The 57,671-nt window shown below is 42.4% G+C and carries 57 protein-coding genes (1 of these 57 running past the window's edge); 29 read left to right on the forward strand and 28 right to left on the reverse strand.

Annotated elements, in window-relative coordinates:
- The first annotated feature begins 2 nt into the window (after positions 1-2).
- On the forward strand, positions 3-86 hold the full coding sequence (locus Q4B79_RS02515; RefSeq protein ID WP_303084961.1) for a zinc-binding dehydrogenase: 84 nt from the start codon (positions 3-5) through the stop codon (positions 84-86).
- Positions 87-170: 84 nt separating this feature from the next.
- Here the strand turns inward: Q4B79_RS02515 and Q4B79_RS02520 are convergent, their stop codons facing one another.
- Positions 171-335 (reverse strand): hypothetical protein, encoded by a 165-nt coding sequence (locus Q4B79_RS02520; protein ID WP_303084965.1) that lies wholly within the window; start codon positions 333-335, stop codon positions 171-173.
- Between the two features lie 14 nt (positions 336-349).
- On the opposite strand from Q4B79_RS02520, the gene Q4B79_RS02525 reads away from it, so the two are divergent.
- The 4 genes from Q4B79_RS02525 to nrdA all read left to right on the forward strand — a co-directional run bounded on the left by Q4B79_RS02525 (position 350) and on the right by nrdA (position 4,945).
- Positions 350-529: a hypothetical protein gene (locus Q4B79_RS02525; RefSeq protein WP_303084852.1), complete on the forward strand. Its 180-nt coding sequence runs from the start codon at positions 350-352 to the stop codon at positions 527-529.
- A gap of 357 nt (positions 530-886) precedes the next feature.
- Positions 887-1,660: a DnaA/Hda family protein gene (locus tag Q4B79_RS02530; protein WP_303084853.1), complete on the forward strand. Its 774-nt coding sequence runs from the start codon at positions 887-889 to the stop codon at positions 1,658-1,660.
- A 27-nt stretch (positions 1,661-1,687) separates the two neighbouring features.
- Positions 1,688-2,290, forward strand: coding sequence for a DUF2057 family protein (locus Q4B79_RS02535; protein WP_303084854.1), 603 nt, complete (start codon positions 1,688-1,690; stop codon positions 2,288-2,290).
- A gap of 381 nt (positions 2,291-2,671) precedes the next feature.
- Positions 2,672-4,945, forward strand: coding sequence for a class 1a ribonucleoside-diphosphate reductase subunit alpha (gene nrdA / locus Q4B79_RS02540; protein ID WP_303084855.1), 2,274 nt, complete (start codon positions 2,672-2,674; stop codon positions 4,943-4,945).
- Between the two features lie 200 nt (positions 4,946-5,145).
- On the opposite strand, the gene purF is transcribed toward nrdA, so the two are convergent.
- From purF to Q4B79_RS02555, 3 genes are all read right to left on the reverse strand, one after another.
- On the reverse strand, positions 5,146-6,660 hold the full coding sequence (purF, locus tag Q4B79_RS02545; RefSeq protein ID WP_303084856.1) for an amidophosphoribosyltransferase: 1,515 nt from the start codon (positions 6,658-6,660) through the stop codon (positions 5,146-5,148).
- Between the two features lie 111 nt (positions 6,661-6,771).
- On the reverse strand, positions 6,772-7,275 hold the full coding sequence (locus Q4B79_RS02550; RefSeq protein ID WP_303084857.1) for a CvpA family protein: 504 nt from the start codon (positions 7,273-7,275) through the stop codon (positions 6,772-6,774).
- The gene (locus tag Q4B79_RS02555) at positions 7,275-8,345 is read right to left on the reverse strand and encodes a quinone-dependent dihydroorotate dehydrogenase (RefSeq protein ID WP_303084858.1); all 1,071 of its coding nucleotides are present in this window, start codon (positions 8,343-8,345) and stop codon (positions 7,275-7,277) included. The genes Q4B79_RS02550 and Q4B79_RS02555 overlap by 1 nt, the downstream gene beginning before the upstream one ends.
- Before the next feature lie 200 nt (positions 8,346-8,545).
- Here Q4B79_RS02555 and Q4B79_RS02560 point away from each other — a divergent pair, with 200 nt between their 5' ends.
- Positions 8,546-9,379, forward strand: coding sequence for an ABC transporter substrate-binding protein (locus tag Q4B79_RS02560; RefSeq protein WP_303084859.1), 834 nt, complete (start codon positions 8,546-8,548; stop codon positions 9,377-9,379).
- Between the two features lie 57 nt (positions 9,380-9,436).
- Here the strand turns inward: Q4B79_RS02560 and Q4B79_RS02565 are convergent, their stop codons facing one another.
- The 6 genes from Q4B79_RS02565 to xthA are packed head-to-tail and all read right to left on the reverse strand — an operon-like array spanning position 9,437 to position 14,431.
- Positions 9,437-9,928 carry a histidine phosphatase family protein gene (locus tag Q4B79_RS02565; RefSeq protein ID WP_303084860.1) on the reverse strand — a complete coding sequence of 164 codons (492 nt, stop codon included), beginning with the start codon at positions 9,926-9,928 and terminating at the stop codon, positions 9,437-9,439.
- A gap of 24 nt (positions 9,929-9,952) precedes the next feature.
- Complete coding sequence (locus Q4B79_RS02570; RefSeq protein WP_303084861.1) at positions 9,953-11,251, reverse strand: NAD(P)H-dependent glycerol-3-phosphate dehydrogenase; 1,299 nt, start codon at positions 11,249-11,251, stop codon at positions 9,953-9,955.
- 20 nt (positions 11,252-11,271) lie between these two features.
- A complete protein-coding gene (locus tag Q4B79_RS02575) occupies positions 11,272-11,850 on the reverse strand; it encodes a nitroreductase (RefSeq protein WP_303084862.1) in 579 nt (192 codons plus the stop codon).
- Between the two features lie 21 nt (positions 11,851-11,871).
- On the reverse strand, positions 11,872-12,963 hold the full coding sequence (gene zapE, locus Q4B79_RS02580) for a cell division protein ZapE (RefSeq protein WP_303084863.1): 1,092 nt from the start codon (positions 12,961-12,963) through the stop codon (positions 11,872-11,874).
- 8 nt (positions 12,964-12,971) lie between these two features.
- The gene (locus Q4B79_RS02585) at positions 12,972-13,601 is read right to left on the reverse strand and encodes an alpha/beta hydrolase (RefSeq protein WP_303084864.1); all 630 of its coding nucleotides are present in this window, start codon (positions 13,599-13,601) and stop codon (positions 12,972-12,974) included.
- Between the two features lie 14 nt (positions 13,602-13,615).
- Entirely contained in the window at positions 13,616-14,431 is an 816-nt protein-coding gene (gene xthA, locus Q4B79_RS02590) for an exodeoxyribonuclease III (RefSeq protein WP_303084865.1), read from the reverse strand.
- A 121-nt stretch (positions 14,432-14,552) separates the two neighbouring features.
- On the opposite strand from xthA, the gene Q4B79_RS02595 reads away from it, so the two are divergent.
- The gene (locus tag Q4B79_RS02595; protein ID WP_303084866.1) at positions 14,553-14,996 is read left to right on the forward strand and encodes a thioesterase family protein; all 444 of its coding nucleotides are present in this window, start codon (positions 14,553-14,555) and stop codon (positions 14,994-14,996) included.
- Between the two features lie 302 nt (positions 14,997-15,298).
- Complete coding sequence (rpoD, locus tag Q4B79_RS02600; protein WP_303084867.1) at positions 15,299-17,155, forward strand: RNA polymerase sigma factor RpoD; 1,857 nt, start codon at positions 15,299-15,301, stop codon at positions 17,153-17,155.
- A 67-nt stretch (positions 17,156-17,222) separates the two neighbouring features.
- Here rpoD and Q4B79_RS02605 read toward each other — a convergent pair whose 3' ends face one another.
- Positions 17,223-18,443, reverse strand: coding sequence for an NRAMP family divalent metal transporter (locus Q4B79_RS02605; RefSeq protein WP_303084868.1), 1,221 nt, complete (start codon positions 18,441-18,443; stop codon positions 17,223-17,225).
- Between the two features lie 290 nt (positions 18,444-18,733).
- Between Q4B79_RS02605 and Q4B79_RS02610 the strand changes: the two genes are divergently transcribed.
- From Q4B79_RS02610 to bfr (Q4B79_RS02620), 3 genes are all read left to right on the forward strand, one after another.
- Positions 18,734-18,928 carry a bacterioferritin-associated ferredoxin gene (locus Q4B79_RS02610; RefSeq protein ID WP_303084869.1) on the forward strand — a complete coding sequence of 65 codons (195 nt, stop codon included), beginning with the start codon at positions 18,734-18,736 and terminating at the stop codon, positions 18,926-18,928.
- Positions 18,929-19,362: 434 nt separating this feature from the next.
- Entirely contained in the window at positions 19,363-19,857 is a 495-nt protein-coding gene (gene bfr, locus Q4B79_RS02615) for a bacterioferritin (RefSeq protein WP_303084870.1), read from the forward strand.
- Between the two features lie 12 nt (positions 19,858-19,869).
- Positions 19,870-20,343, forward strand: a complete 474-nt coding sequence (bfr, locus tag Q4B79_RS02620; protein ID WP_303084871.1) for a bacterioferritin — start codon at positions 19,870-19,872, stop codon at positions 20,341-20,343.
- Between the two features lie 75 nt (positions 20,344-20,418).
- Here bfr (Q4B79_RS02620) and Q4B79_RS02625 read toward each other — a convergent pair whose 3' ends face one another.
- A complete protein-coding gene (locus Q4B79_RS02625; RefSeq protein ID WP_303084872.1) occupies positions 20,419-22,167 on the reverse strand; it encodes a glutamine--tRNA ligase/YqeY domain fusion protein in 1,749 nt (582 codons plus the stop codon).
- A gap of 143 nt (positions 22,168-22,310) precedes the next feature.
- Here Q4B79_RS02625 and Q4B79_RS02630 point away from each other — a divergent pair, with 143 nt between their 5' ends.
- The 4 genes from Q4B79_RS02630 (at position 22,311) to Q4B79_RS02645 (ending at position 24,256) form a co-directional block, all read left to right on the forward strand.
- Positions 22,311-22,562, forward strand: a complete 252-nt coding sequence (locus Q4B79_RS02630) for a type II toxin-antitoxin system Phd/YefM family antitoxin (RefSeq protein WP_303084873.1) — start codon at positions 22,311-22,313, stop codon at positions 22,560-22,562.
- On the forward strand, positions 22,555-22,812 hold the full coding sequence (locus Q4B79_RS02635) for a Txe/YoeB family addiction module toxin (protein WP_303084962.1): 258 nt from the start codon (positions 22,555-22,557) through the stop codon (positions 22,810-22,812). Before Q4B79_RS02630 ends, Q4B79_RS02635 begins: the two co-directional genes overlap by 8 nt.
- 67 nt (positions 22,813-22,879) lie before the next feature.
- The gene (locus Q4B79_RS02640) at positions 22,880-23,389 is read left to right on the forward strand and encodes a peptidylprolyl isomerase (RefSeq protein ID WP_303084874.1); all 510 of its coding nucleotides are present in this window, start codon (positions 22,880-22,882) and stop codon (positions 23,387-23,389) included.
- Between the two features lie 66 nt (positions 23,390-23,455).
- Complete coding sequence (locus tag Q4B79_RS02645; RefSeq protein ID WP_303084875.1) at positions 23,456-24,256, forward strand: UDP-2,3-diacylglucosamine diphosphatase; 801 nt, start codon at positions 23,456-23,458, stop codon at positions 24,254-24,256.
- A gap of 42 nt (positions 24,257-24,298) precedes the next feature.
- On the opposite strand, the gene Q4B79_RS02650 is transcribed toward Q4B79_RS02645, so the two are convergent.
- On the reverse strand, positions 24,299-24,721 hold the full coding sequence (locus Q4B79_RS02650) for an HIT family protein (RefSeq protein WP_303084876.1): 423 nt from the start codon (positions 24,719-24,721) through the stop codon (positions 24,299-24,301).
- A 107-nt stretch (positions 24,722-24,828) separates the two neighbouring features.
- Here Q4B79_RS02650 and Q4B79_RS02655 point away from each other — a divergent pair, with 107 nt between their 5' ends.
- A complete protein-coding gene (locus Q4B79_RS02655; protein ID WP_303084877.1) occupies positions 24,829-25,473 on the forward strand; it encodes a hypothetical protein in 645 nt (214 codons plus the stop codon).
- A 203-nt stretch (positions 25,474-25,676) separates the two neighbouring features.
- On the opposite strand, the gene Q4B79_RS02660 is transcribed toward Q4B79_RS02655, so the two are convergent.
- Positions 25,677-25,919, reverse strand: a complete 243-nt coding sequence (locus Q4B79_RS02660) for a pyocin activator PrtN family protein (protein WP_303084878.1) — start codon at positions 25,917-25,919, stop codon at positions 25,677-25,679.
- A 7-nt stretch (positions 25,920-25,926) separates the two neighbouring features.
- Here Q4B79_RS02660 and Q4B79_RS02665 point away from each other — a divergent pair, with 7 nt between their 5' ends.
- A complete protein-coding gene (locus tag Q4B79_RS02665) occupies positions 25,927-26,313 on the forward strand; it encodes a hypothetical protein (protein ID WP_303084879.1) in 387 nt (128 codons plus the stop codon).
- A 98-nt stretch (positions 26,314-26,411) separates the two neighbouring features.
- Here Q4B79_RS02665 and Q4B79_RS02670 read toward each other — a convergent pair whose 3' ends face one another.
- A complete protein-coding gene (locus Q4B79_RS02670; RefSeq protein WP_303084880.1) occupies positions 26,412-26,729 on the reverse strand; it encodes a DNA-binding transcriptional regulator in 318 nt (105 codons plus the stop codon).
- Positions 26,726-27,025: a DNA-binding protein gene (locus Q4B79_RS02675; RefSeq protein WP_303084881.1), complete on the reverse strand. Its 300-nt coding sequence runs from the start codon at positions 27,023-27,025 to the stop codon at positions 26,726-26,728. The genes Q4B79_RS02670 and Q4B79_RS02675 overlap by 4 nt, the downstream gene beginning before the upstream one ends.
- A gap of 117 nt (positions 27,026-27,142) precedes the next feature.
- On the opposite strand from Q4B79_RS02675, the gene Q4B79_RS02680 reads away from it, so the two are divergent.
- Positions 27,143-27,451 (forward strand): hypothetical protein, encoded by a 309-nt coding sequence (locus Q4B79_RS02680; RefSeq protein WP_303084882.1) that lies wholly within the window; start codon positions 27,143-27,145, stop codon positions 27,449-27,451.
- Between the two features lie 98 nt (positions 27,452-27,549).
- Here Q4B79_RS02680 and Q4B79_RS02685 read toward each other — a convergent pair whose 3' ends face one another.
- Together Q4B79_RS02685 and Q4B79_RS02690 are read right to left on the reverse strand one after the other, a co-directional pair.
- A complete protein-coding gene (locus tag Q4B79_RS02685) occupies positions 27,550-28,494 on the reverse strand; it encodes a hypothetical protein (protein WP_303084883.1) in 945 nt (314 codons plus the stop codon).
- Between the two features lie 328 nt (positions 28,495-28,822).
- Entirely contained in the window at positions 28,823-29,107 is a 285-nt protein-coding gene (locus Q4B79_RS02690) for a hypothetical protein (RefSeq protein WP_303084884.1), read from the reverse strand.
- Positions 29,108-29,179: 72 nt separating this feature from the next.
- Between Q4B79_RS02690 and Q4B79_RS02695 the strand changes: the two genes are divergently transcribed.
- Positions 29,180-29,446, forward strand: coding sequence for a hypothetical protein (locus tag Q4B79_RS02695; protein ID WP_303084885.1), 267 nt, complete (start codon positions 29,180-29,182; stop codon positions 29,444-29,446).
- Here Q4B79_RS02695 and Q4B79_RS02700 read toward each other — a convergent pair.
- A complete protein-coding gene (locus Q4B79_RS02700; protein ID WP_303084886.1) occupies positions 29,441-29,920 on the reverse strand; it encodes a hypothetical protein in 480 nt (159 codons plus the stop codon). The two genes, Q4B79_RS02695 and Q4B79_RS02700, sit on opposite strands and share 6 nt — an antisense overlap.
- A 223-nt stretch (positions 29,921-30,143) precedes the next feature.
- Between Q4B79_RS02700 and dusB the strand changes: the two genes are divergently transcribed.
- Positions 30,144-31,175 carry a tRNA dihydrouridine synthase DusB gene (gene dusB / locus Q4B79_RS02705; protein WP_303084887.1) on the forward strand — a complete coding sequence of 344 codons (1,032 nt, stop codon included), beginning with the start codon at positions 30,144-30,146 and terminating at the stop codon, positions 31,173-31,175.
- Positions 31,176-31,236: 61 nt separating this feature from the next.
- Here the strand turns inward: dusB and Q4B79_RS02710 are convergent, their stop codons facing one another.
- Together Q4B79_RS02710 and argJ are read right to left on the reverse strand one after the other, a co-directional pair.
- Positions 31,237-31,461, reverse strand: a complete 225-nt coding sequence (locus Q4B79_RS02710; protein ID WP_303084888.1) for an NF038104 family lipoprotein — start codon at positions 31,459-31,461, stop codon at positions 31,237-31,239.
- A gap of 15 nt (positions 31,462-31,476) precedes the next feature.
- On the reverse strand, positions 31,477-32,688 hold the full coding sequence (gene argJ, locus Q4B79_RS02715) for a bifunctional glutamate N-acetyltransferase/amino-acid acetyltransferase ArgJ (RefSeq protein WP_303084889.1): 1,212 nt from the start codon (positions 32,686-32,688) through the stop codon (positions 31,477-31,479).
- Positions 32,689-32,896: 208 nt separating this feature from the next.
- Between argJ and Q4B79_RS02720 the strand changes: the two genes are divergently transcribed.
- Positions 32,897-33,256 (forward strand): hypothetical protein, encoded by a 360-nt coding sequence (locus Q4B79_RS02720; protein WP_303084890.1) that lies wholly within the window; start codon positions 32,897-32,899, stop codon positions 33,254-33,256.
- 63 nt (positions 33,257-33,319) lie between these two features.
- On the opposite strand, the gene recD is transcribed toward Q4B79_RS02720, so the two are convergent.
- The 3 genes from recD to Q4B79_RS02735 are packed head-to-tail and all read right to left on the reverse strand — an operon-like array spanning position 33,320 to position 43,285.
- The gene (gene recD / locus Q4B79_RS02725) at positions 33,320-35,398 is read right to left on the reverse strand and encodes an exodeoxyribonuclease V subunit alpha (RefSeq protein WP_303084891.1); all 2,079 of its coding nucleotides are present in this window, start codon (positions 35,396-35,398) and stop codon (positions 33,320-33,322) included.
- 5 nt (positions 35,399-35,403) lie between these two features.
- On the reverse strand, positions 35,404-39,186 hold the full coding sequence (locus tag Q4B79_RS02730) for an exodeoxyribonuclease V subunit beta (protein WP_303084892.1): 3,783 nt from the start codon (positions 39,184-39,186) through the stop codon (positions 35,404-35,406).
- A 10-nt stretch (positions 39,187-39,196) separates the two neighbouring features.
- Complete coding sequence (locus tag Q4B79_RS02735) at positions 39,197-43,285, reverse strand: exodeoxyribonuclease V subunit gamma (RefSeq protein WP_303084893.1); 4,089 nt, start codon at positions 43,283-43,285, stop codon at positions 39,197-39,199.
- Positions 43,286-43,458: 173 nt separating this feature from the next.
- On the opposite strand from Q4B79_RS02735, the gene dnaE reads away from it, so the two are divergent.
- A complete protein-coding gene (gene dnaE / locus Q4B79_RS02740; protein WP_303084894.1) occupies positions 43,459-47,250 on the forward strand; it encodes a DNA polymerase III subunit alpha in 3,792 nt (1,263 codons plus the stop codon).
- Entirely contained in the window at positions 47,247-48,053 is an 807-nt protein-coding gene (locus Q4B79_RS02745; RefSeq protein WP_303084895.1) for an RNA methyltransferase, read from the forward strand. Before dnaE ends, Q4B79_RS02745 begins: the two co-directional genes overlap by 4 nt.
- Before the next feature lie 45 nt (positions 48,054-48,098).
- Here Q4B79_RS02745 and Q4B79_RS02750 read toward each other — a convergent pair whose 3' ends face one another.
- The 3 genes from Q4B79_RS02750 to Q4B79_RS02760 all read right to left on the reverse strand — a co-directional run bounded on the left by Q4B79_RS02750 (position 48,099) and on the right by Q4B79_RS02760 (position 52,139).
- Positions 48,099-49,403, reverse strand: a complete 1,305-nt coding sequence (locus tag Q4B79_RS02750) for an AarF/ABC1/UbiB kinase family protein (RefSeq protein ID WP_303084896.1) — start codon at positions 49,401-49,403, stop codon at positions 48,099-48,101.
- 73 nt (positions 49,404-49,476) lie between these two features.
- Positions 49,477-50,313 (reverse strand): peptide chain release factor N(5)-glutamine methyltransferase, encoded by an 837-nt coding sequence (gene prmC, locus Q4B79_RS02755; protein ID WP_303084897.1) that lies wholly within the window; start codon positions 50,311-50,313, stop codon positions 49,477-49,479.
- A gap of 5 nt (positions 50,314-50,318) precedes the next feature.
- Complete coding sequence (locus Q4B79_RS02760) at positions 50,319-52,139, reverse strand: MFS transporter (protein ID WP_303084898.1); 1,821 nt, start codon at positions 52,137-52,139, stop codon at positions 50,319-50,321.
- A 240-nt stretch (positions 52,140-52,379) separates the two neighbouring features.
- Between Q4B79_RS02760 and Q4B79_RS02765 the strand changes: the two genes are divergently transcribed.
- Positions 52,380-52,781, forward strand: a complete 402-nt coding sequence (locus Q4B79_RS02765) for a type II toxin-antitoxin system HicB family antitoxin (protein ID WP_303084899.1) — start codon at positions 52,380-52,382, stop codon at positions 52,779-52,781.
- 114 nt (positions 52,782-52,895) lie between these two features.
- The gene (locus Q4B79_RS02770) at positions 52,896-53,840 is read left to right on the forward strand and encodes a LysR substrate-binding domain-containing protein (protein ID WP_303084900.1); all 945 of its coding nucleotides are present in this window, start codon (positions 52,896-52,898) and stop codon (positions 53,838-53,840) included.
- Between the two features lie 94 nt (positions 53,841-53,934).
- Here the strand turns inward: Q4B79_RS02770 and Q4B79_RS02775 are convergent, their stop codons facing one another.
- Positions 53,935-54,234 (reverse strand): HU family DNA-binding protein, encoded by a 300-nt coding sequence (locus Q4B79_RS02775; RefSeq protein WP_303084901.1) that lies wholly within the window; start codon positions 54,232-54,234, stop codon positions 53,935-53,937.
- A 267-nt stretch (positions 54,235-54,501) separates the two neighbouring features.
- Between Q4B79_RS02775 and Q4B79_RS02780 the strand changes: the two genes are divergently transcribed.
- From Q4B79_RS02780 to Q4B79_RS02795, 4 genes are all read left to right on the forward strand, one after another.
- Positions 54,502-55,197 (forward strand): hypothetical protein, encoded by a 696-nt coding sequence (locus Q4B79_RS02780; RefSeq protein WP_303084902.1) that lies wholly within the window; start codon positions 54,502-54,504, stop codon positions 55,195-55,197.
- 271 nt (positions 55,198-55,468) lie between these two features.
- On the forward strand, positions 55,469-55,966 hold the full coding sequence (locus Q4B79_RS02785; RefSeq protein WP_303084903.1) for an Rrf2 family transcriptional regulator: 498 nt from the start codon (positions 55,469-55,471) through the stop codon (positions 55,964-55,966).
- Positions 55,963-57,186 carry an IscS subfamily cysteine desulfurase gene (locus tag Q4B79_RS02790; RefSeq protein WP_303084904.1) on the forward strand — a complete coding sequence of 408 codons (1,224 nt, stop codon included), beginning with the start codon at positions 55,963-55,965 and terminating at the stop codon, positions 57,184-57,186. The genes Q4B79_RS02785 and Q4B79_RS02790 overlap by 4 nt, the downstream gene beginning before the upstream one ends.
- Positions 57,187-57,198: 12 nt before the next feature.
- Positions 57,199-57,671, forward strand: partial view of a transporter substrate-binding domain-containing protein gene (locus tag Q4B79_RS02795; protein ID WP_303084905.1) — the 5' portion only. It continues 283 nt past the right edge of the window; 473 of the gene's 756 nt are visible here — the first part of the coding sequence; it begins with the start codon at positions 57,199-57,201; its stop codon lies beyond the right edge, outside the window.

Here is a 57,671-nt window from a genome sequence, read left to right on the forward strand (position 1 = left end):
AAATCTTTGCCTTTGATGAAATGGTTAAAGCTCACGAATATATGGCAAGCAATCAGCAGATTGGTAAGATTGTGGTTAAGGTTTGATGATTTGAAAACACCGCTTTTGTGATAAGGGCGGTGTTTTTCTTGCTAAATTTTGCAAATAAACTTTTCAGGCTGCCTTGCCTCCTACACAATCCGCCCAAACATCATCTCATCATCTTTTAATCGTTGCATATCTCGCAAAGGCGGCTGCCCAAACAGCCGAGCATATTCACGATTAAACTGGCTCACGCTTTCATAGCCCACTTCCCGAGCCGTATTATTACCGCTCTTTGCCGACCGAATTGGCAAAAAAATGCTTTGAAATGAGCGAAAACGGGGCAACCCGTGCCGACATCGCCAAGGTAATGAACGCTGGCACAGGAATGCGTTTGGGTATGCTGGAAGGCGATTTTGATAATGGCTATGTGTCAGTGGGCAATGGCATTTCACAAATCCACAAAATCAAAAGCGTGAAAGAATTGATTGATGAGTTGATGGCTTAATTAAAAAACACCGTTTAAATGAGAATTTGAGCGGTGTTTTGATTTTTTAGAAATAATATACCATTTCATTTGCCTTTACCCCCAACACCCCTTATAATGGTGCGATTTATGAGCCACGACCATGATTTGACCCGTTATTATTGTGATGTGGTGGTGGATTTGACGGATTATAAAACCATCTTATGACCCAAAGTGATGGTTCGATGCATCGATTTTGTTACTAAATTATTGCTAAATTGTAGTTTATATCACAAAGTTCCAGTATGTCATTATTTTTACTTGCAAAATTTTAAAAAATTTGATATATATAACGCATTTTAAATGTCGCCCATGTGGCTTGTTGGGGTTGTTGCGATTATGACAGATTTGTTTCAGTCCGCCTTAGAACTTGATATGCAAGAGGAGTCCCAGCTTTCGGATTTTACCTCTGTAGGTTATCAGGCGGTCGTCATCGCCTCCCAAAAACTTTGTCAAGGCGAATTACCCGAAATCTTTATTTACGGCAAAAAAGGCTCTGGCAAATCCCACCTTGCTCTTGCCATCTATAATGAATACACCAAAACAGGCAAAACAGCCGTCATCTTATCCCTATCCAAGCTGATTGAGAGTGAAGGCGATGACACGTCCGCCTTGCAAGGTTTGCAGTTATTTGACCTTGTGATTTTAGACGACATTGAGGCGATAGCAAGCAGTAGCGAATGGCAAGAGGGCTTATTTCATCTTATTAACGAGCTTCGGCGCGAACAAAAACAACTGGTGTTTTTAACCAATAACCCTGCTCGTGAACTGCCTATTGATTTACTCGACTTGCTGACCAGACTCTCTCTTGCTCCTGCATTTAGATTGCCTGATGGTGACAACCCTGCCGACAGAAAAGCGATACTAACTTCCATATTAAGACGCAAAAACTGGCGACTACCCCCCCAAATTTTTGACTATCTTGTCAGCGATGGTCCATATAACGCCTCAGACATGATGAGCGTGTTGGACAGTATTGCACCACAGCTCTCTCATTTGGGGCGTGCACATGTTAGCAAAAAAACCATTGACACCACCAAAAAAATCATTGATAAGGAAACCTTGCTTTTGGAGCTGGGCGAATATCTTGATGAATTTGGCGATGAAACATAGCCCCCATATTGACCCCAAGGATTTATCATGAAAAAACTCTATGCATTACTTGCACTGACCTTATCCATGCCAACATTGGCACAAGTGCAACTTTTGGTTGATGAAAACATCAAGGTTACCGCCATTAACGGCAAAGAAGTCAAGCATGGCGCCCTACAACCCCTAAGACGCGAATTTAACTTAGATGCAGGTCGTCATGTGATTAGTGCACGTTACGACCGTTTATTTGATTTAACTCGTGGCGAACATGATTATGTTAAATCAGGCAACGTTACCGTTACCGCTGATTTAGCAGATAATCAAACTTATCATCTAACCATGCCAAATCAGCCAAACACCCACAAAGAAGCCAAAGAGTATGCCAAGTCCCCTACACTTGCCATTACCCAAAATAACAACATCATTACCCAAGAAAAATCAGACGGTAGCCAAGCAGGGCTGTTGTCGTCACTAGGTGGGCTGTTTGGGCGTGATAATGTCGCCGTCATCGATAACCAGCAAGCCATCGCCGCCATCACGCCTTCCGCCCCTACTCCCACCACCAAAGACAATCTAGATGGTTTTATGCAACTTTGGCTAAATGCCAGCCCAGAGGAACGCGAAAAAATCCGCCAATGGATTGAAAAATAACACTCTGTTTATAAGAACGCTCCGCTGTGGGGCGTTTTTTTGGCTGTTTTATAAAAGCACTCGTGTCACGCTGTGATTTGACACCCAGACCATTTATCCTCTTAAAAGCACCGCCTAAAAAAATTTTATTTTCTTTAAAAAAATGCTTGACAAGCCCTAAGCGTTACAGCGTCTTTTATGCAGGCGTGTCCTTAAATTTTTGGATTTTTCATTCATAATTTTTTTAAAAATACAAGCTAGTATTTTAAAAATTTTTAGGATATATTGTGCTTCCTTAGAAATACGTTACTACATCTAGTGGTCGATATTTAGACGAAAAAACTATCTAAGTTATTGAGATTGTATGACTTTTTATAATCAATAAGTAAGTATGGGGCAATCATGACGCACATAGACCAAATCAAAGTGAAAAAACGTGATGGTACGTTTGAGCCAATCAACCTAGACAAAATCCACAAAGTCATCACATGGGCAGCCGAAGGACTTGACAACGTCTCTGTTTCACAGGTTGAGCTAAAATCCCACATTCAGTTTTATGACGGTATTGCCACCAAAGACATTCACGAAACCATCATTAAGGCGGCGGCCGACCTCATCAGTGCTGATGAGCCTGATTATCAGTATCTATCCGCTCGCCTTGCGATTTTTCATTTGCGTAAGATTGCCTATGGCGACTTTGAGCCACCACATCTATATGACCACGTCAAAAAACTCACCGACGCTGGCAAATACGACCCACATATCTTGGCTGACTATGAACGTGCCGAATTTGACGAACTTGATGCCTACATCAACCACGACCGAGACATGAATTTTGCTTATGCTGCCGTTGAGCAGATGATGGGTAAATATCTGGTGCAAGACCGTGTAACCAAGCAAGTCTACGAAAGCCCCCAATTTTTATACGTTTTGGTGGGTATGTGCCTATTTGCCAGCTATGACAAAGCGGTGCGACTAGACTATGTCAAGCGTTTTTATGATGCCACCAGTCAATTTTATATCTCGCTCCCCACCCCCATCATGTCAGGTGTGCGTACGCCCACTCGCCAGTTTAGCTCGTGCGTATTGATTGAGTGTGATGACAACTTAGACAGCATTAATGCCACCACCTCCGCCATCGTCCGCTATGTCTCTCAGCGTGCAGGCATTGGCATCAATGCAGGGGCGATTCGTGCCTTAGGTTCGCCCATTCGTGGTGGCGAGGCACAGCACACAGGGTGCATTCCCTTTTTTAAAATGTTCCAAGCAGCGGTCAAATCCTGCTCACAAGGTGGGGTGCGTGGCGGAGCGGCGACCCTATTTTATCCGCTTTGGCATTTGGAGGTGGAGAGCCTGCTTGTACTTAAAAACAATCGTGGCGTGGAGGACAACCGTGTTCGCCACATGGATTATGGCGTGCAAATCAACAAAACACTCTACACTCGCCTCATCCAAAACAAAGACATTACCCTATTCTCCCCATCGGATGTGGAGGGCTTGTATGAGGCGTTTTTTGCTGACCAAGCAGAATTTGAACGCCTATACACACTTTATGAGAATGATGAGAGCATTCGCAAACGCAAAATCCCTGCTCGTGAACTGTTTAGCCTCATGCTCCAAGAGCGAGCCAGCACAGGGCGAATTTATGTGCAAAATGTCGACCATTGCAACACCCACAGCCCCTTTGACCCAGCCGTTGCCCCCATTCGCCAGTCTAACTTGTGCATGGAGATTGCCCTACCCACCAAACCGCTTGACAACATCAACGATGAGCATGGCGAGATTGCCCTTTGTACGCTGTCTGCCATCAACTTGGGTAAAATCAACCAAGTGGAGGACATGAAAGAGCCTGCCGAGCTGATTGTGCGTGCGTTGGATGCTTTGCTGGATTATCAAGATTACCCTGTTATCTCCGCCAAAAATGGTAGCATGAACCGCCGTACCTTAGGCGTGGGCGTGATTAACTATGCTTATTATCTTGCCAAAAATGGCACTCGTTATTCAGACACTAAGGCACTTGGACTCACTCATCGCACCTTTGAGGCGTTCCAATACTATCTGCTAGAAGCATCGGTCAAACTTGCCAAAGAAAAAGGGGCTTGCCCTGCCTTTGGCGAGACGACCTATGCTCAGGGTATTTTACCAATTGATACCTACAAGTCCGATCTTGATGACGTGTGCGATGAGCCATTGCGCTTAGATTGGGAAAAATTGCGTGCCGACATCAAAACCTACGGACTTCGCAACTCCACCCTATCTGCCCTCATGCCGTCTGAGACGAGCTCACAGATTGCCAACGCCACCAACGGCATTGAGCCTCCTCGTGGACTGGTCTCCGTCAAGCAGTCCAAAGACGGCATTTTAAAACAGGTCGTGCCTGACATTGAGCGTTTGCGGTTTGAGTATGAATTACTCTGGCAAATTCCTGACAATAGCCATTATCTAAAACTTGTCGGTCTGATGCAAAAATTCATTGATCAAAGCATATCCGCCAACACCAACTACGACCCCGCCAAGTTTGAAGGCGGTAAAGTGCCAATGAAACTGCTCATTCAAGACCTCTTGACCGCTTACAAATATGGTGTCAAAACCTTGTATTATCATAACACCAGAGATGGTGCGGACGACTCACAAGGCGAACTTGATGATTGTGCCGGTGGGGCGTGTAAAATCTAACCGCCAAACGCCCAATAACACAAGATTTAAAAGGTGATTGAGCAACAACCAAGCAAGGTCAAAAAAATCCACCATGATATCATGATGGATTTTTTATTTGTTAAAGCATTAGATTATTGAGCAACAACCAAGCAAGGTCAAAAAAATCCACCATGATATCATGATGGATTTTTTATTTGTTAAAGCATTAGATTAAGGATTTATTCCACAATACCCGTAATATCCACAGAGTTATCTGTTGCTTGCTTGGCTTTGGTGCCATCACTACGTTTAGCTTGTAATTCTTGCAGATATTCTTCGGTAATCTGACCTGCCACATAACAACCATCAAACACCGAACAATCAAAACCATCTACTCGGCTATATTTGGTGTTATTTACCGCTTCCACCAAGTCATTTAAATCCTGAAATATCAAACGGTCAGCACCGATAATTTCTCTGACCTCATCAACCGTGCGTCCTGACGAGATGAGCTCGCTTTTAACAGGCATGTCAATGCCGTAGACATTGGGGAAAATCACAGGCGGTGCAACGGACGCAAAAAAGACGTTTTTCGCTCCTGCGTCTCGTGCCATCTGAATGATTTCGCCACAGGTAGTGCCACGCACGATGGAATCGTCTACCAGTAAGACATTTTTGTTTTTAAATTCTAGTGGAATGGCATTTAGTTTTTGGCGAACACTCTTTTTACGCAGAGACTGACCAGGCATGATAAAAGTACGCCCAATGTAGCGGTTTTTATTAAAGCCTTCACGATACTTCACCCCCAAATGCATGGCACATTCTAGGGCGGAGTTACGAGAAGTGTCAGGAATGGGGATAACGACATCAATGCCGTGATCTTCGCCCCATTCTTGGACGATTTTTTTGGCTAATTTCTCCCCCATTCTCATGCGTGCCTTATGTACCGAGATGTTATCAATGATACTATCAGGGCGTGCAAAATACACATACTCAAAAATACAAGGCGTGTATTTGGTCTTTTGGGTGCATTGCTTGGTGTATAAGTTGTGGTTTAGGTCGATAAATACCGCTTCACCAGGTGCAATATCACGCACTATCTCAAAACCAAGTGCCGTCAGTGCCACAGACTCAGAGGCAATCATATATTCTGTGCCTTGTGCGGTTTGGCGTTGTCCGTAGATAAGCGGGCGAATACCGTTAGGATCACGAAACGCCAACATGCCATGACCTGCTATCATCGCAACCACACCGTATGCTCCCTCACAACGCTCATAGACGGCATTTAGACTAGAAAATATATCATCAGGGGTAAGCGTGCTTTTCGTAAATTCTTGCAACTCATAAGCTAAGATGTTTAGTAGCACCTCAGAGTCTGAATCTGTGTTTAGATGACGGCGGTCTTGTTCTTGCACTTCTTTGGCAAGTTTATCGGCATTGGTAAGATTGCCATTATGAGCCAAGGCAATACCATAGGGGGAGTTTACATACAAGGGCTGAGCTTCGGCGGTGCTTGATGTGCCAGCGGTTGGATAACGCACATGTCCAATGCCAAAATCACCCAGCAATCGCACCATGTGTTTGTTTAAAAACACATCACGTACCATACCATTATCTTTGCGTAAATAAAAGCGATTATCCTGCAAAGTAACAATGCCTGCTGCGTCCTGACCTCGATGTTGAAGCATGGTCAAACCATCATACAACATCGGTCCTACTGGCTCATACGCACATATACCAATCACACCACACATAGTTCATTACTCCAAAACTGGCACTGCCAATGATTAATACAGGGCGTGTTGCACTCAACAATATCAATGACAATACGCCAATTTAAAATTTTACACCCCAAACCCCTAAAATCACTGATAGGGATTTTGTATTTGCGACCACGTTTCATTGAAAAGCTGGGTAACCAACATACGTGCCACGGGCGAAAAAGGAAGTAGACTTTGAGCCAGAACAGACTCCTGCCAACTAGGCATACGCACCAAAACTGGCGATAACACACTCATGATAATCAGCACCTTTATCACGCCTTTGGTAGCACCCAATACACCACCCAATATTTTATCCAAAAATGTCAATCTTAAAATACTGATGGTTTTGATGATTATCCATGATATGACATGAGCAAAGCTGATAACCACCAAGACAATCATCAAAAATGCCAATGAGATTTGCAATACTTCGCCATCAATCACACTCACAAATAGCGGAGAAAAATCCTTGGCTAGGATAGATGCCATTACCAAAGCGACAAGCCAAGCAACAAGTGAGATGGCGGTTTTTATTGCTCCCACACGAAAACCACGCCACAGCCCCATTAGCACCACAAAAGCGATGGCAATATCAATCATACTCATTAATCACTCTGATGATTGTCGTTTTCTAGCTTGGCAAGCTCACGCTCTCTATCCTTGTAGTCTGCGATACTTTGGACACAAGATTGCACGAGTGATGGTCCTTTAAAAATCAAACCAGAGTACAGTTGTACAGCAGTTGCTCCTGCTTTTAATTTACGCACCGCCACATCGCCTGCATCAATTCCACCCACACCGATCAAATCCACCTTATCAGACAGCCTTTGGGAAAATTCACTTAAAATCTGCGTGCTTTGGTAACTAAGCGGTCTGCCTGATAAGCCCCCTGCTTCATCAGCGTACTCTTGGTCTTCTACGCCTGCTCGTGATAATGTGGTGTTGGTGGCAATCAAGCCATCAATCTCAAACTCGATGAGGTTTTTGGCGATGTCGTCAATCTGAATCTCTTCTAAATCAGGGGCGATTTTTAGGGCAAGTGGCACATAAAAGCCATGTTGGGTGGCAAGCTTGGTATGGTGGTTTTTGATGCCATCTAGCAGGCGAGCCAACTCGGTCGAGCCTTGTAGTGAACGCAGATTGGCGGTATTGGGACTTGAAATATTAATGGTAATGTAGCTTGCATGTACATACACCCGTTCTAGACAAAACAGATAATCATCGAGGGCGTTTTCGATGGGTGTGGTGGCATTTTTGCCGATGTTAATCCCCAAAACCCCTTTATACTTGGCACGCTCGATGTTGGCAATCATACGCTCCACACCGTCATTATTAAAGCCCATACGGTTAATGATGGCACCGCTGTCAGTTAGGCGAAATAGGCGAGGTCTGTCGTTACCAGATTGAGGTTTTGGGGTAACTGTACCAACTTCCAAAAAGCCAAAACCAAGCTCTGAGAGTGCATCAATATACTCGCCATTTTTGTCAAGTCCTGCTGCTAGCCCCACAGGGTTGGAGAGGCTAATACCCATGCAGTTAGTGGGTAGCGATTGGCGAGGGTAGGCAAACCCCAACAAGCACGCCTTATGAAGTCGCTCTAAGTTTTCAAGCGTCCACTCATGTGCACGTTCAGGTTGCATCGAAAACAAATAAGGGCGAAGTAGATGGTACGACATGACACTCTCAAAATTTCAACATCTCCCCATTATAGCATAAATCTCCTTAAATATTAAATAGTGCATCTACCCAATCTAGATGAAAAACAATGAATTTTCTCATGCTTGATAAGTACAGCATACAAATGTATAATAAAGAGGTGGGTTATGTCTTGTTTGGCATAATTTCACGCATTCACATCTCATTTAAAGGTAACGCTATGAAAATTCAGTACATTGCCTCTCTTGCTATTCTCATGGGGGGGGGATTAGTCGGCTGTGGCGATAAGCCAGCTTCTACCACCGCACAAAAACCAGAATCTACACCCACACAAGCCACCGCTAGTGCAACGCCCGCTCTGCCTGATGACGCTCCCGTGTATAAGGTTGCGACCACAGGTACTAGCACGCCCATGAGCTTTAAGAGTGAAACCAATCAGCTGACAGGCATCGACGTTGATGTCATCACTGCCGTTGGTGAGCGTGAGGGCTTTAAGGTTGAATTCATTCCTGTTAAATGGGGCGAGCTATTTACAGGTCTAGACGACAAACTTTATGATATTGCCATCTCAGGCATTTCATGGACAGAAGAACGTGCAGGCAAATATGGTGCATCCGATAGTTACTTCTTCTCCCCTGCTGCCTTTGCTTATATCGACAATGGCAAACCCATGACTTCTTTGGCAGACCTAAAAGGCGTAAAAGTTGGTGTGTTATCTGGCGCCAAGCACGAGCAAACCGCCAAAGACGCTGGCGCCTCTGAGGTTATTACCACCAATCGTGGCTTTGAGGCGTTTACCTTGATGGTGCAGGGACAAGTTGATGCGTTTATGCATGACTATGTTGACCTAAAAGAGTTCCAAAAGAACTATCCTGACCATAAAGTTGTCATTCAAAACATCGAAGATGAGAGCAACAAAAGTGCTCATTATACCGTTCTAACCCAAAAAGACAATACCGAGCTTTTGGCTAAGATTAACTCAGGCATCGAAAAACTAAAAGCTGATGGCACACTAGATAAAATCTCCGAAAAATATCTAGGTAGCGAAAAATAAACCAAACAGCCATTTAAATAGCACAGACAAATTTGTTTGTGCTATTTTTATGTCAAATCAAGGCTGTTTTGGACTAAATTGCCCAAGTTGTGTTGCCAGCCCCTCAGCGACAACTTTGGTGTCTAGTACTCGACATTCGGCAAGCTCAAACATGGCAGGAGGCAAGCCGTCTAATATCGCCACCATGCGAGCGACAATCGGCATGTGACAAACGATGGCGATGGTTTTGTCGTGTTCGTACCCAAAATGCTGAACCACAATCCGCTCAATGTCCGCCACGCCTTGCACAGGGTCATCATCAGGCGTGATGGCATCAAGCGTGATAAATAAGGGGTTTTGTCCGTTATCATTTACTACTTTTTGTAAAATTTTGGCGGTTTGGTCGGCACGGTTAAAGGGGCTGGCAATAATCATGTCAAGTGTGTGATTTTTTGCCACATAATCAGCGGTTTCATGGGCTTGGATCTCTCCAAATTCGGTCAAATTTCGCCCTGCATCATCAGCACAGTAGGCGGTGGCTTGTCCATGACGGATAAAGATGAGTTTCATGATTTGTCCTTAAAATAAGAGCGATTATTCGTCTGTTTGCTCATTTTTGGGTTTGTTTTCTTTGGTGGCTTTTAAAACTTTATCAAACTCTTTGGAGAGTTTTTCATTACTTTCATCATGAGGCATGACAAATTCCACATCGCTACGAAAGCCCGTTTCCATGAGATTGACCGCTACGCTCAGGGCGGATTTGTTGTCATAAAGCACCGCATAGAGGGCGTGAGTGATGGGCATATAAATGCCCAGTTTTTTGGCTTGCTCCTCGACTTGGGCGATGGTGTTGACCCCTTCGGCGGTTTGCCCCAGTTTTTTGATGGCGTTTTCTAAGGTCATGCCTTTGCCAAGCATGTTGCCAATTTGATAATTTCGGCTTAGGGTGGAGTTACAAGTGGCGTACAAATCACCCACGCCTGATAAGCCCAAAAAGGTTAAAGGATTTGCTCCCACCGCCACCCCAAATCGGCTCATCTCCGCCAACGCTCGGGTAAGGAGCATGGCTTTGGTGTTCTCGCCCACGCCATAAGCATTTGCCATACCCATCGCCACCGCATAGATGTTTTTTAACGCTCCGCCCAGCTCCACACCTTTGACATCATCGGAGGCAAAGACTCGAAAAAAAGCACTGTGTAATGCCGTTTGTACCGCCGTTCGCAGTTGCTCTGAGGGGCTGGCAATGACGCTCGCTGATGGCATGTTGTTCATGATTTCAAGGGCGAGGTTTGGACCGCTCATCACCCCAAAATTGACTTGTGGTAACTCATCCTGAATGATGTCGCTCATCAGGGCAAAGGTTTCTTTTTCGATGCCTTTGGTAAGTGAGACGACTGCTTGGTGTGTGATGAATGGGCGAATGTTTTGCAAGGTTTCACGCACCGCAGAGCTTGGTACAGCGATAAAGATGATGTCTTTATTTTTGACCGCTTGTGCCAAATCATGGCTAAACATCAAGCCCTCATCTAGGGTGTGATTGGGTAGGTATTTTTTGTTAATGCGAGTTTTGTTAAGGGCTTTGACGGTTTTTTTATCACGTACCCACAGGGTGGTTTCACAGCCATTTTTGGCGGACAAATTTGCCATGGCTGTACCAAAACTACCGCCACCCAGCACCGCAATGCGTAAGGGGGTTGGCATATTTTTATCAACATGAATGCCAAGTTTGCTAGGGTCTGGCACTTTTTTGCGTTTTTTGGCAAGATACGCCAAATTCGCCAAAATCCCCCCTTCAGCCTCTGATTTTTCTAGGAGGTGTTTTGCCTCCTCGATGCCTTGACTGGCAACTTGGGCGATTTTTTGGACTTTGGGGTTATTTTTTGACAATTTCATGGATTGCCCCTTTTGGTTATTTATAAATCAAATTTGACAAAATCCGCCAAATCAACCATTTCACGCTCTGGCATGACGATGTCGCTTGACCCCACATAGATAAAGCCACACACCACGTTGTCATCACTGACACCAAAATGAGCTTTGACGGCAGGTTCATTGCACAAATCGCCTGTTCGCCATACGGTGTGATAGCCTTGACTTTCAAGGGCAAGTAGGAGGTTTTGAATCACCGCTCCTACGCACAAAAGTTGCTCAAATTCGGGGACTTTGGGGTGGGCTTTGTAGTCAGTCGCCACCGTGATAATCATCGGAGCTCGTTTTGGCATGTTGATGAGCTTGGTGCGGGCGGTGTCGTCCAGCGTCTCGCCCAAACGTTCGGCTTTTTCCAAACCTGCCTTTAACAAAACTTCCCCAAACCGCTCCAACGCCTCGCCTGTCATCACCGTAAAATGATAGGGTTTTAGCTCTTTGTGATCAGGGGCGGTTGTGGCACAATGTAAGGCAACATTCAACTCATCAGGGGTAGGCATGGGGAGGGTGAGTTTGCCAATGCTACGGCGAGCCTCAATTTGGGCGATAAAGTTGTTCATACTCATTTTGATTACTCGTTACAAAACCTATTCTACACGATGCTCTTGTGCCAAATACTCTTCTGATTGCATTTCTAAGAGGCGTGAGCGTGTCCGCTCAATCTCAAAGGCTAATTTTTCGCCTTGATAAATCTCCAAAATGGACTGCTCGGCACGCACCAAAAGCTTGACACGGCGGTCATAAAATTCGTCCACCAAATAAATAAACCGTCTGACAGGGTCAGCCAAAACATCATTTAAGACAGGAACGTTTTCGATAAGTACCGTATTAAAGTTATTGGCAAGCTCAATAAAATCACTTGCCGAACGTGGCTCCATGCATAACTCACGGAAATTGACAAGGAGCATGGTTTCGGTACGCTTGATGATGGTCAAATGACGACCACCCACCAAAATCGGTTCACTGCTGATACTTTGTCCCATGGTTAATGTTTCAAAACGCTCATTAAGCCAACCGTCCGTCTCAGCGGTCAGGGGAGAGACATACAATTTGGCTTGCTTTAAAAGTCTTAGGCGATAATCCGTCCCAGAATCGATGTTCATCACGGTGGTATGCCTCTCAACTTGCTCAATGGCGGGCAAAAATCGGTCTCGATGAATGCCGTTTTTGTACAGTCCTGATGGCTCGATGTTGGAAGTCGCTACAAGCGTAACCCCACGCTCAAACAGCATGGTAAACAAATCCCCCAAAATCATGGCGTCCGACACATTAGACACAAAAAACTCATCAAAGCAAATAACCACCGCTTCGCCATGAATGATGTCGGCAACTTTTTGCAGGGGATTGACTTGACCTTGCAATTTGACAAGCTCAGATTGCACTCGTTTCATGAAGTGATGAAAGTGCATTCGCATTTTTCGCTCAATCGGCAAACTGTCAAAAAACATGTCCATCAGCCACGTTTTACCACGCCCCACTCCGCCCCACATGTACAGTCCTTTGGGTGGAGTAGATTTGGTTTTAAATAAACTTGCCAAAAATCCTGACGGAGCATTTTGACTGGCGATAATTTCATGATGCAATTTATCCAAATAAGCAACGGCTTGTGCTTGGATTTCATCACGACTAAAATCGCCTGTCGCTAGGGCTTGTTCGTATTTTTGTAAGGGAGTTGTCATTTTTGTCCTTAAATTTGCAAAAGTGCTTTTAGCTCGCCAAGTCGCCCATGAAAAAAATGCCCTGCCTCATTCATCACTTTGGTGCTTATGCCAAAATCATCGGCAAAGTCCGCCATGATATTAGGTTTGACAAATTCGTCTTGGTCGCCATAAATCATCAGCGTTGCCTTTGGTAGTGTCAAGCCTGTGGGGTCATTTTTTTCAACAGATGGAGCGATTAGGGTTAATTGTTGTATGACTAAATCAGGATAATCGCTTAAAATTTTATCTGCCACACGACAAGCAATAAACCCGCCAAACGAAAATCCTGCCAGCCAAATTTTCTTAACACCAGTCTGTGCCAACGCCCAGTCAAGCACACAAAGGCTGTCGGCAAATTCGCCATCGCCATACTCAATCTGTCCGCTTGATTTACCCACGCCACGATAATTAAATCGCACGACATTCATGCCATGTTCACGACAAAAACGAAATAAGGTCGTGATGACTTTGTTATTCATGTCGCCCCCTGCTTTGGGGTTGGGGTGCAATATCAAGGCAAGCGTGTCGCTATTGGTAAATGAGGTTTCTGCTTCAAGCACGCCATCATTACCCATGTGCAAGGCTGGTATTAGGGTGATTGGTTTTAAATTTTTCATTATCTATTGAACCATTATAACACAAATTTCGCCCAAATCGGTGCGTGGTCAGACGGCTTCTCCATACCACGAATTTCATAACTAATCCCTGCCTCCACACAATCAGCGATGAGCTTATCGGTGCATAAAATATGGTCAATACGCAAACCCCGTTTTGGTGTGTCCTCAAACCCTTTGGAACGGTAGTCAAACCAACTAAACTCATCGTTGGCATCAGGCTTAAATTTACGATAGGTGTCGTACAACCCACAGCCCATGAGCTTATCATACCACTCACGCTCCTCTGGCAAAAACGAACACATCCCGTTTTTTAGCCAGCGTTTGGCGTTTGCCTCACCAATACCCACATCATTATCCTGCGGAGAAATGTTCATGTCTCCCATGACCACAAGCTCCCTGCCCTGCCCTTTTAACTCATCAATATAGCGAATCAGGTCGGCATAAAAGGCACGTTTCATGGGATATTTGGTTTCGTGAGACAGGTTTTCGCCTTGTGGAAAATAACCATTAATCACGTCAATCTCTCGCCCACCCATGTCAAATCTGGCATGAACCAACCGTCTTTGAGCATCAGGGTCAGCAAAGGGAAAGCCTTTTTGGACAAAAATCGGCTTGGTTTTGGATAAAATTGCCACGCCATAGTGTGATTTTTGCCCAAAAAACTCCACATGATAACCCAGTGCCTCCACCTCAGCAAGTGGAAATGCCTCATCATGGACTTTGGTTTCTTGTAGTCCGATGATGTCCGCTCCCAACACATCACGCACAGCGATGAGCTGGTGGGGTCTGGCACGAAGTCCGTTGATGTTAAAACTGACAAATGTTGTCATAAAATACCCATCTTGAAAATTAGCTATTGTAGCAAATTTTAAAAATTTTTGTAAAATTTGTACCACTTGACTTATTTTAGTGTACAATGGTTCAATTTTATAAAATCCTCATAGGCACGTCATGACCACACCTATTTTTAGCAATCGTTATAAAGTTTATATCAATCACACGGATGCAGGTGGCATTGTTTATCATGCCAACCATCTGACATTTTTTGAAAACTGTCGTCGAGACTGGCTATCATCGCTTGGGTTTCATGGTTATTTTTTTGACGAAAATGGCACGGCTGATAGCACCAATCACAAACAAGGCAAAATACATTTTGTGGTTAGTCGTGCTGATTTGACCTATAAATTACCTCTTTTGGTTGATGATGAGATTATTGTTACCGTGCATGACATCATCAAAAAATCCGCCAGCCTCATCATCACTCAGTACATCTATCGCTCTGACGAGGATTTTAAACAAGGCAAAATCGCAAGCTGTGGCATTATCACACTTGCCTGCGTCATCAATCATGACTCTGGCATCTCCCCTCATCGCCTGCCATTGGCATTTCGATAATGCCCTCAAAAGTTCTTATTTGACCATAATTTACCAAAAATCATTTTTTGTGGTAAATGAAGTGTTTTTTGGGTGAATTTGGTTTTGGTGTTTGGTGTGGTTTTTAAATAAAATGGATTATGTTAAATAAATTTACCATGATGTTATTTTAATGCAGATTGGACTGGTATGCTGTTGACGCTCTTTGGGTAATGATGGATTTATCTTAAAATAGCCCCTTGAAAAAACACACAAATTCCCCATTTATCCCCTAATTATGTTATAATCCATCTCTTTGCATTTTTAGGCATAAGTGAGTATTCATGAGCGAACATTCTACGTCCCAACTAGCCGCCCTTATTCAACTTGGCAAAGAACAAGGCTATCTGACCTATGCCGAGATTAATGACCAACTACCAGAATCCGTTACCGAAAGCGATCAAGTAGAAGACATCATCGCCATGCTGGCTGATGTAGGCATTCCTATTTATGAGGTTGCTCCTGACGAAGATGACATCATTCTTACCAACTCAGGCAATGATGACGAGATGGCGGCTGACGAGGCGGCAGCAGTGCTTGCTAGCGTGGAGACCGAACCAGGTCGCACTACTGACCCTGTGCGTATGTACATGCGTGAGATGGGAACGGTGGATTTGCTCTCTCGTGATGGCGAAATTGCCATTGCCAAACGTATCGAGGAAGGTACACGTGAAGTTCAGTACATCATGGCGTATTGGCCAGGCACAGTAAAATTTGTGCTTGATGAGTATGCTCAGGTTCAAACAGGCGAGAAAAAAATCTCTGACATTGTTACAGGCTTCTTGACCTTAGATGATGGCGACTTTGAACTCAATGAGCACGATAGCGACATTGAACTTGATATCAACGATGACCGAAGCGTTGATGATGACCTAGAAGAAGACAGCGATGATGGCATGAGCATGGATAACGACCATGATGACAGCGGTCTTGACCCTGAGGAGGTAAAAGCTCGCTTCGACGAAATCCAAAGCCTCTTTGATAACGCCAAAAAAATGCTTGATAAGCACGGACGAAGCAGTGATGAGGCCAAGATTGCCTATGACGAGCTTGCCACTAAGTTCATGCTCCTAAAACTCAACAACCGCCTCTCCGACCAAATCATGTCTCTCATGCGTGAAGTTTATGAAGACGTGCGTGCCACCGAACGTCAAATCATGCGGTTGGTTATCAGACGTGGCAAAATGCCTCTTGACGAATTCAAAAAAACTTTCCCAAGCAACGAAACCAACATCGAATGGCTCTCTCATCGCATCGAGGGTAAGCCAGCCTTTGCTCATACATTAGAGGCGATTTTGCCCGATGTTGTCGCTCTGCAACAAAAAATCCTTGCCCATGAAGAAAACTTACAAATGAACATCAAGGACATGAAAGCAGTCGCTCGCCAAATGGCAATCGGTGAAGCCAAAGCCCGCCGAGCCAAAAAAGACATGGTGGAAGCCAACTTACGTCTGGTAATTAGTATCGCCAAAAAATACACTAATCGTGGTTTACAGTTTCTTGACCTCATCCAAGAGGGTAACATTGGTCTGATGAAAGCGGTGGATAAGTTTGAGTATCGTCGTGGTTATAAATTCTCAACCTATGCAACATGGTGGATTCGCCAAGCCATCACTCGCTCTATCGCTGACCAAGCTCGCACCATTCGTATCCCCGTCCACATGATTGAGACGATTAACAAAATCAACCGTGTCAGCCGTCAGCTACTCCAAGAAATGGGACGTGAACCCACCCCAGAGGAGCTGGGCGAACGTCTTGACATGGACGAAGCCAAAGTCCGCAAAGTCCTAAAAATCGCCAAAGAACCCATCTCTATGGAGACACCCATCGGCGATGATGAAGATAGCCACTTGGGCGACTTTATTGAGGATAGCACCATTTCTAGCCCAGTAGAAAGTGCTACCGCTGAGGGGCTTCGTGAGGCTACTCGTGAAGTGCTTGACAATCTTACTGAACGTGAAGCCAAAGTACTAAAAATGCGTTTTGGTATTGACATGGCAAGCGACCATACCTTAGAGGAAGTAGGCAAACAGTTTGATGTTACCCGTGAACGTATCCGCCAAATTGAGGCTAAGGCTCTGCGTAAGCTTCGCCACCCTTCTCGCTCGGAACATCTACGCTCATTTTTAGAAAATGACTAAAACACAATAATCTTTCTTGCAAAAAGAAATAAACCGACATCACGTCGGTTTATTTCTTTTATTTTGTTTAGCCGATGATCTTAAAAAATTGCAACAAAAACAAGATGGTAAAACCAGACAAGAATACAATCCCTGATAAGGCATAGACATTCATCATGGAGCTTAGTTTGCCATGACTTTTAGCAAGGGAGTAGTTTAAATAGGCAAAAATTGGTGCCGAAACAAACGCACTAATCATCGCAAATTTTAAAAGCATTGCCATCTGACCCATAAAAAACGCAATCAAAATCAAAGCCCCCACAGCGATGGCACTCGTCCAAATCATGATCATTTTTCTGTCAGGCTCTGTATGACGAATCAGACCCAAACTCTCAGCAGCAGCACGTCCATAACCATCAATGCACGTGATGACCGTACCAAACATGCACAAAAATGCCACAAATGTTACCAAAATACGAGACCATTCACCAATGGTGGCAGTGTACATATTGATAAGCTGACCCACGTATGCACCGCCTTGCATGCTGATTTCTTGACCTGTGCCATACTGCACAAATACTCCCAACGCCAAGAAAAACAGTGCCAAAATCGCTGATGTCATATAACCGACATTAAAATCAAGCAACCCTTGCTCACGTGTGGGATTATCTTCTTTGATTTTGCGGGCAGTCCACACCGAAGAGATGACAGAAAATTCTAGCGGTGTTGGCATCCAACCCATCAGAGCAATGATAAAGCCAAGAGATGCTAGATTCCATGGTGATACGGGAACAAAATCTGGCACAGGCGGTGTTGCTTGCAATCCTGCCACGCATACCGCAGCAATCGTCGCTACCGTTAGCGAAATAATAATCCACTTAGTCAAATTGTCCAGCAGTTTAAAATGCCCCGCCACAAGCATAAACCATGACACCACCATCACAACAACAGATAATGTAATGGAGGATAAACCAACAGGAATCATATATCCAAGGATTGTCGCCGCCAAAAGTGCAACCGCCCCTGTGCTGATAATCCCAGAACAAATACAAAGTACGTAAAAAATCCACAAGTACACTCGTGATTTTTTGGCATAACCTGCGATGAGGCTATCGCCTGTCTCATAAGCGTAGTTGGTTCCGAAACGAAAAAACGGATACTTAAAAAAGTTTGCCAAAATAATCATGATGGCAAGTTGCCAACCATAAAGTGCCCCAGCCTGAGTGGAAGCCACTAAGTGTGAACCACCAATCGCTGCTGAAGCCATCAAAATACCCGGACCAAATGCCCGCCAATTAATATTTTTCATGATAAATTCTCAATAACAAAAATACCACAAAAGAGTAACATATTATGCTATTTTATTTTATGATTTTTACTTATCAATTTATTTTTATTATTAAAAAATCACAATAATAATTTCTGGTAGCCACTCCCCTCCCCCACTCATTTTAACAGATTTAATTTTTTAAAATTTTTTCATTCAAGTTGTTAATTAACGCTTGCAAATAATAATAATTATTGCTAATATAGCGTTATCAATCGCTAATGCTAACAGTTTTTATTTTTGCTAAAAATTCTCGGTTTAAGGATATCGCCATGTATGTTTGTATCTGCCATGACATCAAAGACTCCCAAATCAAAACAGCCATGCAACAGGGCATTGATAGTTTGGAATCCCTCCAAAGCGAGCTGTTGGTTGGGACATGCTGTGGGTGTTGTGTGCCGATGGTGCAAGATTTGCTTGACGAACATCATGCAACATGCCCCACGATAGATGCAATGGCAGTTTGACAATCATCTCGTAAGGTAACGATAATGTAATAAAATATTAATTTTGTTACATTATTGTTTCTTTATTTTTTGTACTTTATGCAAGCTCCATTTAATTGAAATCATTAATAGCTATTTATTTTCAATTTTATAAAATTAAACAAAAATGAATATCGATCATCAATAACAACAAATTAGCAACCATTATCAAGAATTAACAAAAATATAAATAAAATCATAAGGCTATAATAAGACCCAATTACCCGATATTTCACTGTTTCTTGATGGAGTATTAGGTGTGAATTTTTGTTATTATGATAGCCATTCTCATACTGCAAGTCGTTCGCAGTTCATTTGCCATACAATTTTACCCTTGCCCAAATCCACACTTGTGCTATGATATGCACCATGCAGCATTCGCTGATATATCCATCAATATCATAAGGGTATTTAATATGAAATCATCTCAAAAAGTCATTGACTATCTTAACTTTCTTTTGGCAGGCGAGCTAGGTGCCAGAGACCAATACTTTATCCACTCACAAATGTACGCTGAATGGGAGCTTGGCAAACTACACGACCGTATCTATCATGAGATGGAGGATGAGACGTTGCATGCTCGCCTTATCATCAACCGCATCATCATGTTAGGTGGCACGCCAAACATGCAAGTGGGCGAGATTAACATTGGTGCAGACGTGCCTGCCATGCTAAAAAGCGACCTTGACCTAGAATATGCCGTTCAAGAGCACCTAAAAGAGGGTATCGCCATCTGTGAGGCGGAGCGTGATTATGTCACTCGTGATATGCTCGTAGGTCAATTAAAAGACACCGAAGAAGACCACGCCCACTGGCTAGAAAAACAGCTACGCTTGATTGAGATGATGGGTTTACAAAACTACCTACAAAGCCAAACCGCTGAACCAAACATGGTTGCTTCTGCTCACTAATGGAGGCGTGATATGAAAGGCGACAAAGACGTTATCCGTCAGCTAAATTTGGTCTTAGGGCAATCTCTAATTGCCATCAACCAGTATTTTTTGCATGCTCGTATCGTTAAAAACTGGGGCGTAGAGGAGCTTAACGACTCATTTTTTAAGCAATCCATTGCTGAGATGAAATGGTCTGATGAATTGATTGAGCGTATTTTACTGCTTGAAGGTTTGCCAAACTTGCAAGATTTGGGTAAACTTATGATTGGCGAGAGCGTCCAAGAAATCCTAGATTGCGATTTACGTTTAGAAAAACGCAAACAAGACGTGTTGATTGAAGCGATTGGTGTATGTACCGAAAAACGTGATTTTGTTTCTCGTGAACTGCTCATCAAGCTTAAAGATGGTAATGAGGAGTACGCCGACTGGCTCGAAACCCAGCTTGAAAAAATCGACGATATTGGCATTCAAAACTACATTCAATCCCAAGCTACCGAAGATTGATAGAATCACAAAAACACCCCAAACATTAAATTTGGGGTGTTTTTAATATCACACAAAAAGCCAGCATTCTTTTAATCACTTAAACCCGTCTTTTAAGCCCACAATCTGGTTAAAGACAGGTTTGTCGGCGGTATGCTCTACCCTATCTGCCACAAAGTAGCTTTCACGTTCAAACTGGAATTTGTCATCAGGGTTGGCTTGTGCCAAAGATGGCTCAACCACCGCATTGATGATTTGTACCGAATTAGGATTAATGTGTGTTAATACCCACAGCGTGTCATCGTCCGCCTCTGGATTTTGTGCTTTGATGTTGGCGATATGCTCATCTGTCAGCTCATCGTCCTCAAAGAGCAAATGTTCATACAGTCGCACGGTGGCAGGTACGCCATGCGTGGCAGATACCCAATGAATCACGCCCTTAACTTTGCGACCCTCTGGGTTATTGCCAAGCGTTTTTTCGTCAATGGTAGCGATAAGCTCCACGACTTCGCCATTTTCATCTGTGATATGTTCCTCTACTTTTAACACATAGCTGTTACGCAGACGAATCTCGGAGTTAGCGGGCGAGAGGCGTTTATAACCGTCTGGCGGATTAAGCTTAAAGTCTGATTTATCAATATAAATTTCTTTGGTAAAAGGAATATGGCGGTCTGTACCGTTTGTGTTGGTTTGGGTCAGCCACAGTACGCCATCATCAAGGCGAGCTTTGACCGTGTCTTTTTTAAGTGTTTCAAAATCTGCCACCGCCTCCTCAAAATTTTTGATGGTAACTTTGAGCGGACGAAGTACCGCCATACCACGATTGGCGGTATTTTCTAGGGCATTACGAATGCTAAATTCAAGCTGACCAAAGCTGACCACGCCGTCCGCCTTAGACACGCCAATGCGTTCACAAAAATCTCGCAAGCCCTCTGGTGTATAGCCACGCCGTCTCATGCCAGCGATGGTGGGCATGCGTGGGTCGTCCCAACCTGACACCACGCCCATCTCGACAAGGCGTTTTAATTTACGCTTGGAAGTTAGGGTATGGTCGATGTTTAGACGACTAAACTCATACTGGCGTGGTGGCACCTCAAAGCCCACTTTTTCTACTACCCAATCATAAAAAGGACGATGGTCTTCGAACTCCAACGTACAAATCGAATGCGTGATGTTCTCGGTAGCGTCCGACAACGGATGAGCGTAGTCATACATCGGATAAATGCACCATTTATCGCCCGTTTGGTGGTGATGAGCGTGCAACACACGATAAATCACAGGGTCTCGCATGTTCATGTTGGGGTGATTCATGTCGATTTTGGCACGCAGTACCGCCTCGCCCTCTTTGTATTTGCCGTTTTTCATGTCGTCAAAACGAGCTAAATTTTCTTGGGTAGTGGCATTACGCTGTGGTGATTCTACCGAAGGTTTGCCAAAACCGCCACGATGCTCACGAATCTCATCAGGTGTTTGCAAATCCACATAAGCGTCGCCTTGACGGATAAGCTGTATCGCCCATTCATAGAGTTTATCAAAATAATGAGAGGCATAACGCACCTCGCCTGCCCATTTAAAACCAAGCCATGCCACATCTGCCTTAATGCTGTCCACATAGTCTTGTTTTTCGGCGGTGGGGTTGGTGTCGTCAAAGCGTAGGTTGCACAAGCCGTTAAATTCTTGTGCCACGCCAAAATTTAGACAAATGGATTTGACATGACCGATATGCAAATAGCCATTTGGTTCGGGTGGAAAACGAGTAATGATACTGTCGTGTTTGCCAGAGGTCAAGTCATCACGAATGATTTGGCGGATAAAGTTGTTTTTTTCGGTGCTGATGTCGCTCATGATTTTTTCCAAAATTTTAAAAGGGTAAATTTGGTTATTTTAGCACACTTTTGCCACAAATTAACAAATTCCCTTGCAAAATCTCATTGCCAATTACCGCCAAAAATAGTACAATAATACGTACTTATTTAAGGAGAAATGTCATGCAAGTGATGAATTATAGTGAATTTCGCCAAAACCTCGCCTCCGCCCTTGATTATGTCGAGGACACACACGCCCCTGTGATTGTCAAACGAGGTAAGACTTCGGCGGTGGTTATGAGTCTTGATGAGTATAATTCTCATATGGAAACCATACATCTACTATCAAACCACACCAATGCCGAACGATTAAAACAAAGCATTGAGCAATACAAACAACACAAAACCATTCAAAGAGAGTTGATTGATGCTTAGTTGGACGGATAACGCTTGGGAGGATTATTTGTATTGGCAAAGTCAAGATAAGAAAACCTTAAAACGCATTAACGCCTTAATTAAAGACTGTCAGCGTAGCCCCTTTGACGGCATTGGCAAGCCCGAACCATTGCGGTATAATTTGGCAGGTTTGTGGTCAAGGCGAATTGATGATAATCACCGTCTGGTTTATAATTTTGAAAATGAAGTTTTAACCATTTTTGCCTGCCGTTATCATTATGACTCATAAGTTTTTGCTAAATTATTCGCAAGTTGGTATAATAGCCAATAATTTTCACTTCACCTAAGGAATCCCTATGGACATGCCTGTTGTACAATTTGACACCACACACGGTGCGATTGTCATTGAACTTAACGCCGAAAAAGCCCCTGTAACTGTTGCCAACTTCCTAGACTATGTCGAAAGCGGTCATTATGATGGCACGATTTTTCATCGTGTGATTGATGGCTTTATGATTCAAGGTGGCGGTATGGACAGCGAGATGAACGAAAAGCGTACTGGCACACCAATCAAAAACGAAGCCGACAACGGTCTTAAAAACGAAGTTGGCACGATTGCGATGGCTCGCACTTCCGACCCACATTCTGCCACTGCTCAATTTTTCATCAATGTTAAAAATAACGACTTTTTGAATTATAGCAGTCCAACCCCGCAAGGCTGGGGCTATGCCGTATTTGGTAAAGTTACCGATGGCATGGACGTGGTTAATCAAATCAAAGGTGTACCGACTGGGCGTTATGGCTATCATGCTGATGTACCCACCACACCGATTGTGATTAACTCTGCCAAAGTGATTTCTAAGTAATGCTTTTTAAGTAATCTTAGTAAATTTTTGCTAAAATAAGGGTAATTTTCTCGCTCTTATTTTTTTATGCAAAATTTTGACCACTTACTAACCACACGCCCCCACGACATTCATACGGTATTTGTCAGCGATTTGCATTTGTCAGATGGCACGCCCTTACTTATTCAAGCATTTTTGGCATTATTAAAAGATTTGACCGTCTTGCCAAATTTGCAAAAGCTGTTTATTTTGGGGGATTGGCTGGATGGCTGGATTGGCGATGATGATTATTTAAGTTTAACGGATAATGAAAAATCCACGCACTTTTTGACACCAATTTTAACTGCTTTACAAAAATTATCCACCAAAACAACCATATATATCATGCATGGCAATCGAGATTTTGCCATTCGTCAGGGGCTTTGTGATACTTTAAATGGCAAACTCATCAAAGAGCCTTATTTTTTAAAGTTGGATAAAAATTATCGTCTTGAACATGGCGACCGCCTTTGTACTGATGATAAAAATTATCAACGCTACCGCAACATCATACGAAACCCTGTGATTTCATGGCTTTTGTTAAAACAGCCCCTTACCAAACGCCGACAGCTTGCCCAAAAAATCAAAGCCAAATCCCACCATGACAAATCCAGCAAATCCACCGCCATCATGGATGCCAATGCGTTGGCAGTCAAACATGCCTTAGAGACTTGTGATGTGTTGATACATGGACATACACACAGACCTTGTGCGCACGATGAACAGGGCAAGCAAAGATTGGTACTGGGCGACTGGCGATGTGATGATCGTACCGCTCATGCTGTGATTGGGGCGATGGTGGCGAATGAGGGGGTGGATTTGTGGAAGTTTTGTTATCGCTTGTGGTAATGCTCGTCAACTTTTCGTTGATACGAGCAAAACACATTTAAATCAAACAATCACAGCACGGATTTTACTTGCCAGTTCTGCCAGCTCGTTTTGGTCAGCAAATCCACCCTCGTGTTTACCCAATTCATGCACGTGCGTAGGAATTAAGTGCATGTGATAGTGAAAAACGCTTTGCCCTGCTTTGGCGTGGTTTAATTGCATTTGTACCACACCCTCCACCCCTAAGGCTCTCCTTTGAGCCTCTACTACTTTTTGGGCAGTAGCAAACACCGCTGTCGCATATTCTAAGGGTAAATCCGTCAGCTCCACCGCTTGACATTTTGGAATAACCAGCACATGACCAACCGCCTGTGGCATCACATCCATAAACGCGAGCGTCTTATCATCTTCATACACCCGATGGCAAGGGATTTCTTCACGTAAGATTTTAGCAAAGATATTTGTATCATCATAAGTCATCAACATCTCCTGACAAATTAACAAGTAAGTTATTGTAACATAAAAACATAAAACTTTTTAAAATTCCTCGAATTTTATGTTATATTACACCTCCAAATTTCATCGAGACTGACATGACCACTCGTTTTATCCTACAAGAATTAATAACCGACATGCCCTCCTTTCGGATACACAATACAAAAATTGACACTTTTATTTACGAACAAGATTTACCCATCATGTTTTTGGCTCAATACGACCGCTTAAACGATGGCATTAAAGCACAAAAACCACTTGGCGATTTTTTCCATCATTTAAACCAAAAAGTAACCGTCGCCGAAACCTGTGCCATCTTGGGGGTTGATGCACATCATCTAAAACCCGCCACGCACATTAAGTTTACAGGGACGACTGTCATGGTTTGGGACGATTTACCACTGGCTTTGCACTTGCATTTTACCAATACCGCCAAAGACCATCAGGTCAGCCAATACTCATCGACAAAAGCCATTGGGGAGCAGATTGCTCACATCATGCTATCAGGGAGCGTTAGTGTGCTGCATAAATCGCACGACAAAACCCTAGTTAGCATGGATTTATCTGATGATGAATTTTTAATATCTCCCAATACTCACTACACCGCCCTACCCAATAGCCACGCCCTTGCTACCACACAGATACTAAACCACATCAGGCACACAAACCCCAAATCTATGGAAGTTTTGGAAATGGCTCTGCACGATGCAGTTTTAACTTATTTTGCCACGCATTTTAACTAATTCTGACGCTTATGCCCAACCATCTTTTACTTACCCCCCTAAACATCGGCAAACACACTATTAAAAACCGCCTCATCGTTGCACCGATGGCAGGTGGGACATATTAAAATTATTTTCTATTAAAAATCAAATATTTAATTGATGTTTGATTTTTGGAATTGCAAATATATTGCATAAAAAAAGCGGACAAAAGTCCGCTTAGGTTAGACATTCATTGCTTGCCAGTCCTGCCGCGCCTGTTCTCGCTCCTGCTCCAACCACATCGCCAAGTCCGATAAATTTACAAAATGTTCGGCTTGACTGCTCTTGTCGGTGCGAAAAGTGGGGAAGGGCAGGCTACATTTGTTCGCTTCCTTTCTTGCCGTGTCTGCATTAAGATGTGGCAGGTAGTCAGCGATGATGGCATTTAATGCAACAACTGGCGACTTGTAACGCAAAAATAGCATTGTTGCGATGTCTCAAAAAATGCTTGATGGCGTGCTAGACATTGATGATATGTGGGCGATACTCTACGGCAAAGATACAGACGATGCGTGGGATAGCGATATTGCCTTGATAAAGGCAAACCCAAATTATAACATCTCGGTATCGGGCGAATTTTTGCAAGCACGGCAACGAGATGCCAAAACTTCGGCACGCAAACAGTCGGTATTTCGCACCAAGCACCTAAATGAGTGGGTGGGGGCAAAAAATGCGTGGCTAAACATTGCCAAATGGCAAAATACCCCTGCACGAAAGTCTCTACACGAGCTGGAAAACCGTCCGGACATTGCTGAATATTTGGCAGAAAGTCAATCTGATGATTTTTTGCAAAAAGGCAAAGATATTGAGCTGTCTTGATATTGACAGCGCGATACCCTGTGGAGTATCATAATGCTATTATGGCATTAAGTGTCAATAAGGCGATTATCCGTTTGGATAGTTGCCTTTTTTATCGCCTAAGCAGTAGCAAGCTCGCCAATCAGCTCGGGGCGTTTGGCAAGCAAATCTAAAAGCACACGAGCCGAACCGCTTGGCTGTCTTTGTCCTTGCTCCCACGATTTGAGCGTGTTTACTGAAATGCCAATGGCACGGGCGAACTGGCTTTGGGATAGATTGTTTTGTTGTCTGATGGTGGCAGGGTTAATGCGGTATTGCCCTTTGTTAAACTGTTCAAGAGAGCGGGTTAGGCTCTCACGCACAGCTTCGGCATCTGGGTCATCGTCAATAATTGCCTGAACAATGGCATCAATGTTGTCAAATTTTGGTAGGGTCATTGTTTCTTTCCTTTTAGGGTGTTTGGGGAGATGTTTTCTTGTCTGTTTTTGGCATAGACCGAAAAGCAAACAATCATACCGTTTTCTAACAGATTGTAATAAATCACACGCACACCGCCTTGTTTGCCCTTGCCTTTGGCAGACCAACGCAGTTTGCGAAATCCGCCCGTTTTTGGGATAACATCGCCTGCCAAAGGGTTTTTGGATAAAAAAGTGATGAAATCGCTTTTTTCGTCATCGCTCCAAACGGTTTTGGATTGGGCGATAAAATCATCGGTTTCGGCAATGGTGTACATAATGGCTTATCTTTGATTGAATACATTGTATTATAACACTATGTATTATAATTGCAAGTGATTTTTTGATTTTAACCGCTTTTTTGAGCGGTTTTTTTATTGCAAAAAGGAAATAAAATGAAATTTTTTGGTTGGCTAGGCTCACTTTTCGGGCGAACTCGCCTAGATAAGAGGCAAACTACTGACCCCTTTATCGGCACAACATCGGCAAGTGGCAACGCCGGACTGATGGCTGGTAAATCTTACTTGTTTAGCGAAACGGCTGGCAAGACCAATTCGCCCACCCATACCGCCAAGCAATACGACCACAACCTACCACACAGCGTGCAGGTGGACTCGGACAGTATGGCAAAACACCAAGAAATCCTAGCCTACTGCGAAGCTCACAAAGTGGACTACACCACCGCCGTAATGGCAATCGGTTAAATTTATTGATAAGGAAAAATTTATGAAAACCCAAGCAATTAGCCTTTTGACCCTATCCGTCCTACTCGCCCAAGACAGAGTGTGGATTTGGGTGTGGCTTAGGCTTTGCGTGCCTTTGCGTCCGCTAGTAGCGGATTTTCAGGTACATTGGCAGACTGAGCCACACCACCCGCTCCATACTGCTCGGACAACAAAAAGTCTTTTTCGCCTTGTTTTGGCAAGCCTTTGGCAAAGTCGCCAATCACGCCATCTACTTTGTCATCATCAAGCGACAACAGTAGGTCAAAACTTGACTGCGATAAGTGGGTGTATTCGCCCTTGTCATTTTTGACAAAGCCGTTTTGGGAGAGTTTGGCTTCAACGCTGGCTTTTTTGCTTTTCTTTTTAAGCTCTGCATTTTCAGCTTTGAGTTTTTCTAGCTCTGCTTGCAAATCAACAATGGTTCTGCTTAGCTCATCAACATTTGGGCGAGCGGTTGGATTTGGGTTTTCGGTTGCCATTGGGTTTTCCTTTTGGTTGGGATTGGAATTGGTTGGGTTATTGGATAAAATCATCGCCAAAGTGTTACTGTCCACACCCGTAGGGGTAAAGGACACTTCTGGCACGGTGCAATTTTTTAAAATTCGCATTGGGTAGCCATAGGTCTGCCCATTAACGACTACCGTCTCGTGTTCTTGCAAATCTTGGTAGTAGCCCGCACTGATATGGGCGGACATTTGCAAGGGAAAGCCATCGTCAGCATCTTTGGCAAGTTTCTGGGCATCATCATTACTGAGTAATGTACCGTCAATTTTTAAGGCATACCCATCAAGCGACAATTTGCCAAAGCCTAGACGTACATTACGGTCGTGCAAGGACAACACAGGTACTTTGTCGGATAGGGTAATGCTATCCATGTCCACAATGGCTCGCTCGCCATAGTAGGAAAATGGCAAACCGCTATTGGCAATACCTGTAAAGGTACGAAGTTTAGCGTTGTCGTCCGTCTTACTGATGGCGACATCGGATAAGTTGGAAAGTAGGTAGTTGTGTTCGGTTGGCATAACTCGCCCCAAAATACGATTTTGCGGTATTTTAAAGGACTTAATGATTTGGCGTTAGGCGAAAGGGTTCAGGGGTTGAGATTGATTAAAAATTAGACAAAAACCACCCAAAAACCCAAAACGCAGTTTAAGGCGATTTTAGGGGGTTTTTAGGGCGATTAAATTTGGGTGGGGCAAACGTACCACTTTAATCTTTCAAACGAATTTAAACGGTATTTAAATGGGTTTTAAATGGGGTGTAAGATTGGGGGTGGTGGGGCGGGAGAATTGGGGGCAGAAATGAAAAATCCGCCCTGTGTGTGTGGGGGGGGGGGGGGGGCGGACTTGGTTAGGTGGTGGCGGTGTAGCGAGGGTCTTGCTTTATGGTGGTTAATAACACTTGTTGCCATTCTTGGTTGGGGAGTTTTAGGGTTTGAATGGTTTGAAAAACCGCATTAAATGTCTTTTTATCAAGGCTTGATAAATCAAGCTCCCCAAAAAACTCAATATCACCTGCAATCTCTTGGCGGTCGCTTGCGTCTAAATGCTTATCAAAAACTGATTTAAGCCCATCAAATACAAGACTGGCAAAGCCCTTTGAGCCAAGTGTGTTTTTTTCATTGACGATAATCATTGGGCATTCCTATTCAATTAAGATGATTTTTTCTTGTAAATCTTTGGGTAATGATAGCCAGTAGCTGGCGTGGTGGCGGGGATTACCGCGTTGGTGGCAGGTGGTCTACTGCTATGGCAAAACTGGGACACAGTCAAAGCCAAAGCAGATGAAGTGTGGTTTGCCATTGGTGAGATTGTGGCAATGGCGGTGGAAAATGTCAAATCCTATTTTGTGGGGATTGGCGAATGGTTTGGCGGTATGTGGGAAAGTGTCAAAACCGCCATCAGCACCAAAATTGATGAAATAAAGCAAGCCTTTTGGCGGTGGCTTGCTGGTATGCCCGCCCCCCCATTATAAAAAAAAGGTGGTCAAGGCGGTTAATTCGTCATTGGTGGGCGTGCGGTCAAGGGATTTTGAGTTGCTAATAACCCTGCGTTTTCTAAGGGCAGTGGTGGCTTGTTGTAACTCAAATTGCACGGTTTCAAGGGGTAGCCCCCAAGCTGATACCGCATAATCAATGGTTGCCCTCAAAAATGAAAAATCGCCTTTAATTGTGGACGGTGTAACCCCTTCGTTTTCATCATCGCCACGAAACCGCCACAGGGCAAAGGCGGAGAAGTCTTGACGGGTAAGACTGCTCGCTTGCCGTTTGGCAATCGGATAACCTGCCACACGGGTTAAATTTTTGGTGTATTTGGGGTTAAATTGTTCTGCGACTTCATCACGATAACGCAAAATAAGGCTTGCAAGGGTGTCGTTGGTGGGTTTTTTGGCGATGTTGCCGTTTAACTCCAATTCAGCTTCGGTTTTTCTAATCCATTCTTTTGCCAAACTCTCTTTACTAAAAGTCTTGGATTGGCTAAAATTGTTGCCCTACCGACTTTGGCGGACGGTGGCGACAAAGCTGATTTTGCCATTTTTGGCGGTGCGTTTTGTAATCGTACCCATAATTTGCAACTCCCGCAACTCGGTTGTAAAAAGTTGCAAATATATTACAACATTTATGTTAAAATATGCAAGTTTATGCAACTTTATGCGAGTTTATACCAAAATTATGACAACACAAAACCAAGAAAAATCCTTTGAAAATCAACATATTTTATTACAGCCCTTATATGTCGGGGGTTTGAAAATTGAGAATAGAATTTGGGTCGCACCGATGGCAGGCGTAACGGATAATCCCTTTCGCCGATTGGCAAAAAGTTTTGGGGCAGGTCATGCGGTAAGCGAGATGATTATCGCTGATACCGCCCTTTATGCTCGCCAAAAGTCCTTGTACCGTGCCAATTTTTCAGGAGAAATTGCCCCCATATCCGCCCAAGTCGCTGGGGCAGAGCCTGACAAATTGGCACAGGCGGTGCGATTTCAGGTGGAAAATGGGGCGTGTATCGTGGACATCAACATGGGTTGCCCTGCCAAAAAGGTGTGTCGTAAACTCGCTGGCTCGGCACTTTTGCAAGATTTGGATTTGGTCAAACGCCTGCTTGATAGTGCGGTAGAGTCGGTGGCGGATTTGGACGTGCCAATCACCTTAAAAACACGGCTTGGCTTTGCTAATGGTCAAGAAAACATCCTCACTATCGCCCACATCGCCGAACAAGCAGGCATATCCGCCCTAGCCATACACGGACGCACCAGAGAGGATTTTTATACGGGTAATGCTCGCTACGAACTCATCAAAGAAGTTAAGGCAAATGCCAAAATCCCCATCATCGTCAATGGCGACATTGATAGCCCCCAAAAAGCCAAATGGGTACAAGAGTACACAGAGGCGGATGCGGTGATGATAGGGCGAGCAGGACAAGGTCGTCCTTGGATTTTTCGGGACATTGCTCATTATCTGGCAACAGGCGAGCTTTTGCCAGAGCCGAGCGTGAGCGAGCTTCGCCAAATTGTTTTGACCCACCTTGATGAGCTTTATCAATTTTATGGCGAATATTCAGGTTGTCGTATCGCTCGCAAACACATCGCATGGTATACAGGCGGTCTACCCAATTCTAATGCCTTTCGTGAAGCGATGTATCAGGAGGAAACCACGAGCGGACAATATAAAGTCGTAGATAAGTTTTTAAGCACAGGTTGCTAGTTTTTAATTACGGTCAACACCATCAAAAAACCATCTCAATCAGAGATGGTTTGACACAAAATCATTGCTTGTCTTTTTTCTTATCTTTTTTGGATTTTTTGTCGTTGTTGTTATCCCCCTCCTCATCGCCATCAGGGATAATCGCACCCACCACCTTAGCTGTCCCTTTGGCGACACCTTTGGTGGTTTTGTACGCAACCTTAACAGGCGTGGTAACGACTTTGTGGACACAGCCTTGCAGTAAGAATGCACTTGAAATCACAAACATCAGTACAATTTGTTTCATCTTAAAAATACTCATTTATGAACGATAATCAGCGTTAATTTTAACATAGTCGTACGACAAATCACAAGTATAAACTGTGTCGCTTGCCTCGCCTTCGTTTAGGTCGATACAAATGACAATCTCTGGGCGACTCATTACCGCCTGACCAAGTTCTTCGGTATAACCATCAGCAAGCCCACCACGCTCGCAGATTTTTACCTCATCAAGATAAACATCCACTTTCGCTTGTTCAAAGCTCACACCCGCATAACCTGCCGCCGCCAAAATTCGCCCCCAATTGGGGTCAGAAGCAAAAAATGCAGTTTTTACCAGTGGCGAATGTGCAATGCTGTATGCGATTTTGGCACAGTCCTCACTGCTTTTACCGCCCATCACTTTTACGGTGATGAACTTGGTCGCTCCCTCGCCATCTCGCACGATGAGCTGAGCGATTCTTATCATCACGCTTTCAATGGCATGATAAATCGCTTCAAAATGCGGATGATTTTTGGTAATTTTTTCGCCCACTTGGGCGGTAGCAATCAAGGTACAACAGTCATTGGTTGAGGTATCGCCATCTACCGTAATGCGGTTAAAAGATTTATTTACTGCCTGCACCAGCATGGATTGCAATAATTCTTTATCGATGTTAGCGTCGGTCGCCACAAAGCCTAGCATAGTTGCCATATTTGGGCGTATCATGCCAGCCCCTTTGGAAATTCCCGTTACGGTATAAACCACACCATCAAGTACAACCTGTTCACTATGACCCTTAGGAGTGGTGTCAGTTGTCATGATGCCAAAGGCAGCATCTAGCCAATTATCTTCGGTTAAGTTCGCCAACGCTGACTCCAAACCAGCAATGATTTTCTCACTTGGCAAGCTCTCGCCAATCACACCTGTGGAATACGGCAAAACTTGCTCGGGCTTTACCCCCACCTTATCAGCCAACGCCTTGCACGTCGCCAACGCCCTATCATTGCCATCTTGACCTGTACCTGCATTGGCATTACCTGTGTTTATCATTAGGTAACGTGGATTGTTGGTTTGAATAAACTGCCTAACCAACTGCACAGGACTTGCACAAAACTGGTTTTGAGTGGTAACAACAGCCACTTGTGCATCAGAACAAAGCTCAAAAACTGTCAAATCCTTGCGATTTTGATAGCGAACCCCCGCCTCTGTAACGCCGATTTTTATTCCTTTTACAGGACGTAATTTGACAAGTCCAACATTTCCTACTGGCATAATACCCCTCATTATTTGCATTTAACCTTACTATTTTAACAAAGTTTTTATCTTTTTGGTAGAATCAATATCATGTATATTGAAATACACTCTATTATAAGGCATGCCCCAAGACAAATTATTACGATTGCGATAATAATCAGTAAATAAAATTTGGTAGAATAGGGACAAGTTTAATAATTTTCTTTTTGTTATGGGAGATTGCATTATGTTAAATAAATTTAAAATTGGCTCAGGTCTACTATGTGCCATCGCCTTAACCGCCTGCCAAAGCACGCCCACCAATCCTGTCATTGCTAGGAGCGATAACACATTTGAGACCACAGGCTTTGGCAAAACCAAGACCGAAGCCCAAAACTCAGCCCTAACCTCCGCCAAAGCTCAATGCGGTCATAAAACCCCCATCATCATCAAAGATACCTTAAATTATCAAGGCGTTATCGATGAAAAAGTGGGACGTGTCGCCGAACAAAGTGCCAAAGTTATTGGTGCTATCTTGGGTGTGGGTACGCCAGAGATAAGTCGTGATGATGATTATGAATATTTCATCACCTTTAAATGTCAATAAATTCTGCTAAAACCACCCTTTGATTGGCGTGGTTTTATTTTTATAAATCCAATTTCACTCATCTTACGCCTCGTGGATTAACAGCCCTGTTTGTCGCTTAGTTGGCGTATTGATGGCAGTCAATAGTGCCTGCTCATTGCTATAAATTGCCACCTGTTTTTTGGCACGAGTAACCGCTGTATAAATCAATTCTTTGGATAACAATCTTTCATTATCCTCATTAAATACAATGGCGACTTTATCAAATTCAGAACCTTGTGATTTATGAATGGTCATGGCATAAGCTGTGCTTACCATATCATCATTAAATACACTCACAGAAAAACTTCTTATGGTCTGCCCCTCCCCCACAAAATACACCGAAAGCTCACTATCACGTATTCCGCTTTTTAGGCAAATGCCAATATCTCCATTAAACAACCCCAAATCATAGCGATTTTTTAAAACCATGACTGGACGACCATGATACCACTTGGATTTATTTACCTTCAAATTCAAGCTTTCTTTATGCATGATTTCAATCGCCTGATTGATACTGTCATCGCCACACACTCCCACGTGAGATGCGGTTAAAATGCGATATTTATTAAAAACTTCATGTAATCTTATGATGGTATTATTTTTTTGAAAATCATCATATTGATAAAACTTATTTTTTAATGAATTGGTCATTGCAAACAACCCATGTTTTTCTTGATAATCACATGCCAACTTTTTATAAAAAGACACCAATGATGAATTTTTAAGCTTATTTTTTAAATTTCCAACATCAAAAAATGCCAAATCATCATGATTGGACATCATTGCCATCATGATATTTTCTGAGATATGTTGTTTGTCATTGATAAGCTTGGATAATTTTCCCACGCCAGAGGATTCATCAAACCTTCTTGATTCGGTCAAATGAATACGGGCCGATGATAATTGTGGCAATGCACACAAATCAGACAATACCGCACCTGCATCGACCGCTGATAATTGATTTGAATCCCCCAATAAAATCACTCTTGCTCCATGTTTAATGGCACTTAATAATTGACAGGCTAATTCTGTACCAAGCATTGATGCTTCGTCCACCACAACCAAATCATAAGGCAACGGATTGGCAATATGATATTTTGGTGTATTATGCATGCCAATACCCAATAGTCGATGAATGGTCATGGGTTTTGGTAAGTCAATGTTCTCGCCACTTAAATCCAATGCCATTTGCAAAGATTCTGCCATACGCTGAGAAGCCTTTCCAGTCGGTGCAACCAATGCCAGATTTAGCTCCTTATTATCAACACCCAATGACTGATATAACGCCAAAACAATCTGTGCGATTGTAAAAGTTTTTCCCGTTCCAGGTCCTCCCGTGATGATGCTAAATGCGTGGTTAGCAATATGTTCTATCGCTTTTTTTTGATTACTATTTAATAGGGAATTTAATTTTGGCAATAAAATCTTCGGGATAGTGCTATGATGAATATCAAAAACAGATGATAATAATTGTTTTTCCGCCATAAAACTACGATTTAACCAAAAATACATACTGTTTTTGGATTTTTTATACCAAAATACGATTACCTTATCAACAAGTTCATCATCGTGTTTTGAAAAATATGGATTATGGCATAATTCATCAACAAACCCCGCTAAACACCCATTGTTTTTAATATTAATCACATAATAAGCTCTTAATATTAATAAGAACATATTTGATATACTCTCTAAATCTTTTTTTAGCCTCAAACCCTTGTGATTTTCGCATTGATTTTTATAGCACGTTGATACAAAGTCCTTTTTTTGAGATATAAAATCAGCAAATGATGACTCATCATTAATTTCATTCATTTGCATAAATATTTCATCAAAATCCAAAAATCCTGTTTTATCAATAATTTCTTCAATAATTGGCAAGAATAATGGCAACTGCCAATTTTTTAATTGCTTATATCCATGACCATCATTTTGCTTATTATCTGATAACACAAGCACTGTATGACCATCATCAAGTAAACGACTGCTTGTAAAATAAACCAAAGAAAAAACGACACTCCAAGAATGGTAAATCTTAACATCGTCAATATACCCCTTATCCATATACCAAGAAGCATGAGAAGATAAGCGGTTATTTAAATAATGGCTGATATGATTCATGTTTGTTATCCAAATACTTCATCTAAGGCATAAATAAGCGATATTGGAATTTGCCAATTAATATGTCCAAGTGCATGGTCTTGACTATCCACACCTCTTAAAAATATAAATTCTACCCCACCCAAATAATGGTGTTCATTACCAACATAATCATCAATACGTAACTTCAATAAACGATGTAATGCCACTTGATAAACACAGGCTTGCAACCAGTAACCTGCTTCATTCATTACTCGTTCTAGATTATCTTTGTGATAATCAGATAATGATTGGCTGATAAAATTTGATTTATAATCCACGATATAAAATTTACCGTCATATTCATATACCAAATCTATCTCGCCATTTAGGTACTTATAATAAGCAGAATCATCATCTTTTGTTAATACTATTTCTTTATCACTATGATTTAAAAACGTTTGATTAAGGTTATCTATGCCAAAATTTTCCGTCAGTCTTAGTGTAAATTTCATTTCCTTAATAGACTTGTCGTTATTGAGTTGAGCAAGACTGATATTTGAGGATAACATCGGTGTATTAGAAATTGCCCAAATCCAATCCACCAAATCTTGATGTAAATCAATATTACCATTACGGCTATGATAACCATCAAAAGCTCCGAATGACACTATCATTTTATCAATACTTTGGCTAATATTATCACAACTACTTAAATCAGTAACTTCCAACAATTTATGCAAAAATGTTCCAGCTTTTTTACCTTTCTCAAACAATGGTCGAATGTCATTATCTTGATAATGAACACCCAAATCATTATCAATGCCATAAATATCCACTTCTATTTCATCATCAATAATAATATCATCTGACACCGTCTCACGGTTTATTTTGTACATCAAAGACGTTGCACTGCTTTTCGATGCTCCAATAAAATACTTATGACTAAATATCTTATCCCAATCATCGTACACAATCTCTTCTGTCAAGTGTTGCACAGGCTCATACTTGTCAAAAATCATATCTTGACAATCATTCCATAAAATCAAATCCATTTTATTGGATAATCTCTTGGGTAGCGTCAAGGTCGTTTTTTTATCTTGATATTCAAGCCATTGATAAACCACCATGCCATTTAAAGATTGGTTAGATGATATTTCTTTTGCCACCACATAGGTTTTCTCGGAAGCTCTCGTTAAAGCAACATAACCCAACCTTAGCCTCTCTTCAAATAATTCTTGATTGTTTTTTTTCTTATAATAATCCAGTTCCGTTTTACTGTCTTTATATGGCGATATTCTACGGTCAAAACTTTCATCACTATATGCATAAAAAAATTCTTCGCTTTGAGGCTTTGACTGCTTATTCAAACCCAAAATATATACAATAGGAAACTCCAATCCTTTTGACCCATGAATGGTCATGAGATTAACACCAGACTCACTAGGCAATACTGTCCGATGATAAGATTCGCTGTCATCTTTATTTGACATCATTAACTCAAACCAATTTATTAAACCAACATCATTGATTTTTTTATACGCATATTCATTAACAATCACCTCAATGATTTGACACAAATCCACCAAATAACGCTCGCCACATCTAGCACACAATTCCCATAAACTATCGTCTGATAGGGGATTTTTTGATAAAGCCCATTGTATTGAACTTGCTATACCATACCTTATTAAATAATCATGGCATTTTTTAATATATAATATCAATTTTTCAGCAATTAACTCGTCTCCCAGTAACATCTCCAAATCATCAATTTGATAGCCAAAAATATTAGAGGTTAATAACCCCCCCAAAGATTCTCTATCCTGATGAATTATTGCACATAACAAGGCATATAAGTCATTTGCAGATTCTGTGGTAAAAATATTCACATCATTTGGTGTAATAGATGGAATATTAAATTCATCTAAAAATGATTTAATTTTACTCAAATCCCTCTTTTGATAAGATAATACTGCAATATCGCTGGGCATGATAGATCTACCATCTAACTTATGCCCATCTTGCAAGATACTATTAATATGCGAGGCAATACAATAACTTTCATCTTTTTTATCCCCATTTTCATCAGATGAAATATATATTAATGACAATGGGTGATTACCCGCATAATCTGGCATACTTCCATTCTTATCACTCCAAACCAACCGCCCTGCCTCATTGATGGCATCAACTTGATGGTAACAAATACCCTCACCCAAATACTCATGGCTACCTTCAAACCAGCTATTTAAAGCATGGACAAGATTTTTATTGGATCGTCTATTAGTATTTAATGTTAGACTACTATTTAATAAGGGGGGATAATTATTATTTTTACCAAAATTTTTAACGCTATTATAATTAGATACATCTCCCCCTCTAAATCTATAAATAGCTTGTTTTGGATCTCCCACAAACAACAAAAACCCGCGTGATTTCTTATTTTTTATTCTTCTATCATTAAAATAGCTTAAATAGATAGATTCTATCAATATCTTTTGCAAGCCATTAATATCTTGCGATTCATCAATTAGTGCAACAGGGTATTGTCTTCTGATATGCTCAACCAGACCTTTATTGCTCTTTAAAGCCTCTATAAGCCTTACCATCTGAAAAGTAAATGTACTTTTTCCCTGATGTTCCAGCATTTGTTTTAGTTTAACCCTGATATCGCAAGACATTTGATGATACAAGTAAGAGCGGTACATGTTACCAATATTTTTAATGCGATTTTTAATATCAACAATAGACAATAATCTATCTATTGGCAACGAATAAAAATATGACTTATTTTCATCAAATCCTTTTTTAAAGGCATTCTCTTTTTTGATGTCTATTAATTTATCCAAAAAGTTAATATCTTTTTGCGATAAATGATTTACAAACCCCACTTTATAATCTCTAATATCATCTAAAATATGTTTAATGAGACCAAAATCTTTTACACAAGATGGCGATTTACTAAAACCAAAATTTGACATATAATCTATGTCATAAAAAGGCTCAAACACTGATAAATCTTTATCAAAAATCCCCATCAATTCATGCTCGATTAAGTCTAGATAGTTATCATCTATCACATAAGCTTCATCAATGGGTGCTTGATAAAAATTCAATGATAAATTAACTGCTTTATAAGCAGAGTCAATATCATAAAATACGTCCGCTCCTATGATGTCGTAAAGTTTTTTTGATTTGGCAATTTTAATATGTTCTTTACGCAACGCATCATGAATTAACGAATGAATCATCTCCTCGCTATTAGAGATAATCTCGGTATTAGTCTGACAGCCTATTTCTGATGAGAATTCTTTTAGCCATTTTTGAGCAAGACTATCTAGCGTTCCCACAAATAGCTTGTCCAATGAAGTTAATAAAACAGAACATTTTCTAGCGACGACATCAAAAATATAAATATTGTCATGATTGATAAATTCATCAATAGATTTCTTTATTAGATATTTATAAATTTCATCATCACAATCTTTGACCCCATTGTTTTTTGCCTCTTCTATGATTTTATTTAGAGAATCATCTACATCACTGCCATCAAACCATTTTTTATAAGATGATGTTTGTTGAGCAATCCAGCGAATATAATAATAAAATCCACTGATTTTTTCTTGTATGCGTTCTTGCATTTCTCTGGCGGCAGCACGAGTGAATGTCGTGGCAATAATCTGCTCTGGTTGATACTGTTTTTCTATTAATAATCTTAAAATAATACCCGTTAAAGTCCACGTTTTTCCAGTACCTGCTGAGGCTTCTATCAAATAGCCTCCCGTTAAATCACAAGCGATGGCAGGAATGATAGTTTTATTATTCATCATATTTTCCTTATTGATTATCTACTTTAATGGCGTCCAAATAATCTTTCATTGGCTCATACATCACGCTAGCAATAGGCAAATACCGCACTAATGCGTGATAAGGATTTGAACCCTGTAATATTTTTTGCCATATTCTATGCTGACTATTATCTTCATAAATCAAACTTTGATGATAACCATCTATCCACCCACTAAATATCTTGGGCGATAATTGAAATCCTTCGTTGTTTTTTTGGACTTCATAATCAAATCCATCACGATGCGTCATAATAATCGGTGTATTTTTAGCAATATTTAATAAAATCATAAGATTAAATATATAAGCTTTTGCCGTCAATGTACCAATGCCATACAAGGCAAATAAATGAACATCTTTAAAAATTCCATTATTATTGCTCTTATGAAATCTCCACAGACTAAACTTATCACTCTTATCACTGATTTGCCACAACAAATGCCTTACAAAAAATTTAAATAAATTATCTGCTTTGGCACGATTTGGCAATATGTTAAACCAAATACCTCCATCTGGCACATTATCCACAATAGAAATTGTATCAGATAAAACAATATGCCTCTCCTTTGTTTGTGAAAAATATCCATCACATTTATCCAAATAGCATTTTAACTTATTATCATTTTTAAGACATTCAATTTCTTGAACAAACGATTTTAACTTATCATGAAGCCCAAAGAACAGCTCATCTGGTGTAGATAGCCTAGGATACCCAGCTGGCAACAAATCCCCATAATAGAGGGTTTTTATTTGATTGGCAACATGCTTGATTTTATTGTCTCTTGCCACCCTTTCCTTGTCTAACAATTCATTCAAAGAATCATCATCTGTCAAGCATATTAAATCAAGTTCAGCCATCTTAATCAACAAATCATTAATCTGGTACTCGCTTAATTTATTTAAATAAAGCGGCTCATTGATTTCATCAGCATTTATGTCTTTGCTAATTTTAACTTTATCTTTTAAATAAGTTTTGGCAAAATTTTTAAGTCCAGACATCAACTCATTGACGTGCATGGTTTTTGGTAGTATGATTTGATATTTATCACAAATATGATTTATGTGATTTATCAAGCTATCCTCTGTTTGGCATTTTAAGGATTGATTGAGCAAACCAGACAATTCATAAATGTCTTTTTCACTCATAAAATTATCGGGCAATGATTTACTTGTGGTATTTTTATTGCTATCTAAAACCCCTCTAACTTTTTGCCATATGGGTGGTGGTGGCAGGGATTTTCTTTGCTCATTTTTTAATAGCGTAATTTTATGCTTAAAATGAGATAATAATTGCCCTTTTAGATCATCAAATTGATGATGAATTTCATCGTTTTGATAATAAAGCGTCTCATCAAAAAATGTGGGAGCGTGATAAGTGATAAGATAATCTTCAATTAATTGTGGCATGATTTCCTTAACGAGACTTGTGGCATTTTCCTGATCATTGTCATTTTGCCAGTCTGCAAGATTTTTATCGTCCCAGTACGCTTCTGTCTTTAAAAATTCAATCAACTCACTAACTACCGACGCAGGCAAAAGCCTGTTTTCGCCATCTGCACTCATGCCTTGATAAAAAATCAAACATTGCTCACGGGTACACAATAGCGCATCTAAAAATGCTCCTTTATCATCATCTTCATGATAACGGTCGCCTAATTGTCTCACGCCCGCCCTCATCAAATCCATGCGTACCGCCCTATCTTGACGTGGAAATGATGATAGGTTCATGTCCAGCATAATCGTCAGCCCAAAAGGAATGCTTCTAACCGCCCCAAAACGTGCAAAAGTAATCACATCAGATGGCTCGGCACTGATGGTTTGCGACCTTACCACCTCCATCAAGCTCTCTAATACAAATTTCATCGACAGGCAAACATCGGCATGACTAATGTAGGCGGTTTTAGATTTTTGGCTATCGCCTACATGATAATGATAGTATTTATTTGCTCTAAGACTTGCCATCATGCTGTTTTTGGCATTAAAAATTGCACGCATGGCAACACTCTCATGCATACGAATAAAATAATGATTAATCACGTCGTTTTCGATGCATGAAAGTAGATTTTCGACACTGTCTATTTTGGTAAACATCAAACGGTTTTGTGATAGCCCTTGATGAATGGCGGTCAAAGCCTCAATCACAGACGTATCCGCTAGCGTAACACCCATCAGCGGTAGTGTCGCTTCTTTAAACACGCCCTCACGCCATACAAATGGATATAAAGCACGACTGGCGGTATTGCTAGGAGCAAGCAATCCCAAAACCAAACGGTCTAGGGCATAACTAAACGTGTATCGATAATCGCTATCGTCTTTATGCAATGTCTTGGATAAATGTATTTCATCAAAACCACGTTTAAAGCCCGCCTGCACAAGCAAAGCAACGCCACGCCTCATCTCATCAAATGTCAGCCCAAAACTCTCATACAAAGCAGGTGTTAGCAACCATTCATACACTTCATCAGCATAAAAACGACTGGTCGGTTCTCCAAGAAGTGTGTAAAAACCAGAGATGGCAAAAATCAGCTCCTCGATACTTTTGTCAGGCACGCCTGTGATTTTAATGGGTAAATGCAGTCCATCAATCCCCACGCCTTTTGGAAATACGGAGCGAATCACATCTTCACTACTGGCAATGTCAGGAAGTAGCACCACCACATCAGCAAGAGTACGACTGGGGTCGTCATTGAGATACTTGGCAATCATCAGCCTCGCCACCTCCAACTGGCATGTCAGACTATGGCAAGCATGAATAGAGATACTACCCATATTATCCATCACAAGCGGGATTTTTGGGCGGTGTTTTTGGGTCAGTGCCTTACTATCAAGCAACGCCCCCACCAGTTGCTCGCCCACTCTTTTGCCAATGCCTCCCTCTTTATTTAGCATCAAAATATCGGATTTTAGACCATTTAGCAAGGTTGTTTGGTTGTCTAGCACCTCAAAGTCATCTTGCCATATTATCTGATACCGCCCATCATCTGCCCCGCCTGACATTTCAGCAAGCATGGCAAACGTATCACGAGATTCCTTACCCAGACGAGACAACAACCCATGACCATAATCCCTAAGATAGGCAATCTGCGGATGGATGATATTGATTTTGGATAGCCACCTAGCATCAACGATGTCCGCCCAAAACATCATGGATTGGTTAAAATGCAACAACACCACATCTAGATACTGCGACAGCTCTTTTAAAAAATCCAACTCCGCCTTAGGGATTTGCTGAATGGTAAATAAGTGCAATGATTTTGGCAGTACGTTTAAAGCTTGTTTTGAAAGGTCGCCCCCATTATCTCGCCTGCCTTGCAGTACTTGCCAAAACCGCTCTTCTAAGTCCAAACGATATTGATAAGTTTCTTTAAATAATTCATGCCACAAAAACCGCAAAGCCGCTTCCAGTTGCACATAATATTCTTTTAGCCAATCCATCTCCTCATCATGAGTAAGCCCCCCCATTTTTTGTTCCAACATCGCCTTTTGGGTCATCATTTCCTCAACGCTTGGGGTTAGGGGCGTATCTTTTGTCCATGCCAAAAGCCACTTGGGGCGATGGGTTAGATAACGCACATAGATTTTCGACAGCTCATCACACACTTGCCACAGTCGCTGTTCTGACAACCCCCCAAATTCCTCATGCTTTTCTTCATCATGCAATACACTGACCAAAAAATGCAGTGGGTGGCTTTCATTGTGTAATAACTCATGAGGGTTTTTATAAAAACTATCTGTGATAAACCCAAAAATCCGCCACCGCATGATAGAAGCTGATAACATCGCCACCTCAGGCACCGCCATCGCCTCATCAGGATATGCCCGCCCATCTAACTGTAATACCGCTCTCATCATCTCCCATTGATACTTCCCCCAAAACTGCGTGGTAAATAACGTGCTAATACCAACTTTTGTCGCCACCGTCCGAGAAAGCCAATCCCCTAGCACCATCGATGGCACAATCACCGTAAACGGCTCAAACACCACACGTGCAAGGTCTGACTGCTTACTGTTGGTTTTATAAAAATCAACCAGATGATTGACGAGATGGTCGGTGCTATTGGACTGAATGATAAAAAACATAAATAATGAACAAATACATACAAAATTTGATAACCCTAAATTTTACCGTGATTTTCACAAATTTTCCATGTTATAATACCAAATACTCATAAGACAACTAAAAATCCTTAATAAAAATTTATAACCCATTGATTTTTATTATGTTATAAATACCAAACCGTGTAGAGAAACTTATGGCATTTGTGCATTTGGGCGTACATACTGAATACGCCATTTTAGATTCTATTGTAAAAATCAAAGAATTGGTCAAAGCAGCGGCAGCTGATGGTCAGACTGCTTTGGGAATTGCAGATTTTAATACTTTTGCCTTAGTAAAATTTTATAAAGCCTGTCTTGGGGCTGGTATTAAGCCCTTGCTTGGCACAGAAGTCATTATAGGTGATGAGTTTAATGCCAGTGCCGAACATGAGCGATTTAGCGTTATTCTCTATGCCATGAACAACAACGGCTACCAAAATATCCTACGCCTCGTCTCAGACAGTTACACCAACCGCCCTATGGGGGCTGACGGCAAAGTAACCATCTCTACACCCATCGTCCTAAAAAGCGAGCTGTTTGACCCCACCAAAAATGCAGACATCATCGCCATCTTAACCCATCGCTCGGAGATTACCTCCGCCCTACACGGCGGCATGAATACCATTGGCACATGGAAAGAAGCCTTTGGCGACCGCCTCTATTTAGCCATTAAACGCACCCACATCGATGATGATGATTTCAACAAAGACATGATTGTCGCAGGAGCGAAATGGGAAGTGCCCATCATTGCCCATAATGATGTCCGCTTCATGAATGCCACCCCAAAAATACAAGGAAAAGAGGACGCAACCAGTAGTGATTTTGAGGCTCACGAAGCACGTGTCTGTATCGCTGGTGGATATGTCCTAGCTGATAATACACGCCCACGCATTTATAGCGAGTTGCAATATTTTAAAACCCAACAAGAAATGGAGCAGTTATTTGCTGACCTCCCTCAGGCGATAGAAAACACCCGCCTGCTTGCCTCTCGCTGTAATGTTACCCTCACGCTTGGCAAAAACTTCCTGCCCGCCTTTCCCATTCCAGAGGGCATGACCGAAGAGGAGTTTTTCCGCAAAACTGCTAAGGACGGCCTAGACAGACGATTAGACAAGCTCTACCCACCCCAAGAACGAGATGAAACATGGACAGATGTGCGAAAGCCTTATGATGACCGCCTTGAATTTGAGCTAGGTATCATTTTGAAAATGGGTTTTCCAGGTTATTTTCTCATCGTGATGGACTTTATTCGCTGGGCAAAAGAAAACGGTGTGCCTGTCGGACCTGGTCGTGGCTCAGGAGCAGGCTCTTTGGTGGCATACAGCCTAAACATTACCGACCTTGACCCACTGCGATACGATTTACTCTTTGAACGGTTTTTAAACCCTGAACGTGTCAGTATGCCTGACTTTGACGTAGATTTTTGTATCGAGGGGCGAGACCGTGTGATACAGTACGTGGCGGACACCTATGGACGTATGGCGGTTTCACAAATCATTACCTTTGGTACGATGGCAGCCAGAGCGGTGGTACGAGATGTGGCACGCGTACAAGGCAAATCCTATGGACTTGCTGACAAAATATCCAAGCTTATTCCCAAAACACCCAGCATATCTTTATCAGAAGCCATCGAAGAAGAGCCACTTCTAAAAGACCTACTCACCAACCCTGACGCCCAAGACCACGAACAGGCAGTTGAGATTTGGGAAATGGCAGAAAAACTAGAAGGCATCACACGTAACGTCGGCAAACACGCAGGAGGCGTACTCATCGCCCCCAACCGCATTAGCGATTTTAGTGCGGTATACTGCGATGATGAGGGGCATTTTGTTAGCCAATATGATAAAGACGACGTGGAAGCGGTGGGGCTGGTTAAGTTTGACTTTTTGGGACTTCGCAACCTCACCGTCATCAAATCCGCCATCAATAACATTGATGCACGCCTTGCCAAAGAGGGTAAACCCCCCATTGATTTGGACACCTTGCCACTCGATGACATGGACGTATATACACATGTACTACAAAATGGTAACACCACTGCCGTGTTCCAGCTTGAAAGTATGGGCATGAAAAAATATCTAAGACAGCTCAAACCCTCCAACATCGAGGACGTGATTGCGATGTGTGCCTTGTATCGACCTGGTCCTTTGGAAACAGGCATGGTGTCGGATTTTATTGACCGCAAACATGGCATTCAAGAGGTCGCCTATCCTGACCCCCAGTACCAACATGAATGGCTAAAATCCGCCTTAGAACCCACCTATGGGGTCATCGTCTATCAAGAACAAGTCATGCAAATCGCCCAAACTCTTGCAGGCTATACACTAGGTGGTGCAGACATGCTAAGACGAGCGATGGGCAAGAAAAAACCTGAGGAAATGGCTGCTCAACGCTCCGTCTTTGAAAAAGGAGCAATCAATCTGGGCGTTGACGGCGAGCTTGCCATTAAGATTTTTGAGCTGGTGGAAAAATTTGCAGGCTATGGCTTTAACAAATCTCACTCGGCTGCCTATGGCGTGCTTGCCTACCAGACCGCCTATTTAAAGCACTATTATCCTGCTGAATTTATGGCGGCGGTACTGACCTCCGAGATGGACGATACAGACACGGTGGTTTTTCTAATCAGCGACTGCAAAGACAACTTCCAACTAGAAGTACTGCCCCCTTCTGTCAATCACAGCCAATTTCATTTTGTGGCAAAAGACCCCAAGACCATCATTTATGGGCTAGGTGCTGTCAAAGGTGTGGGCGAGGATGCCGTAGCAAGCATTGTCAGAGCCAGAAACGAAAGCCCCTTTAAAGACCTGTACGACTTTTGTAATCGTGTTGACACCAAAAAAGTCGGTAAGCGTGCCTTAGAAGCCCTCATCAACGCAGGGTGCTTTGATGATTTGGCAAGTGTGCTTCGTCCAGAATTGACCGATGTGCACGGAAAAAATCGTTCGTATGAAATTCGTGGCGGTCTGTGGGAACAGCTTCCACAGGCGATGGAGGTTGCTCACCAAAATCGCCAAAACAGCGAGGCTGGCACATTTGATTTATTTGCCGAAGTTGATGAGGGCTTGTCAGTTGCACCACCTTTACCTGACATCATCTGGGGAGACCAAACACGTCTACGTGGCGAAAAAGACACGCTAGGGCTTTATCTTACAGGGCATCCTATGGACGCTTATCGTGATGAATTATCTCACTACACCAACGTCAAAAGCCTAAGCGACATGAGCGAGACAGGCTATGGTAAATTTGCCACAGTAGCAGGCGTGGTGGTTGATGTCGCCAATTTCGGCAATCGCATCGCCATCACACTCGATGATGGTAGCTGTCGTACGGAGATTAGCTGTTATACCGATAAGTACTTTAAATTACAGTCTTTATTGGAGGGCAATATCAGCCTAAATGCCGAGCTTACCCAAAAATACGCCCACATCACCAAAACAGATAAAAACTTCAACCCCAAAAAACTAAACTCCCAATCCCTTGCCAAAGTCGATAAAAAAGACTGGGAGCAAATCACCAACCTCAACGGCATGATTCTCATCGCTCGTGTCAGCGTCAGCGAAAATGACGGGCGTATTTTTGCACGCCTACAAGGTGGTCGCAACCTCATCGAATGTCGCCTAAAATACCTTACTGGTTTACACATCAAACTACACAGTCATGATACCAAGCGACTTGATGTATTGATTGGAGCATTAAAAGAAAACTGCACGCCCAACCCTGACGAAATCGCCAATTTCATCAAAAACGAAACCACCACCGAAGATGGCAATGCCATCATTGATACCAGCGGTAATGCCCCTGATGGCTGTCTGCCCACTTATCTATATCTGTATGATGAATGCGGGCTATGTCAAGTCATGGTAAACGACCGTTTTCGCATTTATCCATCAGATGGCAACCTAAATCAACTAAAACAAACCTTTGGCGAAAATTTAATCATCAGATGACATCACTCATGACAAACACACTACTAGACCGCATCCATACCATCATGGTAAATACCACCTTGCCTGCCAATATCGGTTCGACAGCTCGTGCCATGCACACGATGGGACTTAGTCATCTGACGGTGGTTTCTCCACGCTTACCCATTGATGACAGCAGTTATGCCAATGCCGCAGGGGGAGATTCGGTATTAAATCACACCACCATTGCACCCACCATCGAAACCGCATTAGCACCACATTCGCTGATTTTTATGGCATCGGCTCGCTCTCGCCACCTACCCAAACCCGTCATAACCCCCCATGACTGTGCGGTATTGGTACATGATTTTTTAAACAAAAATCCTGATGCCACCATCGCACTGGTGTTTGGTCGAGAAGATAGAGGACTTACTAATGATGAACTGGCAATGGCGGATTATCATGTCCAAATCCCTGCCAATCCCACCTACCCCGTACTCAATGTTGCAAGTAGCGTGCAAGTCATCGCAAGCACGATTTATGCTTATTTTGACACTCATCACAGCCCAATACGCACAAAAAATGACTATAATCAACACAACATCAAGCACCATCTTGATATTCATTATCGTATCGACTGGGACGAACCTGCCATCACTCACGCCCAAAAAACACAGCTAGATGATGCCATCATTACAATGCTGACCAAGCTAAATCTTGCTCACGATGACAATCTAAAAGACCTACCCAAGCGATTATCTCGCCTCTCATCACGCCTACAACTTGACCAAAAAGAATACGCCCTGCTCCGTGCTTTAATGGCAAAAATCTACCAAAAAATTTAGGGTACGCCTTATTTTATGAACAACAAAAATCCACAAAAACCACAATCAATGTTCCGCTTGCACTATTTGCAAACGCTCCCCCTCAAAAAGCTCCATATCAGGGGCGAGCGTTACCATAAAGCGGTCAAAATACAAAAGCTGTTTGGTCAGTAAGGCAAAATCTCTTGGAAAATGAATGCCATAACGCTTACCAATCTGCGTCATTTCAAGCATGAACACACTCAAATGCTCAGGCTCATGTCCGTCATGGGTTGTCTTATCAATCATGCGTTCAAGGTCATCGGCAAGACGTGTAATTTGACCATCATCGAGCGTATGCGTCATGCCAATATCCACCATTGCTCGTGCCATGCCTTGATAATCCCCTGTCTGCAAGGCATGTACCCAAGAAAAACACGCCTGCAAGCTGGCAGGTTTAATCTGCCCCACCAACCCAAAATCCAAAAACGCAATTCGACCATCATACAAATATAAGAGATTACCTGCGTGTAAATCTGCATGAAATTCGCCTGTTTTCATGAGTGATAAAAACCACGCATCTAGCACATCTGACATCAATTTTTGAGGCGTAGTGTGATGACGTGCGGTCATCTCAGACAATTTATCATCAACCAAAGACTCTCCCATCAGCAAATCCATGACCAGCACACGCTTCGTGGATAGTTTGTGATGCACTGTGGGGGCGGTAATATGACCCAGACCTGCACTGGATAAAAATTCATGAAATTTATCAATGTGTCGTGCTTCCGCCAAAAAATCCGTTTCCGCCGCCATGCGTGTGCGAATCTCATCAACGATGGGGGAAAGACTTGCAGCTCTTACCGCAGGCATCAGACGTTCCATTGTCCAAAACACGCTGTGCAACACCCCCAAATCCGTCTGCATGATGGTTTGGACGTGGCTTTTTTGTACTTTTAGGGCTACCTGCCGACCGTCCTTTAAGGTGGCTCGATGTACCTGAGCGATACTCGCCGATGCCAGCGGCGCAGGGTCAATAACCTCAAATATTTCCTCTAAGGATTTGCCCGTTAACCCAGATAGCTCCTCCGATAATACCTCACATATCTGAGAAAATGGCACAGGCGGAGTCGAATCCAAACAATCAGCAAATGCCAAAACGTACTCTCTTGGAAAAAGCGTGGGTGTGCTAGCGATAAATTGCCCCAGCTTAATGTAAGTAACACCCATCTGCATAAAAGCCTCTTTTAGCAAATATGCGTCCATCTTTTCGCCTTTGGCAACACGCAACGCAGAAAGAGTAGCCACACTAGCACTTTTGTGTAGGCGACCTAGTACATTAACGCCTGCATTTAGGGTTTTTTTTGCAAATTTTATGGGGGATTTTTTCATAACATACAAACCTACATAGAAATTAGGGCGTAAAAACTTTTATATTTACTGTATTATAAAAGCAGGATACACCCTAAATACCCAAAAATACGCCCAATGTCGCCCTATCATTACCGCCATAATCTTTGATGGTTTTAACCTGCGTAAATCCAGCCTTTATAAATAGGGTTTGCACCGCACCGCCTTGAAGATGACCATGCTCTATCGCCAGCAATCCTTGATGATTTAAATGATGTTTGCCGCCATTAATAATGCATTCAATATCCGACAGACCATCATTATCTGCCACCAACGCCGTCATGGGTTCTGCGTTTAGATGGATTAAATGTTCATCATTTTTGGCAATGTAGGGCGGATTTGAGACAATCACATCAAATTTATCAAAAATATCATCATACCAATTAGAATGCACAAAACAGCAATTATTCACACCTAATAAATTGGCATTTTGTTTGGCAACCTCTAAGGCTTGTGTCGAATAATCCACCGCCGTCACGTTAAAATGCGGTAACGCTTTTGCAAGACTAATAGCAATACAACCAGAGCCTGTCCCCAAATCCAAAATCTTACCACCATCTAATTGACGCTCATTGGTAAATGCCAATACCATCTCCACCAAAATCTCGGTATCCGCTCTGGGAATGAGAGTATGTTCATTAACAACAAACTCATGCCCAAAAAACCCTTGCTTACCAATAATATAAGCAGGCGGTATGCCTAAATGCAATTTATTTAATCCGTCAGAAAATCTTTGCCACTCTTCATCGCTTAGTACATAATCCTCATCTGTGATTAAAAATGATTTGTTTTTATTTAGGATAAATAACAACACAGATTCTAACCAATGATATGGCAAATTATCATGGCTAATTCGGCGAAACTCGGATTTTAAGGATTTTATACTTTTCATTAAAATTATTCTTCTTTAAATTTTAAAGTCTCATCGCCCAAACGAATGTGCTTGCCCACCAAATACACCAAATATAATATTGGCAATCCCATCATAAATGTCATGATAAAAAATTGCGAATACCCATAAGCATCTACAATCGAGCCAGAGTACCCACCTAATATCTTAGGAGATAATGTCATGAGTGATGAAAATAACGCGTATTGCACTGCTGTAAAGCGAATGGAGGTCAGTACCGATAAAAATGCCACAAACACCGCACTGGCAAGCCCTGAGGCCAGATTATCACAAATGACCGCAAAATAAAGCATGGCATCGCTTGGGTTATTATTTAATAATACAAACAATAAATTGGTACTTGATGCCAATATCGCCCCTATCATCATCGCCTTGATAATATTCATTTTTTGAGCCAAAAACCCACCCAAAAACGCCCCAAAAATACTCATGGTCAGCCCCACAAGTTTACTGGCATCAGCAATCTGTACTTTGGTATACCCCAAATCCTGATAAAAGATATTGGCGATATTACCTGCCACAATATCTGAAATGCGATAAAAACCAATCAAAGCTAAAATCAAACCCGCTTTTTTGCCATAAGTTTTAAAAAAGTCCAATATCGGCATGACCCAATTTTTAAGGGCGATTTCTTTGGGGATAATCTTAAATCTAATCAGTCCATAAGCCACTACGCTTGATAAAGAGATACTGGCAATAAAACGCACACTCTCCAACAAAAATGACAATAGATGACCGTGTTTATGCTCGCCAATAATAATATTACCAAAAATATTATAACCAAAAATAAATACCAACACACAAATAAAAAACATCATAAATAACTTGATATTTTCCAGTCCGTCTTTATGGGTGTTATTTGGTTTATTTTGATTATCCAGATGAGTGTTAATTTTTGGCTGATTGACTAATAAAAACACAAAAGCAATCGGCATGATTAGAAGCATTATCATACCATATTGGCTCATGATGGTAGCGATAAATTCTGGTATGGCAAATGGATTGCCCTCTAATTTTAAAATACGTTTGTCAATTTCATTGAACAAATACCACACGCCATAAATAGACAAAGGGATAAAAGCAATCAGGGCGTATATTCCCATGATTTTATTATTAATGGTTTGTTTTTTGAGGGAGTGTGGCGTGGTATTTGGTTCATCAGCCGATAATGTCGTTAATACGCCCACGCCCATGAGAAGTGCCATTACCAAATACGTTTTTTGCCATGCCTCATAATGATACATTTCATCTGATGAACCAAAATAAGTCGCCAAATACAACGCCCCTGCCCCTGCCATGATAAGCCCCAAACGATAACCAAACACATACAGGGCAGATAGTGCTGTTTGAGTGGATTTTGGGGCGATTTCAATGCGATACGCATCAATCACAATATCCTGCGTGGCGGACGAGAACGCCAATAGCACCGCAAAGGCTGCCATCAGTTCAAGCGATGACTGCACTTCCTTGATGGGACTGGTAAACGCCATCAACATCATGGCGAGCATTATCATCATCTGCACCACAAACAGCCAACTGCGACGCTGCCCCAAGTAGCGATGTAACACAGGGATAGTTAAGCTATCTGCCAGCGGAGCCCACAGAAATTTAAACGAATAAGCCAGTCCCGCCCAGCCAAACATCGTTACCGTACTTCTATCAATCCCAGCTTCTCTTAGCCAAATCCCCAAACTAGAAAACACAAGCAAATAAGGCAATCCTGCCGAGAATCCCAAAAGTAGCATGATGAGGGCGGTTTTGTTAAGATAAGCACTTTTAAAGGCGGTGATGGCGGACTGTTGCGTCATGATAAATACATTAAAAACGAAAAAGTACCATTTTAGGACAATTTTAGTCATTTATAAAGCGATATTTATAAAAATCACACAAAAATTCCCAAAATGTATTTTTTTGATTAAAGTAGCACGCCCAATTCTTACCATTTGGACCAAAAAATATACCTTTTACCGATTATCCATCATAATTTCTTGCTAAAAATACATCATTTATGCAAGAATAGGAAAGTTTATTTTAAAGGTTTACTTAGCATGAAACTCTTTAATGTTGCCATCAGACAAGAAAACAACACCTTCCACGCTCAGACACCTGACATTCCCCAAATTCATATCACAGGCAACAGTATAGCCGACACCATTGATAAGGCTCGTGCTACCCTCATAAACCACCTACAACATCTTGCAGACACCAATCAACCTCTGCCAGACCCCAAGCACATTAACACCTACCTAACCAATCCCAAATTTGCTGGGCAAACATGGGCGGTCATCAGCCTAAACTCTCTGCTTTTTGACAATCAACAAAAATCCTTCACTCTACATCTGCCACGCTCCCTACTTACCCAAATCCAAGCAAAGGTCGGTTATAGCGAACATGACGTTGAGCAATTTATTTTGACAACCATTGAGCAGACACTGGCACAAAGTGACTAATCAAATATTCCACATTGGCATTTTGTTTTTCTTTTTGGATATTTTATTTTTTTATTTCAAGTCTTATAATGACGACACTTTTTTTATTTTGCATGGCAAAAATAAGGATGCGTCATGGCAATCGATGTGGTCATTAACCAAAAACACCTACAAATTCAACTAAAACAACTAGAAACCGTGTGGCATACTGTGGTAAACGGCTACAACCTAAGCCAAGCCGCTGAGCTTCTGCACACCAGCCAATCCAGTCTATCCAAGCAAATATCCGCCTTAGAGCATCAGCTAAAAACCGATGTCTTTACCAGACAGGGTAAACGCCTCACAGGGCTTACCCCCATTGGTAAATCCTTACTTCCACACATTGAGGCGATTTTTGCCGAGATTCGCACCATCGAAAATCTCAGTCTTGATTTTAATAACGCCCAAGAAGGCACGCTGACGGTCGCCACCACACACACCCAAGCACGCTATGTGCTACCTGCCATCGTCAAAGAATTTTTACAAAAATTCCCCAAAGTTAATCTTGTGTTAAGGCAAGCTGACCCTGAGACCATCGCCCAAATGGTTATTCGTGGACAAGCAGATATTGGTATTGCCACCGAAAGCCTGCTTGCCAACAACGTGCTACGCTGTCATCGCTACTACGACTGGTCGCACGTTGTCATCGTCCCAAAAAATCATGAACTTGCTCAGTTTGCAGGCGTGGTTGATGGTGTGGATTTGCCCAACCTAGCCAGTTTCCCTATTGTTACTTATCATGGTGGCTTCACAGGGCGTGGCAGTATCGACAAAACCTTTGAAAATGCAGGGCTACAACCCAACATCGTGCTAGCCGCCCTTGACTCCGATGTGATTAGTACCTATGTATCAGCAGGGCTTGGCGTGGGGATTGTCGCTCAGATGGCGTATGACCCAAAAAGCTATCCTGAACTGGTTGCCATTCCCATTTCTTATTTTGGTAAATTTACCAGCTGGATTGCCGTGCGTGATGACAGCGACATTCGTAAATTTGGCACAGAATTCATCAAGCTATGCCAAGCTCAATTTGATAAATTCTAGCCAACGTAATTTCATATTAATTTTCTAAAAACAAAAAAGACACGCTGATTGGCATGTCTTTTTTGCGTAAGTCCACTTGGGTATCGTTGGTAAATTATTTTTTACCTTTTTTGGTGTCAGCAGGATTTACGGCATCTTTTAGACCCTTACCCGCTTTAAAGCCTGGAACTTTGCTGGCAGCGATAAGTAGAGGCTCGCCAGTTTTTGGGTTGCGACCAGTGCGAGCAGAACGCTCTTTAACACTAAATGTACCAAAACCCACCAAAACCACATCATCGCCACGTACTAGGGCATCTTGAACGCTAGATGTAAAGGCGTTAATAGCTTTGGTTGCTTGGTCTTTGGTAAGACCTGCTTGACTGGCTACGGCATCAACTAATTCTGATTTATTCATGATTTATCCTCATGTGGTTGATAAAGGGGAGTGAATTTACACAGGTAAACCCAAAATGCAAATTCTAAGCAATCGCTTATTTGTCATGCATTTTATAGAGGTAGCACCGATTTTACAAGAGGGTTTGGCAAAATATTTTTATTTTTTAACAAAAATCCTGATAAAATCACTTTTTTATACCAAAAATTACCTGATATGACATTCAGATGGTTTACTTTTTTCGCCCAAAACCTTATCATTAGCATTATTTTTACATGTAGCACAAGAATGACTGACCAAACCAAATTCACAAATAAACCCACCGAACCACAGCCTAGCTACCACACCAAAGAAGCAGATGGTAGCGTCTCTCGTGGTATTTTGAATATTTTACTGGTATTTTTGGAATCTGCCATTACGCTCATTTTGCGTTTTGATCCTACCTTGCGTCAGCTTGCCTATCCACTTGCCACACGAGGTACGGTGGTTTGCATTCGCACCTATTTGCCTCATGTGCAGTTTTATGCCACCTTTGGCTATCGTGGTGTACTGCTTGATGACCGCTTACCCACTCACAAAGATACGCCCGACATGACTGTGAACGCATACAGTTTTCAGCTCATTAACGCCATAACCACCCATAGTTCTGGTAGCGTTGAATCCCTACAAATTCGTGGTAGTCAAGAAGATGCACACGACTTTAAGGCATTTTTAACTCAACTGGGCGTAGGTGGCGTTATCCATAATTTGCTCAAAAAATTCAAATCCAAACCAGCACCCACCCCAGAAGAAAAAGCCCAAAAGCAAGAAAATTACAAAGCAAAAATCACCGAACAATCCGCTCGCATCGACGAGCTCACTCTACACAACCACAGACTAAGCACTGCTCTTATTGAAACCAAAAACAAACAAAAAACCACACTGATTGCACTGGTGGTTGCCTCTGTCATTGCATTGGTTGCTGTCATCATGCATTTTATATAATCACAAACGCCTCAAAAAAACACCTTGTTCATGCCAAAACCACCGCCTTAGAGCGACTTAAAGTGCGGTGGGTTAGGCATAACAACCCATGCAACACACAATCCAACCCTCCTTTTGCCCCCATCAAAAACCGTGATAAAATTTTTTAAATTTAAAATTAAGCCCGTTTGATTAAAAACAAACTTGACTACCCAACTAAGAATTTGTATAATACACCTCACACATTTACCCATGCCTATCCTACTAGGCTAGGCAATTTGGAAGTATTATTATGCGATTAACTACTCGTGGACGCTACGCAGTAACCGCCCTTGTGGATTTGGCTGTACAAGAGAGTCGCCATCAAGGAGCTGTGTCATTATCAGACATCGCAAGGCGTCAGTCCATCTCCGTCTCTTATCTTGAGCAGCTTTTTGCCAAACTCCGCAGAAAAGGTATTGTGAACAGCGTTCGCGGTGCGTCAGGTGGATACCAGCTTGCCAAGCCCTTAGATGAGATTAGTGTTATGCACATCATCACAGCCGTTGACGAAAGCCTCAACGCCATGCAATGCGGCGGTAAAGGCGATTGCCAAGACGGAGCGATGTGCCTTACCCACGATTTATGGCATGGATTATCTCATCATATTGAGTCCTACCTTAGCAATATCACGCTTGATGATCTGCTAAATAGTAAGAACACCCTGAGCATTACTGAGCGTCAAGCACAAAAAACCCAAGACAAACCCTCACACATTAACACCGTTAATTTCTTAGGAAGACAAGCATGAGCCAAAGTTCCCTCATTTATCTAGATTACGCCGCCACCACCCCTGTCGCCAAAGAAGTTGCTGATAAGATGGTAAACTACATGACCTTTGATGGGGTTTTTGGTAACCCTGCCAGTCGTTCGCATGGTTTTGGTTGGCAAGCCGAAGAGGCGGTAGAAAATGCCCGCTTGCAAATTGCCGAAACGGTCGGGGCGGATAGCCGTGAAATCGTATTCACCAGTGGTGCGACCGAGTCCGATAACCTTGCTTTAAAGGGCGTGGCACATTTTTACCACGAAAAAGGCAAGCACATCATCACTTCCAAGATTGAACATAAAGCCATTCTTGACACTTGCCGTCAGCTAGAAGAAGAAGGCTACGAAGTAACTTACCTAGAACCACAACACGCCACAGGCATCATCACCCCTGAGCAAGTAGCAGAGGCGATTCGCCCCGACACCATTTTGGTCAGTCTGATGGCGGTCAATAATGAGCTTGGCACAGTAACTGACATCGCCAAAATTGGTGAAATCACCCGTGAAAAAGGCGTGTTGTTCCATGTGGACGCTGCTCAAGCCGTTGGTAAAATCAAAATCAACCTAGAAGAACTTAAAGTTGATTTGATGAGTTTTTCTGCTCACAAAATCTATGGTCCTAAGGGTATCGGTGCGTTGTTTGTTCGCCGTAAGCCTCGTGTGCGTATCAAAGCTGAGCAGCACGGTGGCGGACACGAACGAGGCATGCGTTCTGGTACGCTTGCTACGCACCAAATCGTGGGTATGGGCGAAGCCTTTGCTTTGTCAGTACAGCGTTTTGAGGAAGACCACGCCCACATCACTCGTCTGCGTGACAAGCTGTGGAATGGTCTACAAGGCATTGAAGAAATTTATCTTAACGGTAGCTTGGAGCAAGGCATCCCCAATATCTTGAATGTGAGCTTTAACTTCATCGAGGGCGAAAGTCTCATGATGTCGCTCAAAGACTTAGCGGTATCGTCTGGCTCTGCTTGTACTTCAGCAACCTTAGAGCCTTCTTATGTCTTGCGTGCGATTGGTCGCCCCGATGAGCTGGCTCACTCGTCCATTCGTTTTAGTATCGGTCGCTATACCACCGATGAAGACATTGACCGTGTGCTTGCTCAAATCACTGATGCGGTAAACAAACTTCGTGAACTGTCGCCCCTTTGGGATATGTTTAAAGAAGGCATTGATTTTAGTAAGGTTGAATGGCAAGAACACTAATAGGGAAATGATATGAAACATTTGGCATTGACCGCATTGTTGGCAGGTATTTTGGCAGGGTGTGCCACGCACGCCCCAACCCAAGCCCCTACTTTGACCTATGATGTGGTGTCTGATTTGGATTATGTGCCTTATATTTATAAGGACGAGAGCGGAGATGTTGTTGGTTTAGAAGTGGACATTTTGACTGCCATTGCCAAAAATCAAGGCTTTGATGTGCGTTTTGTACCTAGCATATGGGATACGCTCTTTGATGACATGACTAAACACAATGCCAAACTTGCCCTAAACGGCATGGCGGTCGTTGATGTTGATGACAAGCTCGCCACGCCAAGCGACAGCTATATGCAATCGCTTGACTGCATGGCAACAACCAACCCAGCCTACCTAAATAACTGGCAAAGTCGTTCTATGGCGGTGGTGTTTGAAGGCGAGATTGCCAACAACCTACTAGAAGCAGGTATCAAACCCAGCCAATTTGTCGA

It is taken from the genome of Moraxella sp. (genome assembly GCF_030525845.1).
In the GTDB taxonomy this organism is placed as follows: domain Bacteria; phylum Pseudomonadota; class Gammaproteobacteria; order Pseudomonadales; family Moraxellaceae; genus Moraxella.

Excerpts from the sequence above, each read along its gene's own strand:
- Q4B79_RS02525 (WP_303084852.1), top strand. The coding sequence starts at position 350 with ATGAGCGAAAACGGGGCAACCCGTGCCGACATCGCCAAGGTAATGAAC.
- Q4B79_RS02530 (WP_303084853.1), top strand. The coding sequence starts at position 887 with ATGACAGATTTGTTTCAGTCCGCCTTAGAACTTGATATGCAAGAGGAG.
- Q4B79_RS02535 (WP_303084854.1), top strand. The coding sequence starts at position 1,688 with ATGAAAAAACTCTATGCATTACTTGCACTGACCTTATCCATGCCAACA.
- nrdA (WP_303084855.1), top strand. The coding sequence starts at position 2,672 with ATGACGCACATAGACCAAATCAAAGTGAAAAAACGTGATGGTACGTTT.
- purF (WP_303084856.1), bottom strand. The coding sequence starts at position 6,660 with ATGTGTGGTGTGATTGGTATATGTGCGTATGAGCCAGTAGGACCGATG.
- Q4B79_RS02550 (WP_303084857.1), bottom strand. The coding sequence starts at position 7,275 with ATGAGTATGATTGATATTGCCATCGCTTTTGTGGTGCTAATGGGGCTG.
- Q4B79_RS02555 (WP_303084858.1), bottom strand. The coding sequence starts at position 8,345 with ATGTCGTACCATCTACTTCGCCCTTATTTGTTTTCGATGCAACCTGAA.
- Q4B79_RS02560 (WP_303084859.1), top strand. The coding sequence starts at position 8,546 with ATGAAAATTCAGTACATTGCCTCTCTTGCTATTCTCATGGGGGGGGGA.
- Q4B79_RS02565 (WP_303084860.1), bottom strand. The coding sequence starts at position 9,928 with ATGAAACTCATCTTTATCCGTCATGGACAAGCCACCGCCTACTGTGCT.
- Q4B79_RS02570 (WP_303084861.1), bottom strand. The coding sequence starts at position 11,251 with ATGAAATTGTCAAAAAATAACCCCAAAGTCCAAAAAATCGCCCAAGTT.
- Q4B79_RS02575 (WP_303084862.1), bottom strand. The coding sequence starts at position 11,850 with ATGAGTATGAACAACTTTATCGCCCAAATTGAGGCTCGCCGTAGCATT.
- zapE (WP_303084863.1), bottom strand. The coding sequence starts at position 12,963 with ATGACAACTCCCTTACAAAAATACGAACAAGCCCTAGCGACAGGCGAT.
- Q4B79_RS02585 (WP_303084864.1), bottom strand. The coding sequence starts at position 13,601 with ATGAAAAATTTAAAACCAATCACCCTAATACCAGCCTTGCACATGGGT.
- xthA (WP_303084865.1), bottom strand. The coding sequence starts at position 14,431 with ATGACAACATTTGTCAGTTTTAACATCAACGGACTTCGTGCCAGACCC.
- Q4B79_RS02595 (WP_303084866.1), top strand. The coding sequence starts at position 14,553 with ATGACCACACCTATTTTTAGCAATCGTTATAAAGTTTATATCAATCAC.
- rpoD (WP_303084867.1), top strand. The coding sequence starts at position 15,299 with ATGAGCGAACATTCTACGTCCCAACTAGCCGCCCTTATTCAACTTGGC.
- Q4B79_RS02605 (WP_303084868.1), bottom strand. The coding sequence starts at position 18,443 with ATGAAAAATATTAATTGGCGGGCATTTGGTCCGGGTATTTTGATGGCT.
- Q4B79_RS02610 (WP_303084869.1), top strand. The coding sequence starts at position 18,734 with ATGTATGTTTGTATCTGCCATGACATCAAAGACTCCCAAATCAAAACA.
- bfr (WP_303084870.1), top strand. The coding sequence starts at position 19,363 with ATGAAATCATCTCAAAAAGTCATTGACTATCTTAACTTTCTTTTGGCA.
- bfr (WP_303084871.1), top strand. The coding sequence starts at position 19,870 with ATGAAAGGCGACAAAGACGTTATCCGTCAGCTAAATTTGGTCTTAGGG.
- Q4B79_RS02625 (WP_303084872.1), bottom strand. The coding sequence starts at position 22,167 with ATGAGCGACATCAGCACCGAAAAAAACAACTTTATCCGCCAAATCATT.
- Q4B79_RS02630 (WP_303084873.1), top strand. The coding sequence starts at position 22,311 with ATGCAAGTGATGAATTATAGTGAATTTCGCCAAAACCTCGCCTCCGCC.
- Q4B79_RS02635 (WP_303084962.1), top strand. The coding sequence starts at position 22,555 with ATGCTTAGTTGGACGGATAACGCTTGGGAGGATTATTTGTATTGGCAA.
- Q4B79_RS02640 (WP_303084874.1), top strand. The coding sequence starts at position 22,880 with ATGGACATGCCTGTTGTACAATTTGACACCACACACGGTGCGATTGTC.
- Q4B79_RS02645 (WP_303084875.1), top strand. The coding sequence starts at position 23,456 with ATGCAAAATTTTGACCACTTACTAACCACACGCCCCCACGACATTCAT.
- Q4B79_RS02650 (WP_303084876.1), bottom strand. The coding sequence starts at position 24,721 with ATGTTGATGACTTATGATGATACAAATATCTTTGCTAAAATCTTACGT.
- Q4B79_RS02655 (WP_303084877.1), top strand. The coding sequence starts at position 24,829 with ATGACCACTCGTTTTATCCTACAAGAATTAATAACCGACATGCCCTCC.
- Q4B79_RS02660 (WP_303084878.1), bottom strand. The coding sequence starts at position 25,919 with ATGCTATTTTTGCGTTACAAGTCGCCAGTTGTTGCATTAAATGCCATC.
- Q4B79_RS02665 (WP_303084879.1), top strand. The coding sequence starts at position 25,927 with ATGTCTCAAAAAATGCTTGATGGCGTGCTAGACATTGATGATATGTGG.
- Q4B79_RS02670 (WP_303084880.1), bottom strand. The coding sequence starts at position 26,729 with ATGACCCTACCAAAATTTGACAACATTGATGCCATTGTTCAGGCAATT.
- Q4B79_RS02675 (WP_303084881.1), bottom strand. The coding sequence starts at position 27,025 with ATGTACACCATTGCCGAAACCGATGATTTTATCGCCCAATCCAAAACC.
- Q4B79_RS02680 (WP_303084882.1), top strand. The coding sequence starts at position 27,143 with ATGAAATTTTTTGGTTGGCTAGGCTCACTTTTCGGGCGAACTCGCCTA.
- Q4B79_RS02685 (WP_303084883.1), bottom strand. The coding sequence starts at position 28,494 with ATGCCAACCGAACACAACTACCTACTTTCCAACTTATCCGATGTCGCC.
- Q4B79_RS02690 (WP_303084884.1), bottom strand. The coding sequence starts at position 29,107 with ATGATTATCGTCAATGAAAAAAACACACTTGGCTCAAAGGGCTTTGCC.
- dusB (WP_303084887.1), top strand. The coding sequence starts at position 30,144 with ATGACAACACAAAACCAAGAAAAATCCTTTGAAAATCAACATATTTTA.
- Q4B79_RS02710 (WP_303084888.1), bottom strand. The coding sequence starts at position 31,461 with ATGAAACAAATTGTACTGATGTTTGTGATTTCAAGTGCATTCTTACTG.
- argJ (WP_303084889.1), bottom strand. The coding sequence starts at position 32,688 with ATGCCAGTAGGAAATGTTGGACTTGTCAAATTACGTCCTGTAAAAGGA.
- Q4B79_RS02720 (WP_303084890.1), top strand. The coding sequence starts at position 32,897 with ATGTTAAATAAATTTAAAATTGGCTCAGGTCTACTATGTGCCATCGCC.
- recD (WP_303084891.1), bottom strand. The coding sequence starts at position 35,398 with ATGAATCATATCAGCCATTATTTAAATAACCGCTTATCTTCTCATGCT.
- Q4B79_RS02730 (WP_303084892.1), bottom strand. The coding sequence starts at position 39,186 with ATGAATAATAAAACTATCATTCCTGCCATCGCTTGTGATTTAACGGGA.
- Q4B79_RS02735 (WP_303084893.1), bottom strand. The coding sequence starts at position 43,285 with ATGTTTTTTATCATTCAGTCCAATAGCACCGACCATCTCGTCAATCAT.
- dnaE (WP_303084894.1), top strand. The coding sequence starts at position 43,459 with ATGGCATTTGTGCATTTGGGCGTACATACTGAATACGCCATTTTAGAT.
- Q4B79_RS02745 (WP_303084895.1), top strand. The coding sequence starts at position 47,247 with ATGACATCACTCATGACAAACACACTACTAGACCGCATCCATACCATC.
- Q4B79_RS02750 (WP_303084896.1), bottom strand. The coding sequence starts at position 49,403 with ATGAAAAAATCCCCCATAAAATTTGCAAAAAAAACCCTAAATGCAGGC.
- prmC (WP_303084897.1), bottom strand. The coding sequence starts at position 50,313 with ATGAAAAGTATAAAATCCTTAAAATCCGAGTTTCGCCGAATTAGCCAT.
- Q4B79_RS02760 (WP_303084898.1), bottom strand. The coding sequence starts at position 52,139 with ATGACGCAACAGTCCGCCATCACCGCCTTTAAAAGTGCTTATCTTAAC.
- Q4B79_RS02765 (WP_303084899.1), top strand. The coding sequence starts at position 52,380 with ATGAAACTCTTTAATGTTGCCATCAGACAAGAAAACAACACCTTCCAC.
- Q4B79_RS02770 (WP_303084900.1), top strand. The coding sequence starts at position 52,896 with ATGGCAATCGATGTGGTCATTAACCAAAAACACCTACAAATTCAACTA.
- Q4B79_RS02775 (WP_303084901.1), bottom strand. The coding sequence starts at position 54,234 with ATGAATAAATCAGAATTAGTTGATGCCGTAGCCAGTCAAGCAGGTCTT.
- Q4B79_RS02780 (WP_303084902.1), top strand. The coding sequence starts at position 54,502 with ATGACTGACCAAACCAAATTCACAAATAAACCCACCGAACCACAGCCT.
- Q4B79_RS02785 (WP_303084903.1), top strand. The coding sequence starts at position 55,469 with ATGCGATTAACTACTCGTGGACGCTACGCAGTAACCGCCCTTGTGGAT.
- Q4B79_RS02790 (WP_303084904.1), top strand. The coding sequence starts at position 55,963 with ATGAGCCAAAGTTCCCTCATTTATCTAGATTACGCCGCCACCACCCCT.